This is a genomic window from Spiroplasma floricola 23-6 (assembly GCF_002813555.1).
In the GTDB taxonomy this organism is placed as follows: Bacteria; Bacillota_I; Bacilli_A; order Mycoplasmatales; family Mycoplasmataceae; genus Spiroplasma_A; species Spiroplasma_A floricola.
Genome location: NZ_CP025057.1, coordinates 230,686 through 288,356 on the forward strand (window position 1 = coordinate 230,686; position 57,671 = coordinate 288,356).

At 23.5% G+C, this 57,671-nt stretch carries 53 protein-coding genes, 2 pseudogenes and 1 riboswitch (2 of these 56 only partly in view); of the genes and pseudogenes, 52 read left to right on the forward strand and 3 right to left on the reverse strand.

Annotated features, from left to right (window positions below; translation table 4 throughout):
- The 9 genes from SFLOR_RS01065 to SFLOR_RS01105 all read left to right on the forward strand — a co-directional run.
- Window positions 1-4: the 3' end of a hypothetical protein gene (locus SFLOR_RS01065; RefSeq protein ID WP_100916248.1), read on the forward strand. Its footprint begins 920 nt before the window's first position; 4 of the gene's 924 nt are visible here — the last part of the coding sequence; its start codon lies beyond the left edge, outside the window; its stop codon occupies window positions 2-4.
- A gap of 12 nt (window positions 5-16) precedes the next feature.
- Window positions 17-736: a hypothetical protein gene (locus SFLOR_RS01070; protein WP_100916249.1), complete on the forward strand. Its 720-nt coding sequence runs from the start codon at window positions 17-19 to the stop codon at window positions 734-736.
- Window positions 737-1,107: 371 nt separating this feature from the next.
- Entirely contained in the window at window positions 1,108-1,425 is a 318-nt protein-coding gene (locus SFLOR_RS01075) for a hypothetical protein (protein WP_100916250.1), read from the forward strand.
- A gap of 12 nt (window positions 1,426-1,437) precedes the next feature.
- A complete protein-coding gene (locus tag SFLOR_RS01080; protein ID WP_100916251.1) occupies window positions 1,438-2,019 on the forward strand; it encodes an nSTAND3 domain-containing NTPase in 582 nt (193 codons plus the stop codon).
- 284 nt (window positions 2,020-2,303) lie between these two features.
- Window positions 2,304-3,143, forward strand: a complete 840-nt coding sequence (locus SFLOR_RS01090; protein WP_100916253.1) for a DNA adenine methylase — start codon at window positions 2,304-2,306, stop codon at window positions 3,141-3,143.
- On the forward strand, window positions 3,115-4,869 hold the full coding sequence (locus SFLOR_RS01095) for a ligand-binding sensor domain-containing protein (protein ID WP_100916254.1): 1,755 nt from the start codon (window positions 3,115-3,117) through the stop codon (window positions 4,867-4,869). Before SFLOR_RS01090 ends, SFLOR_RS01095 begins: the two co-directional genes overlap by 29 nt.
- 4 nt (window positions 4,870-4,873) lie before the next feature.
- Window positions 4,874-5,014: a hypothetical protein gene (locus tag SFLOR_RS05840; protein WP_157806914.1), complete on the forward strand. Its 141-nt coding sequence runs from the start codon at window positions 4,874-4,876 to the stop codon at window positions 5,012-5,014.
- Between the two features lie 20 nt (window positions 5,015-5,034).
- Window positions 5,035-5,304: a hypothetical protein gene (locus SFLOR_RS01100; RefSeq protein ID WP_100916255.1), complete on the forward strand. Its 270-nt coding sequence runs from the start codon at window positions 5,035-5,037 to the stop codon at window positions 5,302-5,304.
- Window positions 5,276-5,500, forward strand: a complete 225-nt coding sequence (locus SFLOR_RS01105) for a hypothetical protein (protein WP_100916256.1) — start codon at window positions 5,276-5,278, stop codon at window positions 5,498-5,500. The genes SFLOR_RS01100 and SFLOR_RS01105 overlap by 29 nt, the downstream gene beginning before the upstream one ends.
- Before the next feature lie 42 nt (window positions 5,501-5,542).
- Here the strand turns inward: SFLOR_RS01105 and SFLOR_RS01110 are convergent, their stop codons facing one another.
- On the reverse strand, window positions 5,543-5,851 hold the full coding sequence (locus SFLOR_RS01110) for a hypothetical protein (protein ID WP_100916257.1): 309 nt from the start codon (window positions 5,849-5,851) through the stop codon (window positions 5,543-5,545).
- A 61-nt stretch (window positions 5,852-5,912) separates the two neighbouring features.
- On the opposite strand from SFLOR_RS01110, the gene SFLOR_RS01115 reads away from it, so the two are divergent.
- The 8 genes from SFLOR_RS01115 (at window position 5,913) to SFLOR_RS01150 (ending at window position 14,232) form a co-directional block, all read left to right on the forward strand.
- Window positions 5,913-7,973: a type IA DNA topoisomerase gene (locus tag SFLOR_RS01115; RefSeq protein WP_100916258.1), complete on the forward strand. Its 2,061-nt coding sequence runs from the start codon at window positions 5,913-5,915 to the stop codon at window positions 7,971-7,973.
- A 19-nt stretch (window positions 7,974-7,992) separates the two neighbouring features.
- Complete coding sequence (locus SFLOR_RS01120) at window positions 7,993-8,409, forward strand: hypothetical protein (protein ID WP_100916259.1); 417 nt, start codon at window positions 7,993-7,995, stop codon at window positions 8,407-8,409.
- A 34-nt stretch (window positions 8,410-8,443) separates the two neighbouring features.
- Window positions 8,444-8,788: a hypothetical protein gene (locus SFLOR_RS01125; RefSeq protein ID WP_100916260.1), complete on the forward strand. Its 345-nt coding sequence runs from the start codon at window positions 8,444-8,446 to the stop codon at window positions 8,786-8,788.
- A gap of 31 nt (window positions 8,789-8,819) precedes the next feature.
- Window positions 8,820-9,422 (forward strand): hypothetical protein, encoded by a 603-nt coding sequence (locus SFLOR_RS01130; RefSeq protein ID WP_100916261.1) that lies wholly within the window; start codon window positions 8,820-8,822, stop codon window positions 9,420-9,422.
- Between the two features lie 334 nt (window positions 9,423-9,756).
- Window positions 9,757-11,505, forward strand: a complete 1,749-nt coding sequence (locus SFLOR_RS01135; RefSeq protein ID WP_100916262.1) for an Mbov_0396 family ICE element transmembrane protein — start codon at window positions 9,757-9,759, stop codon at window positions 11,503-11,505.
- Window positions 11,506-11,573: 68 nt separating this feature from the next.
- A complete protein-coding gene (locus SFLOR_RS01140) occupies window positions 11,574-12,365 on the forward strand; it encodes a hypothetical protein (protein ID WP_100916263.1) in 792 nt (263 codons plus the stop codon).
- 4 nt (window positions 12,366-12,369) lie between these two features.
- Window positions 12,370-13,776: an SIR2 family protein gene (locus SFLOR_RS01145; RefSeq protein WP_100916264.1), complete on the forward strand. Its 1,407-nt coding sequence runs from the start codon at window positions 12,370-12,372 to the stop codon at window positions 13,774-13,776.
- 21 nt (window positions 13,777-13,797) lie between these two features.
- Window positions 13,798-14,232 carry a TIR domain-containing protein gene (locus SFLOR_RS01150; protein WP_100916265.1) on the forward strand — a complete coding sequence of 145 codons (435 nt, stop codon included), beginning with the start codon at window positions 13,798-13,800 and terminating at the stop codon, window positions 14,230-14,232.
- A 135-nt stretch (window positions 14,233-14,367) separates the two neighbouring features.
- Here the strand turns inward: SFLOR_RS01150 and SFLOR_RS05915 are convergent, their stop codons facing one another.
- A complete protein-coding gene (locus SFLOR_RS05915) occupies window positions 14,368-14,511 on the reverse strand; it encodes a hypothetical protein (protein WP_169919177.1) in 144 nt (47 codons plus the stop codon).
- A 659-nt stretch (window positions 14,512-15,170) separates the two neighbouring features.
- On the opposite strand from SFLOR_RS05915, the gene SFLOR_RS01155 reads away from it, so the two are divergent.
- From SFLOR_RS01155 to SFLOR_RS06115, 29 genes and pseudogenes are all read left to right on the forward strand, one after another.
- Window positions 15,171-18,266, forward strand: coding sequence for an Mbov_0397 family ICE element conjugal transfer ATPase (locus SFLOR_RS01155; protein WP_157806915.1), 3,096 nt, complete (start codon window positions 15,171-15,173; stop codon window positions 18,264-18,266).
- Window positions 18,256-18,516 carry an HU family DNA-binding protein gene (locus SFLOR_RS01160; protein WP_100916267.1) on the forward strand — a complete coding sequence of 87 codons (261 nt, stop codon included), beginning with the start codon at window positions 18,256-18,258 and terminating at the stop codon, window positions 18,514-18,516. The genes SFLOR_RS01155 and SFLOR_RS01160 overlap by 11 nt, the downstream gene beginning before the upstream one ends.
- A complete protein-coding gene (locus SFLOR_RS01165) occupies window positions 18,506-18,955 on the forward strand; it encodes a hypothetical protein (RefSeq protein ID WP_100916268.1) in 450 nt (149 codons plus the stop codon). Before SFLOR_RS01160 ends, SFLOR_RS01165 begins: the two co-directional genes overlap by 11 nt.
- A 173-nt stretch (window positions 18,956-19,128) precedes the next feature.
- On the forward strand, window positions 19,129-19,569 hold the full coding sequence (locus SFLOR_RS01170; protein ID WP_100916269.1) for a hypothetical protein: 441 nt from the start codon (window positions 19,129-19,131) through the stop codon (window positions 19,567-19,569).
- A 12-nt stretch (window positions 19,570-19,581) separates the two neighbouring features.
- A complete protein-coding gene (locus SFLOR_RS01175) occupies window positions 19,582-20,046 on the forward strand; it encodes a hypothetical protein (protein WP_100916270.1) in 465 nt (154 codons plus the stop codon).
- A gap of 2 nt (window positions 20,047-20,048) precedes the next feature.
- Window positions 20,049-20,795 (forward strand): hypothetical protein, encoded by a 747-nt coding sequence (locus SFLOR_RS01180; protein WP_100916271.1) that lies wholly within the window; start codon window positions 20,049-20,051, stop codon window positions 20,793-20,795.
- Between the two features lie 107 nt (window positions 20,796-20,902).
- Window positions 20,903-21,148, forward strand: a complete 246-nt coding sequence (locus SFLOR_RS01185; protein WP_100916272.1) for a hypothetical protein — start codon at window positions 20,903-20,905, stop codon at window positions 21,146-21,148.
- Window position 21,149: 1 nt separating this feature from the next.
- Window positions 21,150-22,514, forward strand: a complete 1,365-nt coding sequence (mobL, locus tag SFLOR_RS01190) for a relaxase MobL (RefSeq protein ID WP_100916273.1) — start codon at window positions 21,150-21,152, stop codon at window positions 22,512-22,514.
- A 2-nt stretch (window positions 22,515-22,516) separates the two neighbouring features.
- Window positions 22,517-22,792 (forward strand): hypothetical protein, encoded by a 276-nt coding sequence (locus SFLOR_RS01195; protein WP_100916274.1) that lies wholly within the window; start codon window positions 22,517-22,519, stop codon window positions 22,790-22,792.
- A complete protein-coding gene (locus SFLOR_RS01200; protein ID WP_100916275.1) occupies window positions 22,785-25,589 on the forward strand; it encodes a type IV secretory system conjugative DNA transfer family protein in 2,805 nt (934 codons plus the stop codon). The genes SFLOR_RS01195 and SFLOR_RS01200 overlap by 8 nt, the downstream gene beginning before the upstream one ends.
- A gap of 259 nt (window positions 25,590-25,848) precedes the next feature.
- Entirely contained in the window at window positions 25,849-28,350 is a 2,502-nt protein-coding gene (locus SFLOR_RS01205; protein ID WP_100916276.1) for a hypothetical protein, read from the forward strand.
- Window positions 28,340-28,624 carry a hypothetical protein gene (locus SFLOR_RS01210; RefSeq protein WP_100916277.1) on the forward strand — a complete coding sequence of 95 codons (285 nt, stop codon included), beginning with the start codon at window positions 28,340-28,342 and terminating at the stop codon, window positions 28,622-28,624. The genes SFLOR_RS01205 and SFLOR_RS01210 overlap by 11 nt, the downstream gene beginning before the upstream one ends.
- A gap of 119 nt (window positions 28,625-28,743) precedes the next feature.
- Entirely contained in the window at window positions 28,744-28,875 is a 132-nt protein-coding gene (locus SFLOR_RS06080; RefSeq protein ID WP_281253770.1) for a hypothetical protein, read from the forward strand.
- Complete coding sequence (locus tag SFLOR_RS01215; protein ID WP_100916278.1) at window positions 28,868-29,206, forward strand: hypothetical protein; 339 nt, start codon at window positions 28,868-28,870, stop codon at window positions 29,204-29,206. The genes SFLOR_RS06080 and SFLOR_RS01215 overlap by 8 nt, the downstream gene beginning before the upstream one ends.
- 197 nt (window positions 29,207-29,403) lie before the next feature.
- Window positions 29,404-30,027: a hypothetical protein gene (locus tag SFLOR_RS01220; RefSeq protein WP_100916279.1), complete on the forward strand. Its 624-nt coding sequence runs from the start codon at window positions 29,404-29,406 to the stop codon at window positions 30,025-30,027.
- A gap of 79 nt (window positions 30,028-30,106) precedes the next feature.
- Entirely contained in the window at window positions 30,107-33,082 is a 2,976-nt protein-coding gene (locus SFLOR_RS01225) for an Mbov_0399 family ICE element protein (RefSeq protein ID WP_157806916.1), read from the forward strand.
- An 85-nt stretch (window positions 33,083-33,167) separates the two neighbouring features.
- Window positions 33,168-34,577 (forward strand): Mbov_0401 family ICE element transposase-like protein, encoded by a 1,410-nt coding sequence (locus SFLOR_RS01230; RefSeq protein ID WP_100916281.1) that lies wholly within the window; start codon window positions 33,168-33,170, stop codon window positions 34,575-34,577.
- Window positions 34,578-34,853: 276 nt separating this feature from the next.
- The gene (typA, locus tag SFLOR_RS01235) at window positions 34,854-36,680 is read left to right on the forward strand and encodes a translational GTPase TypA (protein ID WP_100916282.1); all 1,827 of its coding nucleotides are present in this window, start codon (window positions 34,854-34,856) and stop codon (window positions 36,678-36,680) included.
- A gap of 114 nt (window positions 36,681-36,794) precedes the next feature.
- A complete protein-coding gene (gene eno / locus SFLOR_RS01240) occupies window positions 36,795-38,147 on the forward strand; it encodes a phosphopyruvate hydratase (RefSeq protein WP_100916283.1) in 1,353 nt (450 codons plus the stop codon).
- A gap of 71 nt (window positions 38,148-38,218) precedes the next feature.
- Window positions 38,219-39,109: a phosphatase PAP2 family protein gene (locus tag SFLOR_RS01245; protein WP_100916284.1), complete on the forward strand. Its 891-nt coding sequence runs from the start codon at window positions 38,219-38,221 to the stop codon at window positions 39,107-39,109.
- On the forward strand, window positions 39,102-39,524 hold the full coding sequence (ruvX, locus tag SFLOR_RS01250; RefSeq protein WP_100916285.1) for a Holliday junction resolvase RuvX: 423 nt from the start codon (window positions 39,102-39,104) through the stop codon (window positions 39,522-39,524). Before SFLOR_RS01245 ends, ruvX begins: the two co-directional genes overlap by 8 nt.
- A gap of 42 nt (window positions 39,525-39,566) precedes the next feature.
- The gene (gene hpt / locus SFLOR_RS01255) at window positions 39,567-40,136 is read left to right on the forward strand and encodes a hypoxanthine phosphoribosyltransferase (protein ID WP_100916286.1); all 570 of its coding nucleotides are present in this window, start codon (window positions 39,567-39,569) and stop codon (window positions 40,134-40,136) included.
- Between the two features lie 70 nt (window positions 40,137-40,206).
- A complete protein-coding gene (pfkA, locus tag SFLOR_RS01260; RefSeq protein ID WP_100916287.1) occupies window positions 40,207-41,175 on the forward strand; it encodes a 6-phosphofructokinase in 969 nt (322 codons plus the stop codon).
- Window positions 41,176-41,195: 20 nt separating this feature from the next.
- Window positions 41,196-42,650, forward strand: coding sequence for a pyruvate kinase (gene pyk, locus SFLOR_RS01265; RefSeq protein ID WP_100916288.1), 1,455 nt, complete (start codon window positions 41,196-41,198; stop codon window positions 42,648-42,650).
- Window positions 42,651-42,742: 92 nt separating this feature from the next.
- Window positions 42,743-44,179, forward strand: a complete 1,437-nt coding sequence (pyk, locus tag SFLOR_RS01270; RefSeq protein WP_100916289.1) for a pyruvate kinase — start codon at window positions 42,743-42,745, stop codon at window positions 44,177-44,179.
- 117 nt (window positions 44,180-44,296) lie between these two features.
- The gene (gene thrS, locus SFLOR_RS01275) at window positions 44,297-46,240 is read left to right on the forward strand and encodes a threonine--tRNA ligase (RefSeq protein ID WP_100916290.1); all 1,944 of its coding nucleotides are present in this window, start codon (window positions 44,297-44,299) and stop codon (window positions 46,238-46,240) included.
- A 26-nt stretch (window positions 46,241-46,266) separates the two neighbouring features.
- A complete protein-coding gene (locus tag SFLOR_RS01280) occupies window positions 46,267-47,379 on the forward strand; it encodes a formate/nitrite transporter family protein (protein ID WP_100916291.1) in 1,113 nt (370 codons plus the stop codon).
- Window positions 47,380-47,511: 132 nt separating this feature from the next.
- Window positions 47,512-48,219 carry an adenosine deaminase family protein gene (locus SFLOR_RS01285; RefSeq protein ID WP_100916292.1) on the forward strand — a complete coding sequence of 236 codons (708 nt, stop codon included), beginning with the start codon at window positions 47,512-47,514 and terminating at the stop codon, window positions 48,217-48,219.
- Between the two features lie 23 nt (window positions 48,220-48,242).
- Window positions 48,243-48,440 (forward strand): annotated as a pseudogene (locus tag SFLOR_RS06115) (adenosine deaminase); the annotation flags it as partial.
- Window positions 48,441-48,574: 134 nt separating this feature from the next.
- Here the strand turns inward: SFLOR_RS06115 and dcuC are convergent.
- A pseudogene (gene dcuC, locus SFLOR_RS06025) lies at window positions 48,575-49,963 on the reverse strand (C4-dicarboxylate transporter DcuC).
- Window positions 49,964-50,089: 126 nt separating this feature from the next.
- Window positions 50,090-50,153, reverse strand: a riboswitch (nucleoside riboswitch).
- Between the two features lie 368 nt (window positions 50,154-50,521).
- Between dcuC and SFLOR_RS01300 the strand changes: the two are divergent.
- From SFLOR_RS01300 to SFLOR_RS01325, 6 genes are all read left to right on the forward strand, one after another.
- Complete coding sequence (locus SFLOR_RS01300) at window positions 50,522-52,054, forward strand: YfcC family protein (RefSeq protein ID WP_100916293.1); 1,533 nt, start codon at window positions 50,522-50,524, stop codon at window positions 52,052-52,054.
- A gap of 53 nt (window positions 52,055-52,107) precedes the next feature.
- Entirely contained in the window at window positions 52,108-53,916 is a 1,809-nt protein-coding gene (locus tag SFLOR_RS01305; protein ID WP_100916294.1) for an ABC transporter ATP-binding protein, read from the forward strand.
- 13 nt (window positions 53,917-53,929) lie between these two features.
- A complete protein-coding gene (locus SFLOR_RS01310) occupies window positions 53,930-54,247 on the forward strand; it encodes a PTS sugar transporter subunit IIA (protein ID WP_100916295.1) in 318 nt (105 codons plus the stop codon).
- Window positions 54,248-54,332: 85 nt separating this feature from the next.
- Window positions 54,333-55,322 (forward strand): hypothetical protein, encoded by a 990-nt coding sequence (locus SFLOR_RS01315; RefSeq protein WP_100916296.1) that lies wholly within the window; start codon window positions 54,333-54,335, stop codon window positions 55,320-55,322.
- Between the two features lie 2 nt (window positions 55,323-55,324).
- Window positions 55,325-57,523, forward strand: coding sequence for a PTS transporter subunit EIIC (locus SFLOR_RS01320; RefSeq protein WP_100916297.1), 2,199 nt, complete (start codon window positions 55,325-55,327; stop codon window positions 57,521-57,523).
- A 23-nt stretch (window positions 57,524-57,546) separates the two neighbouring features.
- Window positions 57,547-57,671 carry the beginning of a PTS sugar transporter subunit IIB gene (locus SFLOR_RS01325; protein ID WP_100916298.1) on the forward strand. 175 nt of this gene lie beyond the right edge of the window, so the window shows 125 of its 300 coding nt (coding positions 1-125); the start codon lies at window positions 57,547-57,549; its stop codon lies off the right edge, out of view.

The following is a 57,671-nucleotide window of genomic DNA, read 5'->3' on the forward strand; positions in this document are numbered from 1 at the left end:
ATAGGAGAGAATAATAATGATTTACGATATATTAATTATATTTTGTTATTTATTAATTAATGTTATTTTACCTATTGGAAGTTATTGAGTTTTTTCAGAGTTTTTTGATTTTAAAGTTAAAAAAGCAGATATATTTTTTGGAAATTTTCTTCTATTTAATAAGGAAAAAATGCTTCTATTTAAAGGCGAGAAATTAATGTTTTTTATTTCATACTTTATAAACTTTTTATTATTAATTACTGCATATATTATATATGTTATGTTAATTGCTTTACCATCAACAAATTTTGTTTTATATATATCATTAGTCTCTTTAATTTTTTTGTTAGGTATTCTATTATTTTGCCTCTACATATATTTAACTTTTAAAAAAATAAATAAATTTAAGTTTTATAGTAGAACCGAAGTAGAACTAAATTATTCAATTCCAAAAAGTAATGAACAGTATAAAACAATATTATTACTTGAGGGCAATAATAAATCTCCATATAATAATGTATTTAAGTTTCATCAAAATAGACTTAAGAAAAAATTAAATAAAGATATTAATAATAAAAAAGACAATTATAAGAACTACATAATTTTTTTGAGATATATCAGAAATTATAGTACTTTTATAGATAGAATTATTAGATCTAATAGAAATATTACTGTTATTTCTAATGATTTAACTATAAATATTGAAGAATTAGAAAAAGTTTTGGTGGAGAATTTTTATTCATTGAGTAGAGTGTAATTAAACTCGATTAAGTAATTTTTCAATATAAAATTAAATCAGAATACCAAAATAACTTAAAGTTTCTTTATAGATTATAAAAATTACTTTTAGTTGTTATTTTAAGTTATTTTTATAATTTAAATAAAAAAGTTGAAATTTAGTTTACTTTCTTTTAACTTTTTTATTTTTTATTCAATCACATCTTAGGTTGAATAAAAAATGTGGGGGGATAAAAGTTGAATTTTAAATAGAAAAGTGCTTTCCCAAGCACTTTTTTTGCGTTAATAATTATTGTTGGTTTAAATTAATTTAATATTTACATATCTCAAATGACTAAAACTTTATAAATTTCAACGTATTAATGCTTAAAAAGTAAAAGGAAGAAAAAAATGAATAAATCAAATATTACAAGAAATAACTACAAAATGTTTTGCCTTATTATTAAGGATTTTTGATTTAAAAAAGATATCCAAGGTTTATTGGATATAGTTACAAAAATTTGTTTCTTATACAAGCAAAATAAAGAAGTTTGAGACCTCTATAGAGATTATCAAATTATTGAAAAACTTGAAAGAAATCAATTTGCTGTTTTAACTTTTATCTGTAAAGATAATAGTTTTAGTGAAATAAAAAAGGAAATTTTAATAATTTCTTTAAGATATAAAAATAGCTTTTCTAATAAAAAAAAGCAATTTAAAGATGATTAAGAAGGTGACATTATGAAAGAATTTAATGTTGATCAAGATTTAGAATACAAATCTTTTGCAAAACTATTGAACTTTGAATCAAAAGAAAAGGGTTTATATATCTATGGTAAACCAGGAGTTGGAAAATCTACTTTCTTACTTAAATTTGCCAAGAATATAAAAAATCAAAAAATAAGTATTGATAATTTTCTAATTGATAAGTATAAAGTCATGTATTTAAATGTTAATAATTGAATAAAAGATATTCAGAAAAGTTGAAAATCAGAATATGATGATCCAATAAAAATAAATACTTCAGCTAATGTACTACTTATTGATGACTTAGGAAGTGAGTTTTTTCACAATTCAACTATGCCTTATATTTTAGATTTATTTGAATCTAGATATGAATTCATTAAAAAGAATCAAAAAGAAGTAATTACAATAATAACTTCTAATTATTCTGTTGAGCAGTTAAAAGAAAAATACTCAAAAAATCTAAGTGATCAAGTTGCACTTGAAAGATTGTTTTCAAGAATTGAAGGAGTTATTAACTTAAATATTAAATTTATAGGAAAAGATAAAAGAAAAGAGAATTCTTATTTAGAACGATAAAATGATTAGAAAAAAAGGTGAGAATTAAGATGTGAATTATGAAATATATTTTATCTACATTAATATCATTTCAAATTAGTTTGACTATATTTTTTATTATAAATTTTTCAATTTATTTTTTAGAAGGTAAAGTTGATTTATTTGTATACTATTTATTTTTAATTTTTTGAAATTTAAGTTTTATATTTTTAAATATTTTTACAATTATTGATTGTTATAAAAGTAAAAATAATTAAAGAAAAAAGAAATTGAAATATAAATTAAAAATAAAAGGAGGAGAAATTATGTCTAATAAATTTATATCGCCATTAACTTGACCTGGTGGAAAAGCAAAAAAATGAAATTTAATTAAATCTTATTTTCCTAAAGATACAAAAGATATGACATATTTTGAAGCATTTTTTGGTGGTGGAAGTGTTGGTTTAAATGCTTTAAAAGAAAAATTATTTAAGGAATATTATTTTAATGACATAGATTTTAAATTAATAATGTTTTGAGTCGGAATATCTGAAACTAATTGACTACAATGAAAACATTTATTTTACCCTAATGTTAAAGATATAAATATTTTAAAAGATCAAAAGGTTCAAGACAAAACAGTTTATTATTTAATGAAAAATAATTTAACATTTAATGGGCAACAATGGGGTACTTGAACTCAAAAAAGATTAGAACAAAATTGAAATTTAAATAAATTTGATAGAATAATAAATTGTTCAAATTTATTAGCTTATAACAGAAATAAAATAAATTGAAAATGTGATAACTTTTTAGATATTTTAGATTATGAGTGAAAATTTGATAGTAATACATTTATGTATCTTGATCCTCCATATTATTTAAATAAGGGAAAACCTTATAGATATAAATTTACAGTTGAACAATTTAATTTATTTAAAGATGTAGTTGATAAGCATTCTAAAATGGGAGTAAAGATTTTAATTAGTTTAGATGATTGTTTTGAAGTTAGAGAATTATTTAAAGATTATTACATTTATGAAGCTGAATGAAAGTATACTTCAACTAATACTAAATATCATAAAGTTAAATTAGGAAAAGAACTATTTATAACAAATTATGAGGTTAAAAATATAAATGAAAATGAAGACATTACCAAAATTTAATATAATAAGTTTTGAAGTAGCTTATTTGTTTGAGTTTCAAAAATGAATACATGTTTTTTGCAATAAAAAAATTATGGATATTAATGAATTTTGTTCAAAATGTAGTAAATCTTTTAAAAGTTTTAATTCAAATAATATTTTATTTTTTAATAATGTAAATAATTATAATGACGATACAAATATTTTATTTGAGGATACAAATACTTTATTAAATTTAAAATCATATATTAATGGTTCTGCTACAAAAGAATATTCCTTTTTATACTTTAAATCAAATTCCGTTTTTAATTTATTAGAAGATAATAAATTTTTAAGAATTTTTTATAATGAATTTGAAATTGAAATTAAAGTTTATAGAAATAATTTTATTGAATATTTTTGATTTTGCAATTATTACAATAATTTTATTATTAATAAATTAAATTTAGTATTTTATAAATATAATTTTACTAAAACGCTTAGTTTTGATTATAATCAAAAAAAATGATTTATTAATAAAGATAATTATATTAAAAAACATAATTTAATTTATTTTTTTGAACTATTAACAAATAATATTTTTGAATTAAATAAAAATATATTTTTATTTAATAAAGAAATAAATAAAAATTATTTAGAATTTTTAGAAAATGTTAGAAATTCTTTTTTAAAGTTAATTGAATATAAAATAAACAAAAATGAAATAATTAATACAGAAATGTTAAATTTTTATTTATATAAAAAAATTATTAAAACTAAAAAAGATTTTGAAATTAATTTTGAAAATTATAGAAACTTATTTTATTTACTTAAATATTTTAAAATATCGGTTATTTTAAATGCCTGAGATATTAATATTATAAATAACTTTGGTTTGAATAAATTATGACAACTAATATTTTTGGGTAAAAATTTTTATAAAAAACTAACAAGAGCTGAATTAAAAAAACTTGATCAACTAACAAATAAATACTATATTAATAATAATTTATTTAGTTATAAATTATATTTAACTCTTATTATATTTATTTCTTATTCAGGAGATATTAATAAAATTAATAAAGAAATTAATTGTTTAAAAAATTTAAATATAAATTTTTTAAACAATAAGTTTTTATTTAAAAATCAGATAAATAAAGAAAATCAAAAAATAGCATTATGATTTTTAAAATATTTAATTAATTTAAGTAAAGAATATAAAATTTTATTTTATAAATTTATTTTTAGATGATTAAAAGATAAATTAAATACTTCTTATGATTTATTTAATTTAATATCTAAATTAAAAAAAATAAAAAATTTAAAAACACATAATTTTATTGAATGTAATTTTTGTAAAAATAAAAATGTTAAAATATCTGATCTTCTATTACATTTAAATAATCTTAATTTAGAGAAAATTAATTTAACCGAATTAAAAATTAGTACCAACTTATTTAATTTTGAATTAATAACAACATACTCTAAATTTGAATTAGTTTCATTAGAGCTTAAAAATTGTTTAAAAACTAACTACACTAATAATTTTTCAGAATATAAAAAAAATCTATTTTTTTCTATATTAGATAAAAATTTTAATTTAATAGGAGCTGTTTATATTGAAAAAATAAAAAAAGAATGAGTTCTTAGAGAAGCTAATTCTAAACAAAATAAGGGATTTAGTAATAATTTTTTTAAAGATATAAAAGTTAATTTTTTAACAAAAATTAATAAAACATTAAATAACTTAGTTATAGAAGGGAAATAAAATTATGGCAAGAATAACAAAATATTGTTTTAAATGTAAAAAGAAAATTAAAGAATCAGATAAATACAATTCTTATAAAACTATTGATGTATTTGGAAATTCTAATTATGAAATTGTTCATAATAATTGCAGAACTATAAATTAGATTGAAAGGAGAAAATAATTGTGCCAAAAAAAGAAACCTTAAAAGAAATGTATGAACAATTAGAATACTGAAAAGCAGGAAAAGAAGCAATCAAATTACAAAATAGTCATGCAATTTGAATGTGAGAATTTCCAAATTTATCAGTTATAGAATACGATACCTTAATAAAAATTCAAAAAGAAAAAATTAAGAAAAGAAAGGCATTAAATAAAAAACTAAAAATAGCTAAATTAAATAAAGAAAGAGAGAGAAGGAATATATATGAAACTAAACTTAGAAACTTTAATTAAAAAATTAGACTTAGAAACTAAAGAAAAAACAACAGATAAATTTTGAATAGAATCAGCTAAAAAACTAATAATTGATAATTTTGAAGAAAATATAAGTATTAAACAACTAGAATTAAAAATTAGTAATCTAAAAGCAAATAATGAAAATGAAACTTCTATTATAGCACTAGCAAAAAGTATTTTAAAAAATAATTAAAGCACATTTTTTAAAAATAATGTGCTTTAATTAATATTTACTTTACATCAATTTTTTTCAAAAGTCTGAGTTTTCATACCTACATGTTATTTTTGAACCCTCTATGGCTTTTTCTAAACCATCTGTAAAACCACATAAAATACAATTACTACAAAAATTAACATATATATCACCATTTGGATCAGATTTTACATAAAATTGACCCATTAATTCTTTTTTTGTTTTTACTTTACACATATTTAGTGAACTAAATTTGCTTTCGTTAAAACCACAAGAATAGCATATTGGAATGTTTTTATTAACTTTGTATTCTTCGTAATATTTATTATTTTTTATTCCATTAATATCCATTTATTTACCTCCTATCCTTTAAAAATTATATCAAAGCTAAACATAGAAAGAAGTTGATTAAATGACTAAACTAGTTATATTGGAATCTCCAGGTAAAATTAAAAAAGTAAGTCAATTTTTAAAAGAAATTGATAATACCAATAATTATATTGTTAAAGCTTCAATTGGACATATAAGAGAACTTGCAAATGTTGGAAAATATCAAATAGGTATTGATTTAAATAATATTGAACCAAATTTCATAGTAAGTAAAGAAAAAAGAAAAGTTGTCAAAGATTTAATAGAAGTTTCTAAAAATGTTGATGAGATAATTCTTGCAACAGATCCCGATAGAGAAGGTGAAGTTATTTCTTGACATTTATATGAGGTTTTAAAATCTTATAATAAAAATTTTAAACGTATGAGACTTAATTCAATAACAAAAGATTGTATTAAAAAGGAATTGAATAATTTGGATAATATTAATATTAACTATGTTAATTCTGGTCTTTCTAGAAGTTACTTAGATAAAATAACAGGTTATATATTGTCTAGAATTTTACAAGATAACTCTATTGGCTTATCTGCAGGAAGAGTACAAAGTTCTGTTTTAAAATTATTGTCAAATAGAGAAGAAGAAATTCAAAACTTTGTAAAAGAAGAATGATTTATTTTACAAGATACTTTAAAAGTTAATTTTAAAAATGTAACTAAAATTAATAATAAGTATGAAACTGTAAAATATAATTCATTTCAAGAAGCTTTAAATATAAAACAACAACTTAATAATTATTATATTGTCGAGTCACTATTAGCAAATGAATTTCAAGATAAACCTTTTATTAATTTTACAACTAGTGATTTTTTACAAAATGCAAAAAATAAATTAAAGTTAAATGTTAAAGAAGCAACAAGTACTGCTCAGAGTTTATTTGATAAAGGACTTATAACTTATATAAGAACTGATTCAACAAAATTGGATAGTGAAACTGAAATTAAATTATTACAATTTGTAAGTTCTAAATTTGGAAATCATTCTGTTGGAAAAATTCATTGTAAATCAGAAAAGGTTACTGATCAAGAAGGTCACCCTCCAATAACTCCTACTCATTTAGAATGAGAACCAGAGAATATACAAAAAATATCTGTAGAGAATAATATTCAGCTAACAAATAAAGAAATTGATGTTTATAGTCTAATATGAAAAAATACTGTAAATTCAGCTTTAAAACAACCAATAGGAACTAAAAATACTTATATTTTAAAAAACCAAGATAAATATTTTTTAGGAGAGACTAAGGAGTATATAGAATATGGATACTATAATTTTGATAAAAGTTTAACTACTCCAGAATCTCAAAATCTTAATTGAAAAGTAGGACAAAAAATAGAAGTATTTTCAATTCAAACAATTATGCAGAATTCAAATCCTAAATCAAGATTTAATGAAGCAACTCTAATAAAGGAACTTGAGAGATTAGGAATTGGAAGACCAAGTACTTATAAAACTTCTGTTGAGATAAATCAAAAAAGAAAATATGTAGAAACTGACGAAAAAGATTCAATGTTAGTTACTAAATTAGGAATTCAAGTAAATAAATTTTTAACTAAAAACTTTAGTGAGTTCATAAATTTAGAGTTCACAAAAAATATGGAAAAAGATTTAGATCTAATTGCATGTGCAAAATTAGATTACAAAAATTATATAAAAGATTATTTCAAAAAATTAGAAGAGAAAGGAAAAGAATTTATGATAGAACAAATTAAATGTCCAAAATGTCAAAATGGATTTATAAGACAAGCAAAAACTAATACAGGAGTAGATTTAGGTTTTAAATCTTGCTCTAATTATAAAAACTGTGATTTTAAAGATCAACCTGAGTTAAACTTAGAAAATGCAAAAGATTGTCCTGGATGTAATAATGGAAAAAGATTTATGAAAAACTATTTTGATAAAAATGAAAACTCTATGAAACAATTTGAAACATGTACTAATTATCCAAATTGTAAATGAGTTCCAGGAGCAATTCAAAAATGTTCACTTTGTGATATAGGCTGATTAATTGAAAGAACAAAAAAAGATAAATCAAGTAAATTTATAGCATGTAATAATTATCCAAATTGTAAATTTACTCAATTTTAAAAATAAAGGAGAATAAAATATGTCAGCAGAATTTACATCAAAAATAAATATTATTTCTAATAATGAAAAAGATATTGTAAATTTTGTAAAAAAGAATATTGAATTAATAGAAGCAAAATATACAAACGTTTTATATTTAAAAATAGATACATTATTTGAAATTACTGAAGAAAATATAGATTTAATAAAAGAAAATGAAATTTACAGTATTAAATTTAGTGGGTTTGCATTTAGTAAGAATTGCAAAATAAATTGAAATACTCAAACTAAATTTATTAATTCTTTAAAAAAGTTTAATTGTGATGCTTATATATTTCAATATCATGATGCGTGTTTAAATAAAAAAGAACTTGCAAGCGAATATAAAATAGGTAAAAGTTTTGAAATTAAAGAAAAAGTAATTGAACTTTTAAAAAGAATTAGAAAAAACAAATAAAAAATATTATACAAAATAGAAAGAAAGTAATTTAATGAATAAAGTTGAAACAAATGAAAATAAGAAGGAAATCATAATAACAAAAAGAAACTTTGATTCTACTAGATTATGTAGAAAAGATTTTTTAAATGATCAAGATTATAAAGAATATAATAGTTTTATTAAAAAATTTTCAAATAATACTAAGTATTATTTTAATTATAAATGTATAAATTGTTTAGGTAAATTTGTAACTTATCATTGGGTTTTAAAATGCCCACATTGTAAGAAAAGTTTAAATAGTTTAAATAGTTACAAAACCCAAATGTATCAAAATTTAAAAGGATATTGAGATAAAAGAAATATTCAAATTAGATTTAAAAATACTAGTATTTATTAATAATAAAATTATATTTTATAAGGAGAAATTTATGAAAATATTTAATCAGTTAGATTTTTCTAAAGAAATAAGTAATTTAGAAATTTTAGAAAATAATATAGTCAATAAAAACTTTGCTAAAAATAGCATTTTAGTAAGGTGTTTTGATGTTAAAAATGAGACTTTTCTTGAAATAAGTTTTGCTAAAGGAAAAAAAGTAAATAATGGAAATAATTCACTTTTTAAAATAATGCAAGGTTATAAAAGTAATTCTAATAAAAAAAGTGTTTATAATTTAGGAGTTCCTATTCATCATTTTTTTTGAGTACGTAAGTATGATTTAAATTCAGGAGAATTATTAAGTAAAAAATACTGTCATTATTATGAAATTGTAAATATTTTAGAATTAAATAATAAATATAATTTAGTAATAGCTAGTAAACAAAAAGATAGAAATAAAACTTCAGAAGAGTTAAGAAAAATTAAAGAAGAATATGAAAAAATGAGAATATGATATGAAAATGAATATTCTCATGAAAATAATCAAAAACAAAACTCAGTTAAAAAGAAAGAATATTTAAACATAGAAAAAGATATTGGCTCTGATATTAATGCTTCTTCAAATTTAATAATTCAAAATATATTTGAAGATTAAAATTCCAAATAAGTTGATGAGTTTTTAAAGAATATTTAGTTAATTATGACTAAAATTTTTTACTTTTCAAAAATTATTCTCTAATTCGAATTAAATCTTAATTTTTATTCAATTAAGTCAATTAACTCTATTATGTCAATTATTTAAATTATCCAAATTTATTGTGCTAAAATTATTGAAATAAAAATAATTTTTAATTTATTTTGTTTTTAGTAAAAATAAAAAATGTATAATAAAAATAGTTCACAAGAGATATGTTAGGAATACTGACAAATCTCTTTTTATTTACTTTCTAACATATCTTAAATTGACAATTAGAAAGGAAAATAAAAATATGGGTATGTTTCAAGGATTAATTAATTATATTTTATGATTACCATGTAAATGAATTTTACAACTTTTAAATGCTGTAAATGATGTTGTAAAATATTTAGCCACAGATTTATTTGAATCAATACTATTTGGAAATAAAGTAAGTGATTGAAATCAAGTTTTAATACCTTCAACTTATTATCGAATATTGATAGTAGCTGCTGTATGTTGATTAATATTTTTAGTATCAACATTTATTTGTCATTTAAAAAAAGATATTATTGAACATGAAGAAACACCAATTACTAAAAAAATTATGGAGTCTTTAAAATACTCTACATTTTCTGCAATTTTGTTAATATTTATTCCTTTATTTGTTTGAATTTTAGTAAAAATGACTTCAGTATTAACACAAGGTCTAATGATTGCTTTTGGTTCAAAAAATACAAGTATTGCTGATTTACTTTACAATATGGGAAATCCAAACTGAGATGGAAAAATAGTAGAACAAAATGGAAATTATCCTGTTCCAAGTAATTTAACTCAATGAAATATGGTAGTAGAATTAGTAGGATTATCTATAGTCTTTATTTGTCTATTATTGGTTATGATAAATATTGTTACAAATACTTTTGCAACTTTCTTTTATTTCATATTAACTGGTTTTTATGCTTTAACTGCAGTATTTGACCAAGGTGCAAGAATGAAAGATTATTCCAAAACTATTATTGCAAATAACTTTATAATTTGCTCAACTATGGTTATATTTAGTGTTTATTCAAGTTTAATTCAAATATCTTTTAACTCTATGAGTAAACTAGGAATGAATGGATTTACAAAAATGTTATTACAACTTGCATTAGCTTGTGGAGGAGGACTGTTTGTAGTTAATGGAGATCAATATGTTTCTAGATTAGTAGGAGAAAATATTAGTGGTGTAAGTAGTGCAATGCAAGGATTGGGTGCTTTAAAAGCAGGAGCAATGTTAGCAGCGGGTTTAGGAGTTGCAGCTATGAAAATGAGTAAAAAAGGTTTAATTGGTAGAAAAAATTTTAGTAACTCATTAAAAAATGATTTAAGTAGTTTACAAGGTTCTAATGACTCTATAAATAATCAATCAAATGAAGAGTCTTCTAATGAAACTGTTCAAAATGGAACTCATCAAAATAAAATGCAACAAGCGAAAGAGAATTTTGTTAAAAATAGACAACAAGCAATGTCAAAATATCAAAAAGGTGGTATTTTAGCTTTAGCAGGTTTAGGAGTAGCAACAGCATTTCATGGTACAAAAACTGCTAAGAATTTAATAGGTTCATTTGTTGGTACAAAAGCAAGTAGAATGATGAGACGTGAACAGTTAAAAGAACAAACTAGAACTTTAGGGAAAGGATTAGCAAATGTTGGAGCAAAAACCTTAGGAGTAGCAGGAGCTACTTTTGGAGGAGTTGCAAAAATGACTGGATTAGATGTTACAAGAGGTAAAATATTAAATGAGCGTGGTAATGTTTATAAAAATGCAAAAGCTGAAAAATATAATGAAAAATTAGAGTCTAAATTTAATGAAAAAATAAATAAATTTGATGCAATGACATCTAATCAAATAATAAATAGTAATGGAATTAATAAATCAAAAGAAATTAAAAAGGCTAAAGAATTATTACTTTTAAAAAGAGAACAAAGAGTCTCGTTAAAAGAGTTTAAAGAAGATTTTTCAATTAAATCAAAAAAATGAGAAAAATATGCTGATAAAGAAAATAGTGATAATAAATAATTTCACTATTTTTTTTTAATTCAGGAGTTATAATTATTAAAAGAAGGAAAAAGGAAAAAAATTTATTTATGGGACAATCTTTGTTAAGCAGGTTATTATTTGGAAATCAAGATCCAGAAAAAGTTGCAAAATATAATGCACATCAAAAATGAATAAATTCTAAACAATATAGAGATTTAGAATGGCAAAGAGAAGCAAACAATGAAGCAAAAAAATTAATAAGAAAAATACTTTTAATAAAAAAATTATCTAAATCTAATTCTGATAAATCTAAAGTATTATGAAATAAATTTTGTGAAAAAGAACCAAAGTATTTTTTAGATACTTTAAATGGTTTTAAAAGAACAATTCCAGAAAGAGAAAGATGAGGATGTGACAAAAAAACTATTGAAAATTTTAAAAAAGGATATACATCTCTTAAAATATACCACTTCAATATGTGACTTTCCTATGAAATTCTAAGAAAAGATAAAGTATATGAATGAATTATGTCTCCAAGAACAAAAAATGAATTTGAAAAAAATAATCAAGAATGAATTGAAAATAAATATAGTCCATGGGGATATAAATTAAGTGAGAAAGAAAAAAATAAGAGGGAAATTAATAGAGAAAAAGATTTTGATTATTTAAAATATTTAAAAGAGCAATTTTATATTCCATTATTAATAAAAAAACAAATTCAGTTTGGAGTTTATAATTTGATTTCAAAAGAAATATGTCATTCAGAATTAAAACAAGTTAATATTAATTCCAATGAACAAGTTGAAAAACAATTAAAATTATTAAAGCGTCAACAAGAAATTTTAGATAGACAAATTGAGTTGGAAAAATTAAAAGATAGAAATAATAATAGAGGATAAGAAAATGAATAATAGTATTATAAAAAAATCATTTATAAAACAATTCGCTCAAAAAATATTAGAAAAAAAAGCTTTAGTTTTTTTGGGTTCTGGAATAAATAAAGAGGTTGGTTTACCGGATTGAAAAGAATTAATGCAAGATTTATATGAAGATTTGGATATTAAAAATAGTGAACAAAATTACATTGATTACATTGATTTAGCACAATTTTTAATACATTCAACTAACGGAAGACATGATTTAATAACTAAAATTTTAAAAAAAATAGATATTGATAAAGATCCTGGACCAAATCTTTTAGAAATTTGTAAATTACCTGTAAAAGAATTTTGAACAACGAATTATGATAATTTAATTGAAAAATCAATGCTAAAATTGAATAAAAAATATAAAAAAATTGTTACAAAAAATAATTTTGCTTTTTTGGAACCATATTTAACTAATATTTATAAAATGCATGGTGATATTGAAAATGAAAATAAAATAATAATTAGTAGAAAAGATTATGATTCTTATGCTAATGAAAATTTATTTTTTTGAAATAAATTAACTCTTGAATTAAGTTATAAAAGTTGTGTATTTGTAGGTACATCATTTAATGATTATAATCTTAATATTATTTTAAGTAAAATTTCTACTTTATTAGATAAAGAAGAAAAACCAAATCATTTTATTTTTTTTGAAAAAGATAAAAATGAGGAAATATTTAAATTACAAAATTATAAAAGTATTGATTTATTTAAAAGATTTAATATAAAAACAATATGATTAGAAAATTGAAATGAACTTCAAAATATTTTTAAAGAAATTAATAATAAAATTATAGAAAATAATATTTTTATTTCAGGTACTGCTATTGAATTTAATAACAATTTTAATAAAAAGGAAGCTAAAAAATTTATTTCTGAATTAACTTATAAACTTATAGAAAGACAATTTAAAATTTTTAGTGGATATGGAATAGAAATAGGAGATAGTGTAATAACAGGAGCAATGTCAAAAATTTTGGAAAATAGTGAATTAGTAAGTACCGATAAATTAGAAGTTTTACCTTTTCCACAATTTGTGAACGATGAAAATAAAAAAAATGAAATATGACAAAAAAATAGAGAGTATATGATTTTAAATTCTAATGTAGTAATTTTTTTATTTGGAAATAAAAAGGACAAAAATTCTGAAAAAATAATAATTTCAAATGGAATGATAGATGAGGAATTTAAAATTGCTAAGCAATTAGGAAAAAAAGTAATTCCTATTCCAATTACTGGTTATGCAGCTTTTAAAATTTTTGAAAAAATTGAAAAAGAAATAGAGAATTTTCCTTATTTAAAAAAACATATTGATACTTTAAAAAATACTAGAGATATAGATCAAATAATAAAAATAATTGAATCTGTAGTGGAATTTTAATTTTTAGAAAGGAGGTATAAAATGAAAAAAGTATTTTATAGTTTTGACTATGATGATAATTGAAAAGTACAACAAGTTCGTAATATTGGAGTAGTAACTAATGAAAATGTAGTTGAACCCTCAAAATGAGAAACAGTTAAAAGATCAGGAAATGAAGCAATTAAAAATTGAATAAATAAGGAAATTAATAATTCTGATGTAGTTGTAGTATTAATTGGTCAATATACTTATAATAGTAGATGAGTTAAATATGAAATTCAATATGCTTTAAACAGTGGAAAAAAAATTATAGGAATACATATAAATAATTTAGGAGATAAATATGGTCGAAAATGCTTAACTGGAAATAGTCCTTTTAATGAAATAAATGATTATAGAGCACGCTCTATTGAAATTTTTAATCCATCTATAAGTAATGCATTAAATGAAATTAAAAGTATACTTTTAAAATTATAAGTTATATGCTAATAAATGATTTATAAGAGATATATTAGAAAATTAATAAATCTCTTTTTTATTTTTTCAATAATTATTTTTATTATAATTTTTAATAAAAAAGAATAGACAATATATGTCTATCCTAATAATTTATTATTTCTTTTTTGATTTATTTGTTTTTGTCTGAGATAATGCACTTCCTGCAATACTTTTAGTTCTTGCATTAGAGCGCCCATCTCTTAAAGCAGCAGAAGCTTTTGTTGCAACTGATTTACTTGTTTGTTTTTTATTTGCCATTATTTCAAAACTTTTTTTGTTATAATTAAATTATGAGAATTAATTAATTTTCATAATTTTCTTTATGCTTATTTTTAGAGTTAAGCAATCATTTTGTTAAATAAACTAAAGTTATTGGGATTGATATTATTGTAAGAAATATTAATCCTATTTTTATTTCTATATTTGCAAATTGATAACTAATACATAAAATCAAATTAATAAAAATAAATAATAAAAATTTTTTAAAATATTTGTTAATAATTTAAACCTCCATTTCTATGAAAATAAAAAGGTTATACACTTGTGTCTATAACCTTTAGTTAACTAATAAGAATCTATATATTAAAATTTAAACATTTTTACTAAAAATCAAAATATTTGATATAATAATTATGTCTAGATTTTATTTTGAAACCTATCTAGCATTTCAGGTTAAGCATCGCAAGTGCTTAACTTTTTTATTTCATAATTATTTTAACATACTATAGTATTAAATATTTAAATTTATATATTTATTAATTTATTTTATATTTGACAAAAATTTAAGTAAATAAAAATTACTTATAAAAGTTTAAACTAATATATAATATTAATAGTTCACAAGAGATATGTTAGGAATACTGACAGATTTCTTTTTTTATTTTCCTAACATATTTATGAGCAAGGAGGAAAATAATATGACTAGAAATCCAATCATTCCAGAAAATACAAATAAAAGAAAGTTTATAATATGACAACAATTAAATTTGACAATTATTGATCTTTCAGTATGAATAATCTTTATAGGTTTAGGAGCAATACTAGGCTTCTTTTTGTGAAAACTAGGAGGAGTTTGAAAACCTATAGCTATATTATCTGCTAGTTTATGTTTAATTGCAGGCTTCTTATTAAATACTAAAAGTCAATTTCACAATAAAAAATTTTATGCTGTTATATTTGATTGATTTATATTTTTATTTGTAAATAAAAAATACAAATTAAAAAGTAAAAATAGTACTTTAAATTTAATACCTTATAAATATATTGAAGGAGAGTACATTTTATTAAAAAATAAACTCTACATGAGTTTAATAAAAGTTCAAGGAAACTCTTTTTTTGACTATGAACAAATTAAACAAAATAATATATTAGAAAAAATTTGAGAAATTTATAATAGTTTAAAAATGGGAGGAAGCATAATAAAGCTTGATGAATTAAAATCAAGAAATCAAAGCTTATTCTTTTTAGAAGAGAAACGTCATGAATGAGAAGTAAAAAGAAAAAATGGAGAGATAAATGACAAACAGTATTTTTCTAGAGTAAGATTAATTGAAAAGGATATTGAAAAATATTCAAATTTTGAAGCTAATAGTGTATTAGAATGAATTGAAAAATCAATTTATATTGTTTTTTATGCAGAATCAATTGATCAGTTAAAACAAATGGAGAATAAAATAATTAATGAATATAGAAGAGCAGATTTAAATGCTCATAAAATAGACATATCTAAAAAAGTTAATGTTTTAAATAAAATAGTAGATATTGATATACTTGATGATAATGAAAATAACATTTTTAAATATAAAGATACTTTAGATGAATACTTTGCATATGATAGTTTAGAAAATAAAGCATCCTACTTAAAAATTGATAATAATCTTAAAATTTCAATAGGTTCAGTTGATCATTATCCAGGAGAGCCAGATTGTGGTTGACTTGGACAAATCTTTAATGTGGACAGTCCTGTTATAATTAACTTTAATAAAGTAAGTGACAAAGTTTTTCAAGAGACTTTGAGTAAAGCAAGAAGAACAGCAATAGCAACTGCTAATGCAACAAGTAAGAAAGAGATTTTAACACAAAGAAAGCGTCAACAAGAAATTGAAAAATTAGAAGAGTTTGCAGACACTATCGGTTATGGACATGATGAATTATATAAATTCAATATTTATATAATTAATAAAGGAATTAATAATAAAGAGTTAAATAGATCTATAAAAGAAACTAAGAAAATATTAAAACAACAGAAATTAACTTTATTTGCAAATCCATATAAACAAATTGAAGCATTTAGTGGTATGTTACCAAAACCTCATGATCCTTTAATGGAAATAAATGGAAGAGAAGTACCTTTATATTCATTAGTGTGAGGAATGCCTTACATTAACAATTCTTTAAATGATTTTCAAGGTTGATTTATAGGAAACAGTATTGTAGGAGATGAACTATTTTTTAATCCTCATATAAGAAATGAAGAAAGAAGAAATGCCAATATGTTCTTTGTTGCAACAACTGGAGCTGGAAAATCCACAACTATGCAAAGAATGCTAAAAAATGAGATATTAAATGGAAATAGAGTCTATGTAATTGATCCTGAAAATGAATACTCAAGATTTGCTGATTATTTTGGTGAAGACAAGATATTTTTAGGTGATGGAATTTATAAAATTAATCCTTTGCAAATTATGCCAACTTTATCTGATTTACAAAATGAAGAAGAAAAAGAAAAGATTGAGTACAATAAAAAATTTTGAAATATTGATAAAGAAAAAATAATTAGTAAAGAATTTAATTTAAATGAAGCTTTAATTTTAAATCATCAAAGTATCATAGAAATATTGTTTAAAAATTTCTTTAATGATATTAGTGAAGAAGATACACGTTATTTAAAGAATAAATTTTGATTCTTTTATAATTACTGATTAAATAATGCTTCAAATAAAAATATATTAGAATGAAAAAATAATGAATTTCCTATTTTACAAGATTTTTATAATTGACTAATTAAGAATAAAGAAAATAATAGTTTATATAATAAATTATTAGAGCTTTTAGAAGATGGTTTTGTTATATCTCAAAATGATCTTAAAAAAGGTAGTTATTCTATGTTTTATAATGGTTATACAAGTATTGATATTTCAAATAGATACTTAACTATTTTTGATATGAGTAGTTTAAAAGATGGAAGTGACAAAAGATTACTTTCAATGCAAATGTTTTTAGTAATTAAATTATTGGAAAGACAAGTAAAAGTAAATCATGGAAAAGAGTCAAATGTTGCACAAAGAATAATAGTTGATGAAGCACATTTATTAATGGACAAAGATTTTCCTATAGCTTTAGATTTCATTTTTAGAATGGTAAAAATGATAAGAAAAAGAAATGGGGGAATAACAATTATTACTCAAAATGCTGAAGATTTTCTTTCTAATGAAGAGATTGAGAAAAAAACTAAAGCTATTATTAATAACAGTCAATATGCTTTTATTATGAAATCAACTGCAAAAAATATTGATAAAATTGAAAGTTTATATTCAGACAATGATGGATTTACTTATCAAGAAAAGAGTCATTTAATAGATGCTCCAAATGGAGAAGGTTTACTTATTACTTCAAGAACAAAAAGATTTTTATTAAAAATTGATGTTCAACCAGATGATTTTAAAATCATTTCTGGAGATGAAACTGATTTAGTAAAGTGAACTTTAAATTATTTAACTACCAGGTTATTTAATATAATAAGTGGTTTAAAATTTATTGATATTGATCAAGAAAATTGTGTAGATGTTAATAGGGAAAAAGAAGAAAAAACTTTAATTATTAAGTTAAAAGATAATCACAAAATTAATGAGAGTTTATTAAAAAATAATATTGAAATTAATAATGTAAGAATTATTAATAACTCTTTAGAAATTAATTTTAAAGAGTTACATAAGGAAATTGCTATTAAATTTTATGATAAAGTAAGGAAAAAAATTGATTTAATAAGAGGAGAAAAAGAAAATGATATCTAGTACTAAAAAAGTTTATAAGAGTGAAATCTGTAATACCATTTTTCAAAAAACTAAAATAAAGAAAAAATATATAAATGTCATTTATGATGAAATTTTTAAAGAAATTAAAAATCAACTTTTAAAAGAAAAAAAACTTACAATTAAAAATTTTGCTTCTTTAAAAATAAAAAAATATAATAATTCATTTTTTAAAAATTGCTTATCTTTAAGAATTAAAAAATCTTGTAATGGGTGAAAAAATGAAAAATAAATATACTCAAATTTTAATAAGATTTAAAACAGATGAAGAAGTGGAATTATTAAACAAATTTAAAGCTATTTTTAAAACTAAAAGTGAAAGTTTTAATAAATATATTAAAGGCATTATAATAAATATTATTGAAAATAATTTAGAAAATAAAGAAATAAATAAAACAAAAAATAAATTGAAAGATAATTTTAGTGAAATTTTAGAAGAAAATATTATTCCAAGATTTTATGGAATGGTAAAAACCATAAATGAAAAAAATTTAATAAAAATTGAATTATTAAATAGAAAAGTAAATTTCTTAATTCATGAATTAGGATTTAAGAGAATGATTGATGGTAGACCAATAATTAATGATATTACTGAAAAAGTAAAAGAGAAAAATTGAATGCTTGAAGAGGAATTAAAAATAAATGATGAAATTCAAATAAAAAAGAATTAATAATATATAACTTTTCTTTCTACTTAATATAAGTTTTTTAGAATTGAAAATAAATTAATTAGAAAATAGTATAAAATATAAATAGTTCACAAGAGATATGTTAGGAAACTAACAAATCTCTTTTTTTATTTTCTAACATATTTTTGAGAACAAAAATATAAAGGAGAAATAAAATGTCAGTATATACAAGAAGTAACTTAACAGATAATTTATGAACAGCTGGAGAAATCTGAATACCAAATGAAAAGAAAGAGCAAAAAAACAATTTTATAGCAGTTAGCGGTTTTGGTGTATCAGTTTTTAATGTAAAAGTTATAGAAAATAAAGAAAAGAATAAATATCAAGTAGTTTTCTATACTTTAGGAAAATACAAAGCTTTAATTGGAGAATGTACTTATCAAGATGCATATAATGAAAAATTAAAATCTAATGAAGTACCTTTTATATTTGGAATTTATGATTCAAATTATAAAATTGATGATAAAAAAACTCAAGAAGTTTTTAAAAAACTACCAGAGGAATTAAAAAAATTAACTAATAGATACAATGAAAAATATGTAAAAAATCAATTAAAAAATGTTGATAAAAATATAGAGAAAGAATATTCAAGATAGAGGTGTTATAATATGGATAGTAAAAACATTATATTGTGTTTTTCAAAAGAAAACTATGAAATAAAGGGTTCTATGACACTTGATGAATTTAAAAAGTACATGAGTTCTCTTCCAAAAGAAGAAGCAATTAGGATAGGAAAAGCAATGAGAAAAGATGTTAATGAATATTTAAGTTTGGTTCCTAAAAGAGAAAGAAAAATTATAGAAAAACCTGTTGGACCACTTGGACCAATAATTGATATTGATCAAACTGATTGAAAAGAAAAATATTTAGAAGAAAAGAATAAAAGAGAAAAATTAGAAAAAGAATTTAACGAATTTAAAATTGAAGTAAAGCAATTAATAACTGAATTAAGACAAGAAATCAAGGTTTTAAGAGAAGAAAATCAACAGTTAAGAGAGAAAGTAGAATATTACGATAAAAAATATAAAAATGAATATGATAAGAAACATGATTTTTCTAGAGGGAGTAGATAGATATGAAAAAACTTTTAGCTTTAGTTTCTTCTATTACTTTAATAACAGCTCCAATTATTTATGTTACTAGTTGTAAAACATTTGATAATAATGGAACTGTTAATAAAGAAAGTGGAGATAAAAAAGAACAAGAAGCTATTAAAGAGTTAAAACAAACTGATACAAATTGAGATTATAAATATAAAAATAAACTGTCATATCAAAAAGCAAGAGACTATTATTTAAAAACAGCAAATGACTTTTATGGTAATTTTATTAAGAATTGAGTAGATGAAGGTAAATCAGAAAATGAAATATGATATTCATATGGTGATATTTATTTTCAATCAATAATATGATATGCAAATGAAGCACAATGAGATTTAGTTAGAATTGATGAATTTGATGGTAATTATACATATGAACAAATTGACATTAATCAATTAAAACAAAATAGTTATTCTAAAAAATGATTTCAACTTAGATTAAAAGTTTTAAATTTATATATTTCTTATTACTTGGGAGGAAATGAAGAAATTAAATCTCAAGGTAAATGAGGTATATATGCTATGGGTATGAATTCAGCTTTAGCAAGATATAAAACTGCTAAACAAGCTCAAATTGATAATCCAAGTGAAGGAGTTAATGTGACAGATTTACAAAAAGATATGAAATTTATAGATGATTTAACTACATTTTGAAAATTAAGATTTGATAAAATTCAGAAACTACATAATAAGATTAATGATATTTTAGTAAACTGAGAATAAAAATAATATATAATATAAATAGTTCACAAGAGATATGTTAGGAAACTAACTTAACTCTTGTTTTTTTGTTTTCTAGCATATTCTTTTTAAATAGAAAAGGTGAGTTTTTGAAAGAAAAAGTTTTAAAATACTTTGAACAAATAAAAAGTTTATGAAATCAGTTTTTAGAAAAGTACAATTTTATTAATGAAATAGATAAAAAGTTTTTATCTAATTATCAAAAAACATTAAACAAAATTGAAATTATAATAAAAAAAATTCAAATAATAGTTTTCCAAAAAGAAAACGAAAAAGTGAATCAAATAGATAAAGTTAAAGATAATAATTTTTTTTATGAAAAGGAGAAAGAATAATATGGATACACCCTTTAGCGAATATAAAAATTTTAAATCTCCTGTAATTTTTAAAATAAAACCAAAAGATAAGTTGGGAAAAGCTAGAAGTGATATTTCTAAAAGAATAGAATATTATTATTCTGGAAAAGCTCAAAAAAATAAGAAAACTAAAAATAGAACTTATTTAGATTACATAACACGAGATGATGCTATTTATAAATTAAATTTAACTAATGATGAATTAATAGATTTAGATAAATTAAGAAAAACTAATTCAAAAGAATATTTTAAAAAATTAGAATATTTAAAAACTGTAAAAGAAGAAGTAACTGGAGTTTGAAGTAAAGAAGGATTAGCAAATAATAAAAGATTAGAAGAAATTAAATCTAATTTATTAAAAATAAATCAAGAAAAACAATTTGTATGAGATACAGTTATTTCTTTTGAGTCTGCTTTTGTTGAAAAATACAAAATATATTCTCCTGAAATTGTTCATGAAGTTCTAAAAGATAGAATAGATATGCTCTTTAAATCTAAAGGTATTAACTCAGATAAAATGGAGTGATTTTTTGCTTTTCATAAAAATACTGACAATCCTCATGTGCATTTGTTATTCTTCGAAAAAGAACCTACAAGATTCTCAAAAGAGTATGAACCTAAATATCATTTTGATAAAGACCTTTTAGAAGATTTTAGATTTAGATTTGCAACTGATTTAATTTTAAAAAAGCAACATATAGAATATAAAGACTTTATGAAAAGCAGAGGAAATCTTGTAAATCATTTTAAACAAAGTTTAAAAGAACCAATAATTTGACAAAACTCTTCTTGAATGGATGTAAAAGAGATCTACAATGATTTAACAAATGACTATGAAAAAATAGTATATGAAATTAATAAATATAATTATGAAAATAATAGAGCTAAATTTAGAAAAGTAAATTCCTTAAAATACAATTTTTTAAATAAAACAGAAAAACAAAGAATTAATAAGATTATCGATCATATTTTAAAAAATGACAAAAATATTAATCAAGAGTATAAAACTTATGTAAAAAATTTAGAAGGTTATCAAAATGCAGTCAATGAGATAAATAATAATAAAGATACTAAATTCATGTATGAGTCACTTTATGGTAAGGATGGACTGTACTCAAGAATAGGAAATAGAATTTTATATGCAATAAAAAGAAATATGGATATATCAAAAAAAGGTATTATTCCAGCAAAGTATTATCCCAAAATAAGAAAAATAAGAATCTCTATCATAGGTGATTTATTGATTAAAATTTCTAAGTTAATAAAAGTTATGAATAACTATGTTTCATTTGAAGCAAATAAAACAGAAGAAATATTTAAAGAAAGAGAAAGAGCTAAGAATTAGATATGCAGATTTTAGAACAAATTATTTCTATAATTGGAGCTATAGTTATTCTATTCTTAATAATTTTTATTTGAAAATATTTAAAATATCAAAAAATACTTAGAAAAATGAATAAGGCTGAAGCTGATGAAATTACTATTACTGTATTTTTTAGAGTAAAAACTTATTATCGTTTTGTTCTAAAAAAGAAAATTAGATTATATAAATTAATTTTATTAATATTGTTAATTATTTTTGTAATACTTTTAGCTATTAGTGGAGGAGTTAAATATGCATAAGATTTCAAAAAAGAAAAGATGATTAGTTACAACAATTTTCTTTCTTATTGGTTTGATTATATTAATTAGTCTATTTTTACTAATTAAACATGAAATAATAAAAGTTAAACTTTTAATAAAATATAAAAATTTTCTACTTATTCCTTTTATTGCTTTAGTTGGATGATACTTTTATATAACTTGAAAAATAATATTTGATAATAAATCAAAAAGAGCTGTAAAAAATGTTGATACAAATAAAATTAAGGATTTTGGACTTGCAAGATGAATGCACAATGAAACAGAAATAAGTAATTTAAATAAACAAGAAAAAACCTTAAAAGAATTTCACCATTATTTTGGTTGTGATACTAAAAAATGTTGCAAACCTAAAAAAGAAATAATAAAAAAAGCTGCTTGAGTTATAAATTGTCAGTATCGAACAAAAGATAAAAATACTCTTGTTGCTCCTCCATTAGCTAAAGACTTTGAATATTATGATGGAGAGAACAATATTTTAGATACTGAGAAATATTTAAAGAGTTTAATAAAATGAGAATCAGAAATTAGCAAACATCATTTTAAATATAACATTGTATATCATACTTTAGAAAAACTTCATTTATTAGTAATGGGTTCAACAGGTAGTGGTAAAACTCAAAAACTTATTTTTCCTGGTATTATTAGAAATGCTTTTTTAAATAACAGTGAACAACCAACAATGGTAATTACTGACCCTAAGGGAGAAATTTATGAACAAACTAGTGGAATACTTGAATCTCAAGGCTATGATGTCAAAGTATTAAATTTTAGAGATACTACAACAAGTTATTCATGAAATCCTTTATACATTAGTTGAAAATATAGAAAAGAAGCTATTAATTATAGAAAAGAATATACTTTTGTTAAAACATTTACGAATTTAGTTACTGTAAAAGAATATATAAATAAAGAAGTAATTGAGTTAAATAATTCTCAAACTCAATTATTGTGTTCAATTCATGATACTAAAAACTGTATTGACTGTGTTGAAAACTTTGAAAAAGAAATATTGAATAGTGGTTGAGAAAAGGGAGAAGAAATAAAATTATATGTTTCAAATGCTAGATTTCATATAAATGAATATGACTTTGAAATAAAAGTAGAGAATCATATTAAAAATTTAAAATCCTTATCAGAAAAAGAGATAATGAACTTAGCAAGTATTATTATTCAAACTTCTAATAATGGAGATCCTTTTTGAGTTAATGCATCAAGAACCTTTTTTATAGGAATAGCAGTTATTATGTTAGAAATTATGGATAAAAATCAAGATGCTTTACCTTTAGAAAAATTCAATATTGTAAATATAATCAAAATGATGGATGAAACAAATTTTGAAGAATGAATAGAGAAATTTAAAGATGTAAAAAATAAAGATGGAGAAGACTCTTTTGGATTAAACCAAATTCTTACAGTAGTTAATTCAAGTGAACAAACTCAAAAATCAATTATAACAACAGCTAAAGCAGAAACAACTCTTTATACTTTTACAAGTGTTCAGGGAATGTTATGTAGTACACAAAACTTAATAAATATGGAAGAAATAGCTTATGGAGAAAAACCAACAATTTTATATTTAATTGTCCCTGACGATGATAAAACATTTCATCCTTTAGTAGCATGCTTTGTAGATCAATTATATAAAACTTCAGTTAAAGTAGCTACAAATAATAAAGTTAGTGGTAGATTAAAAGAAGCTACATTATCTAGACAAATTCAGTTTTATTTAGATGAATTTGGTAACTTTCCTAAAATACCAACTTTTGCACAAATGATTACTGTAGCTAGAAGTAGAAATATTTTCTTTATGTTAATTTTGCAAGATTATGGTCAATTAAAAACTGCTTATGGAGAAACTGAATCACAAACCATTAAATTTAACTGTAATGCAAGTATTTATATTAGAACTAATGATTCATCAACTGCAGATGAGTTATCAAAAGAATATGGAGAAAAACCAATTGTAGCTTTTAATATTAATGATAAGTTTAATAGAGTAGAAAAAAAAGATTATAAAAATAAAAAAGAAAAGGAAACTACTAATGTTACAACTGTTCCTTTAATTAGGGGAAATGAAATATTAAATTTAGATGATAATTTTATGATAGTTAAAAAAAGTGGTAAAAACCCTGCTTTGGTTCATTCAATATATTCTTATAAAGTTAAAAAGTTTAAAGAGTATATGAGTTATAAACGTAGTTTTGTTCCTTCTAATGCAATCAATTATAAGAAAAATCACTATTTTAATTTTATAGATAATGATTATGAAGAATGAATTAATTATATTGGAGCAGATAAAGAATTAGCAGAATGAGAATCTTTAAATAATTTAGATACTTTAGAAATAGAAAATAACTTGGATTTTAATAATAGTTCAATTGAAGATTATCACAATTATAATTACAAGTCTTTATTAGAAGAGCAAAATAAGAATATAGTTTTGCAAAAGCAAAATATTAAATCAAAACACTTAAAAGAAATAGTTCAGCAAGTAGAAGAAAATGAGGAACTAGATGATGAAAATGAAGAGTTAACTTCAATGTTTTATGACATTGAAGAAAAGTTTAGAAATAAAAAAAGTATGAGAGATCAAATAGAAAAAAATTATTTTAAATTAGAAAAAATTAAAGAAAGTTATTATAAATATTGCAATTTGTTACCAAATGAAATGACTACAAAACAAAAGCAAGAATATAATAGTTTATATGAACAACAGCTGAAAATAGCTGAAGAAAATAAAAAAATACTTGAGAGATGTAAAAACTCAAAATATTAGTTTATATATATTTATTTTCTTAGTTTCGGTTTCACCGAAAAAAATGATATCACTTAACATAGTTTGTGAGAAAATACTCCTTTAAAAAAGGGAGTATTTTTTATACAAATATGAAGTGATATCATTTTTTAAAGAGTGATATCACCATTTTTTCCATATTTTATATGGAAAAAATTAAGGTGTGATATCACTCTCTATCCTGCTACACTTCGTGGGAGCTAGTGTATAATATAAAAGTAAGAATAAAGGATTTAAAAACATGAAAAAGAATAATTATTCAGAATGAAATATTTTTGATTTACATTTACATTCTCCATTATCTAAAAACGATTCAAAAAATAAGGATATGTCATTAGATGAATGAACTGATAAGTTAATAGATAAATTAGAAAAAAATAATATTAAGTTAGTATCTGTTACTGATCATGATTTATTTTTAATTGATTTATACGAAATGCTTAATAAAAAAATATTGCAAAAAAAATTAGATATAAGTTTTATTCCGGGTGTAGAGTTAAACGTGTTACCAACTGAAAATTGAAGAGATAAAATAGATAAAGATTGACAAATTCTTGTTTATTTTAATCCTGATAATATAAATGATATTGATAGTGTTATTAAAGATATTATTAAAACGGCGAACAAAAACTTTGAAGTTATTTTGCAGAATTTGGAAAAACTTGATTGCATAATTGTTGGAGAAGGATCAAAAAGTAATGGAATTTTTTCAATTACTAAGGACGATGAAGAAACATCTGAGTTTTCAAATAATTATGTAAAGGAATATGGAACATTAGGTGTTTTATGAGGGTTTAATGATAGCCCAAATGGACATTATGCAACTAGAAATCGAATATTGAATTTAGTGGAAAAAAGTGATTCAAATTTTACTTTTGTAAATTTCAGTGCATCAGATAATCATGATATTAATGAATATTTAGAGGAGAAAAATAAAAATAATTGAAAGTTAACATATTTTAAAGCTCTTCCAACTTTTATGGGTTTGAAATTTGCATTATCTAATCAAAATCGTATTTCAGAAGTTAAACCAACTACAATATCTAGAAGTTCAAAATTAAAATCAGTAGAATTTAAAAATAAAAGTACTATTCAATTTTCAGAAGGTTTGAATATATTAATAGGACCAAGGTCTTCGGGCAAAACTTTTTTAAATACTTTATTAAATGCGTTAATTAATAATGATAAAGAGCAATTTAAAAAAGATGATTATAAAGATGAATTTTCTTTACTTGGTAATGAAGCTTTTATAAAAGATTTTAATGATAATAAATTTAACAAGCCTGGTTCTAGTATGTTAATAGAACAATCATCTATGATAGAAAAAGCATATGATTTAAAAACTAAAATAATAGAAGATTTTGATTATAATAATTTAGATTATTCAAATTTTGATGAATTAAATAAGAAAAATAAAGATTATATTTCAAATTTAACTGAAATGGTAAGTAAAATCTATCATATTTGCAATACTTCTAAGTCTCCGTTTGAGTCTTTAGAAATTATAGATGATAATATTGAAAGTGTTGAAGCTTTTAAAAATAAAATTATGATATCAATTAATGACGAAATAAATGATAATTTTTATAATGAATATGAATCATTAAAAAATAATGTAATAAATAATGATGTACACATAAATAAATTGAAAAAAAATTTAAAAGCAGATTTATTAAAAATTAAGGATATTGAAATTCAAAAAAATACTTTTAAACATTTTAATCTAAATATTGAAAATGCTAATTTTAATCCAGTAAAAGATGAAATATTAAAACAGATAGATGTATTATTGGAAATTAATCAAAAAACTTTAATTAGTATCAACTCTAACGCTTTTTTTCCTGAATTTATAAAAATCATAAAGTCAATATATACAGATTATGACTCTAGTAAATCAAATAATTTAATTAATAAAGACTTAAAAATTGCTGAACTTAAAGATTTAAATGCTGATTATAAAAAATTTGGAGAAATAGTTTCAAAGTTTAAAAATAGTAAACTGAATTTTCAAGATCAAATAAACGAGCAAGCAATAATTAAATCTTTTGGAGCACATAGTACTTTCATAGTTAAACAATATACAAAGCATACTTATAAAGAAAATTTATTTAAAAATTTAATATATACTGATTTTCTTGATATAGTTAAAAAAAATGATTCAATCTCAATAGAAAAGTATAAATTATTATTAAAATATTCCATTAGATATAAGGGAAAGTGTTTTAAACAAGAAAAGACGGATAAACAAATTAATGTATTAAAAAAAAGTTATGAAAGTATTTTCTCAACTAGTATATCTCATGATGGAATTGAAACAGAATCAAGTTCACCAGGAATGAGAGCTCAAATAGTATTTTTAACTAAAATTGATGATTTTGATAGTAATACTAATAAAAATATATTGTTTATAGATCAACCAGAAGATAGTATTGATAATGCATATGTAAGTAAAGAAATGGTAGAGATTTTAAAAAACAGTTCACGTCATAAGCAAGTATTCTTAATTACACACAATTCAAATTTAGTTGTGAATTTGGATCCTGAAAATATAATAGTTCCTACTAGAGAAAGTGATGGCTCAATAAAATATCAAAATGGAGCTATGGAATCTGAAATATATTGAAAGAATGGAGAAAAGAAAATGATTTCGATAATTGCAGATGAAGTTGAAGGAGGACTTGAAGCTTTGAATAAAAGAATTAGTAAATATGAAATAGGAGGTATTAAAAAAAATGAATATTAATATAAGTTTTAATGAAGATAAGTTTATCATTAAAAGAGATACTTTAAAATATGAAATTGAATCAGATGTAAAAACATTTACAAGTATTGATTTTTTAGCTTTTTTATATAATTTTGACAAAGATGATAAAATTATAAATAATTTATCAATTGATAGTCTTGATAATGAAAAAAAATTGGATATTAATAGAAAATATAATGTATTAGAAAATATCCTTAAAAGCTATTTAGAAGGAATTTTAAAATATTATGAAAAACAAGAAAGTACTTCATAAAAATTTCAAATAATATATAATATAAATAGTTCACAAGAGATATGTTAGGAAACTAACTTACTCTTGTTTTTTATTTTCTAACATATTTTTTAAGGAACACGAATTTCGGAGGAAATACTATGAAATTAAAAAAACTTATATTAAAGAATTTAGCAAAATTAAAATGAATAAAAAAAATAATAAAATTATATCTAATTTATTTAATAAATGATAAAAAAGTAAATATAGAAATAGATATTAAAAATGTTTAATCAAATTTTATTTTATTTTTCTATGGGAATAAATTTCTTAGCTGATTCAACTGAAGCAGGTATTAGTGGAGAGCCTATAAAAGAGTGAGTATTAGGTAAAGTTACTCCAATTTTAGGAATCTTTTCTTTTGCTGTAGTTATTTGTGTTGTATTTTGAATTGCAGGATTTTGAATAAGTTATGCAGTTGCAGATGAAGATGCAAAACAAGAAAAAATGGAAAAGTGAAAAAAGTCTTTAAAAGGAATAGTAATTACATTAATTGTTTGTACATCTCTAGGAACTTTAATGACTGCAATAGGATCAGTTTTTGGAGTATCTATAAATTTATAAAAGCTAAAAGTATTAGAAGAATTAGTATATAATAAAAATAGTTCAAGAGAGATATGTTAGGAGACTAACTTATTCTCTCTTTTTATTTTTTTATACCTTAATTTATGAAATTATAATTCATTTTAAAATAATAGAATAAGTTTCACTTAACATATTTTTTTTGGACAATATAAAGAAATATAAGGAGTGAATAAAATATGTCAAATTATATAAATACACCAGTGTATTCAAATCAATTATCAAAAAAACATATGAATAAAAATAATAAGGGTTTTTATTTCTTAAAATTAAATGCACCTGAAACTTTAAATAGTAAAACTATTAAAGAAAAATATGGAAATGTTAAAGCAATTTCTATTATTGTTCCAGATTTTGCTGTTAAAGGTTCAGTAATTGCAAAAGAGTCAGATAAAGTTTATAAACTAGATAAAGATAAAGAGGGAAAAGTTGTAGATTTTAATCCTTTAATTTTAGATGAAAATAAGAAAAAAGTAGATGGTAAACATATATTAGCTACTGTTTCTTTAAAACTACCAGAAGATGAAAAAGAATTAAATGATGAAACAAAAGTTAAAGTAGTTTTATCAGTTTTCAATGAAGAAACTAAAACTTATGAAAATAAACAAATGACTACTTCCTATAAAAAATTAAGTGAAGACTTATTCAAACAAAATACAAAATCAGTTTCAGAGTCAATTAAAAAATATAAAGATAGTGCTAAAGATATATTTAATGAAGCTGAATTAGCAAAAGAAATAGAAAAAGAAGAAAAAGTTAATAATGTGGAATATGATTTAATTGATGATGCAATATCTAGATAAAATATCCTAAAATAGCAAAATTCATATTTTGCTATTTTATTTACATATGAAAAAAGTAATATTAAGTTTATTTTTATTTATGAATTTAAGTTATGTTCCAATAAAACAGTTTAATAATAGTATTCAACAAAAAGAATTAAAAAACAATTTAGAAGACATTTCAAATTATAGTTATGATCCTTCATATCCTAGTTTCAATTTATATTCAGATTTTTATTCAAGAACTCAAAGACTTTATATTGATAGTGGTAAAGATGATTCATTGCCAAATTGTTCAAATTGTAGTGATCAAAGACGTAATAGAGTTAATAATGGAGAATGATATTATTTTGAATGACAAGCAAAGGAAATAAATGTACTAAACTATGCTCCAAATAAACAAGTTTTTTTAGATAATTATAAAGAGATTAAAATTAGTTTTTATTATAATTACAATACATGAGATGGAGGAACAGGATGAAGTGATAATGATGAAAAAAATATATCACCCAGACTAAATAAAGATATAGATTATAATTTTTCATCAAATAGTGGATGAATATATGCACATTCTTATCACAATGAAATTAATAAAGCTCATTTACAAATAGAGTTTGGACATTCATGAAGAGGTAATAATTTAATATTAAAATGAAAATTAGGAGCTTCAGTATATTGAAAAGGGGGTTCTTGATATAATCACTCTAGTTTTGTCATGTTAAGTAAAGATTCATTTCAATTTAAATCAAATTTTAATCAGAATAATTTAAAAAGTAAAATACAAAGTGCTTTGTCTAAAAATTTTACTATAAAAAGTGATACATCTCCTGATGTTAGCAATAATGAAAAAAATGGTTTACCTGGTAAACCTTCAAAATCCAATAAAGAATTAGTTATTTCAGAAATTGATAAAAGATTAAGAACATCTTTTGGAATAGATTATTCTGCTTGATTTAGCAAACCTATTTTAAAAAGAAATGATACTTTTAATGATGAGAAAAGTTATGTCTCGATAACTTTTAAAGATGAACAACAAATTTCAGGTTCAAAACAATTTTTAACAAATGTTATAATGCCAGTTAATATTACTTTAACTGATTTATATTATCAAAGATCCGCACAAAAAAGACTAGTAATTAATCCTGGGAAAATTGTTAATCCAAATTCTCAACTTAATGAATTAATTATTGATAAACCAGAATATGATGCTAAAAATAATACATTTGTATATCATAATTCTATTGATGTTACTTTTACTGCAATAAGTGAATCTGAAATCTTAACTGTAAATGGTCAAGAAGTTCCTGTATTTAATAATATCTATAGAATTAAATTAGATAATAATTTGAATACTTATAAAATTGAAGTAAATGGTATTAAAAATTTAAAAGGTATTACAAAACTAAATTTAAATATTAATATTCAATCTCTTGCTAATAAATTAAATTATAGGTGAGTTGGTTGAAATCCTAAAGAAAATTTAGAACAAAGTAAATTAATAGAAAAAACTTTAGGAGATGGAAAACCAAATCCTGATTATGATCCTTCCATTAATTCCAAAACTGGAATGAGAAATGAATATATTTATATTGAAAGAAATATGAAATTTCCTTTTTATCAAGACCCCTTAGATAAATTTGGTAACATAATAACTGATTATAAAAATATTAATAAATCTATAATAGCTGAAGCAGCTGTTGCAAATAGTGGAGTTACATTATTGGAAAAATTTGATAAAGCAAAAATTTATAGAGTTGATAGATTAAAGTTAGATGAAAATTTTAAACTTATCAGTAAACAAGAAAATGTAAATATAAAGGAAAATGAACAGTGATCAATAGAGGGGCTTTGACATTATGTAATTTATTTACAAGATTATGTTAAAGAAACTATTGACCCTTCAAATCCAGGAAGTCAAAATATAAATGCAACTAAGGGAAGTACTATTCATAAATTGCTTTATATTTCCAATAAATCAAAAGATTATACAAGATTTACAAGTCTTGATTTTGTTTCAAAAAATCAATCTATATTTAAATTTTGAGATTCCTTAGCTGGTATTCATTTAAAAAATTATCTAATTTCTTATACAACTATAAATACAAGTCAAAAAATTGAAGATTTAACTTATGAACAAATTATTATGTATTGAAAAAAATATGTGAGTGACCAAATAAGTCAAAAAATTGATGTACCACAAAATCCTGTAAGTTATAAAGATTTAAAAAATTTAAATATAAGCAGTTTAAAAATGAATGAAATTAATCCTTTAGAAGTAAAAAATAAAATTATTAATCATGTTAAAAAGTATGTAGAGAAGTTTATTAAAAACTCTGTATATAAAACAGACTACATAATATGTGATGAAAATGAAAATCAAATTGAAGAATTAGATTTTCAAGATTTTATAAATTTATCAGAGAATAACAAATATAAAAAAATTACTTTATTTATTAAAGCATTAGGCACTTCGTCATTATTAATAGGAAGACAAAATTTCAATATTATTAATAATAAAGAATTTGAAGAAAGTAAAAACTTTGATTTATCAACAATTAAAGATTTAAAATCAATTAGATATAACTTTACTAATGCTGATAATCAAATAAAGAGAAACTTTTTAAATAATTATATCTATGAATATGTTAAAAAAATATTGCAAATATATAAACCTAAAAAAATAGATTGAGAATATGAATATGATAAAGATTACTATATTTCTTTAAATTCAAGTCAGGGAAAAGATATAAAAGTAGATACTGATTTAGAAAAAATATTATATAAATTTCTTAATTCAAAAACTCAAGTTGTTTTAGAAGTATTTATAATTTCAAGAGATGAATCAATTAAGTTAAGTGGTTTAACAAATTATAAAATTATTAATGATCCAAAAAATAGTAATGTTGCACCTGAAGTTCCTGAACCTCCTTTTAAACCAGAAGTTAGTAAGAAAAATAATATTTCTAATAGAACTGTAAGGTGATGAATAATTCTAATTATTTGTTTTTCAATATTACTTTTAATTTTATTTGGAGTTATTTTATGAAAACGAAGAAAAGTAAAAAAAGTAAAATAGTTTATTTAAAATTATTTTACTTTTTTTAAAACCTTTTATTTTCTTTGAAGTTAAAATTTACCTATAAGAGATTGAAGGTGTATTTATGAGAAAATACAATTTTACAAATTATGAAAAAACAGCCTATTTTAATCAAAATATTTATTTTCAAAATTTCGAAGAAAAATTAGTTGATAAAGCTAAAAAAGATATTCAAGAAGAGTTTGAAAAAATAGATTTAAGAATAAGATATGACAAAAAGAGAATTGCATGTGGATGACAAATAAAAGATTATAGATATAGAAAAATCAAAACTTTGTATGGTGATGTAAGTTTTTTAAGAACTAGATATTGAAATAAATTTACAAAGGAAGTTAAAGTTTTAGTTGATCAAGAAATTCCTATTGAAAAGTACCAAAGAATAATACCAAATTTAAAGATAGAAATTTTAAATAGAGTTGGAAGAGGTAATAGATATTGTGATATTGTTGACTGCTTAAGGAACAGCAAAATTAGTGAGCAAACAATATCAAATGTAGTTAAAAGATTTAATATAGCTAAAGATACAATTGAAGATTTGAGAGGAAAAAAAATAGATGTTTCGAATAAAGAATATATTTATATTGAAACTGATGATACTTTTTCAAATTTTATTAAAGATAATAAAAAAACTAATTTTAGAATTAGAATAGCAACTATTCATACTGGTGCAAGAAGAGGTATCCATAATAGAAAATATTTGGAAAATAAGAAAATAGACTATATGTTAATTGAAAAGGGTAAAAGAATATCCACATTAGATTATTCAAAAAGAATTAAAGTTTTTATAAATAATCATTATAAAAACTATGAAAATAAGCAGCTAGTTATTTTAGGAGATAATGCAACATGAATAAATAATTTGGCATATGAGCTTGGAGGTTTTTATGTTTTAGATAAGTATCATTTAATAAAAAAACTATCTAGCGTATTTCCTTATAATAATCGCAATAGATTTATTTGTGAAAAATGAAAAAAACCATTTTTATACATAAAAACTTCTATATTAAAAGGTTTAAGCTATAACTATGTTCTAGATGCTTTAAATGAAGTATTTTTATGATTAGAATCGAACAATGAGAAAGAAAAATTAAGAGAGTTTATTAAATTTATAAGTTTTATTAAAAGAAACAGTTCTGCTATAAAAAATTATTATAAGAAGTTTGATTCATCATCTCATACTGAAGGACAAGTATCATCTTTTGTAAAACAAACACTAGGTTATGGAAAGAAAATATATGGTTTTAAAACCTTTAGTAATTTATTGAAAATTAAACAAATACATGCTAATGGTTATGATATGTGTGAACTATTAGAATATGAAATAGAAACTCTACAAATTAATAATTTGGACTATATATATAAAGAAGTAATAGAATACAAAACTATAGGCTTATTATGAAAAGACAAAAAATCAGATATTTCAACAAAAGGTTCATGAGCTAAAATAAAACAACCAGGATTTAAAAGAGTTTAAGTACGATGTTTCTTGTAAACGTAGTAAAAATTAACATAGAAATATGTCCTTTTTGTATTAATTTTTTTAAATTATTAGTATTTTATATACATTTTTTTAGAAAAAAATAATATAATTACTTTAAGAAAGCACTTTTCATATAGAATAAATCAAATTATCCATAATATATATACCCCACATTTTTTATTCAATCACATCTTATATTTATTAGCATAAAAGTTAAATATTTGGTATTATCTATAAGTTATTAAATTATTAAAGACTAAATAGGAGAACATTATGGATAAAAAAATAATAAATATAGCAGTTATTGCTCACGTAGATGCTGGAAAATCAACTTTAGTTGATGCTTTTTTAAGTCAATCAAACGTTTTTAGAGCAAATGAAGAAGTAAAAGAACAAGTTATGGACAGCAATGATCAAGAAAGAGAACGTGGAATTACAATTTATTCAAAGAATTGTGCTATTGAATATAATGGTTACAAAATAAATATTGTTGATACTCCAGGACATGCTGACTTTTCAAGTGAAGTTGAAAGAATAATGAAAACTGTTGATACAGTAATATTATTAGTAGATTCAGCTGAAGGGCCAATGCCTCAAACAAGATTTGTTCTTTCAAAAGCATTAGAATTGGGATTAAGACCAATACTTTTGGTGAATAAAATTGATAAAAAAGATCAAAGAGCTTTAGAAGTAGTTGATGAAGTACTAGAATTATTTATGGAACTTGATGCAAATGATGAACAAATTGAGTTTCCTTCACTGTTTGGAACAGCACGTGAAGGTATTGTTCAATATTCAATGGAAGAAAAAAGTGATAATTTAGTTCCTTTATTTGAAACAATTATTAAACAAGTAGGAAATTATCCAATAGAATTGGCAAAAGAACCTGTTCAATTGCAAATCTCTTCTCTTGCATATGATTCATTTATTGGAAGATTGGGAATTGGAAGATTATTTAAAGGTGTTCTAAAAGAAGGACAACAAGTTGCAATTTCCAAAAATGATGGAAGTGTTGCAAAAGGAAAAGTTTCAGGATTATTTATCTATGAAGGGTTAAAAAGAGTAGCTGTAAAAGAAGCTCAAGCTGGAGAAATTGTTGTTATTTCAGGAATTAGTGATTTAACAATTGGAGATACAGTATGTGAACAAGACAAAATTGATGCATTACCTCCAATTGTTATTGAAGAACCAACTATGAGTATGAACTTTTTAGTAAATACTTCTCCTTTTGCTGGAAGAGTTGGTAAATATGTTACTACAAGAAATATCAAAGAAAGACTAGACAAAGAATTAGAAGTAAATGTTGGTTTAAGAGTTGAAACTCTAACTGATTCATCTGCTGATGGATTTAAAGTACTTGGTAGAGGTGAACTTCATTTATCTGTTTTAATTGAAACTATGAGAAGAGAAGGTTTTGAATTAGGAATTTCAAGACCAGAAGTTGTTATTAAAATTGATGAAAAAGGCAATAAGCTAGAACCAATGGAAAAAGTAATAATTGATGTTCCAACAGAATATTCAGGAACAGTTATTAATAAACTAAATTTAAGAAAAGGTATAATGACTGACATGGACTCTGATGGAGTAAGAGATAAAGTAACATATCATATTCCAACAAGAGGATTAATTGGATTTAAATCAGAATTCACAAATGATACTCGTGGTGAAGGGGTTATGGTTAAATCAAGTATTGGTTATGAAGAATACAAAGGTAAAATTGAAGGAAGACAAAATGGTACTTTAGTTTCTATGGCAAATGGTGTAACTCTACCTTATGCATTAAATAACTTAGAAGAAAGAGGTATCTTATTTGTTGGACCTCAAGTTGAAGTTTATGATGGAATGATTGTTGGATTGCACTCACGTGATAATGACTTAAATGTTAATCCAACAACAGGAAAAAAACTGACAAATACTAGAGCATCAGGAAGTGATGATTCAGTTAAGTTAACTCCACCAAGAAAGTTTACTCTTGAAGAAGCTTTAGAATTTATTGAATGAGATGAACTTGTGGAAGTAACTCCTGAAGATATCAGATTAAGAAAAAAATGACTTTCAGAAAATGAAAGAAAACAACATAGAAATGATCCACACTAGTGAAAAATTCCATAAAGGAATTTTTTTTTGAAAAAAGTTCCACTCATATCAATAAAAAATTCTAAATAATCTATATAAATAGGGTTATTATAGAAGTGTAAGGAGAATTTTAATATGTCAAAAATAACTAACATTGTTGCACGTGAAGTACTTGATTCACGTGGATTTCCAACAGTTCAAGTTGACGTAACAACTGAATTTGGTGGATTTGGAACTGCAAAAGTTCCTTCAGGAGCTTCAACTGGATCAAGAGAAGCTTTAGAATTAAGAGATGGAGATAAAAAACGTTTCAATGGAAAAGGTGTTTTAAAAGCTGTTGCTAATGTAAATAGTAAAATAGCTAATCTAATTATTGGAATGGAAGTAACTGATCAAGTTGCTATCGATACAGAAATGTGTAAATTAGATGGAGATGACTTCAAAAAAAACTTAGGAGCAAATGCTATTTTAGGTGTTTCTTTAGCTGTTGCTAAAGCAGCTGCAAGTGAATTAGAAATTCCATTATACAGATACATTGGAGGAACAAATGCAAGAAGATTGCCAGTTCCTATGTTAAATGTTATTAACGGTGGAGAACATGCTGATTCAGCAATTGACTTCCAAGAATTTATGATTATGCCTGTTGGTGCTCCAACATTTAGTGAAGCTTTAAGATGAGCTTCAGAAACTTTCCAAGCTTTAAAATCATTATTACATGATAAAAAAGATATTACAGCTGTTGGAGATGAAGGAGGATTTGCTCCAAACTTTGCATGAGCATATCCAGAAGAAACTATTGAAGCATTCAAAGCAAAAACTCCAGTTCATGTTGCTTTAGATTTATTAGTAGAAGCAATTGAAAAAGCTGGTTACAAAACTGGAAAAGATGGAATTATGATTGCAATGGATTGTGCAAACTCAGAATTATACATCGATGGAAAATACCATTTCAAAAAAATTGAAAAATTAACTGGAAAAGAATGAGCATTAACAACAGATGAAATGGTTTCATTCTTAGATCAATTAGTTGATACATACCCAATTATTTCAATTGAAGATGGATTGGCTGAATCAGATTGAGATGGATTCCAAAAACAAGTTAAAAGAATGGGACACAAAATACAAATCGTTGGAGATGATTTATTTGTAACAAATCCAAAAATTACTGCAGAAGGAATTGAAAAGAAAGCTGCAAACTCAGTATTAATTAAATTAAACCAAATTGGAACTTTAACAGAAACAATTGAAACTATTCAAATGGCTCAAAAAGCTGGTTGAACAGCTGTTACTTCACATCGTTCAGGTGAAACTGAAGATTCAACAATTGCTGATTTAGCTGTTGCTTTAAATACAGGACAAATTAAAACAGGTTCAATGTCAAGATCTGATAGAATTGCAAAATACAATAGATTATTAGAAATTGAAGCTGAATTAGGTGAAGCTGCAATTTATGATGGTCTAAAATCATTCTATAATTTAACAAAATAATAAAAATATAATTTTTACTCGAACCTTAAAAAGGTTCGTTTTTTATTTATAATTAAATAAAGGTGATTTTTATGTTTAAAAAGAAGAAAAATTGAATTTTAATAAGTTTATTGTCAGTTTTTCTAATATATTTTGTAATAATTGCAATTTATGATTATAAAATTGCATCAATGATAGGCAATAGTTTTGCAAATAGCTGATTTTCTCTTTTTTTTGATAAAATAGGTGCTCTTGTAGTAATTTTTCCTATTTATATAATTTTTTTGGCCTATCTTTTAAAATTTATAAGTAGAGAAAAATTTAACAATATATTTAAAATATCAACTATTGTAGTATTTGATTTGATTTATATTGCTCTTTCTTTTTACCTATTTTTTAGTATTAAAAACTCTAGCAATGATTTAGCAAATAAAATATCTACAGCAATTATGTGTTTTTTGTTAACATTATTAATTATTTTAATTAGCTATATATGAATTAAACTTTTAATATTTAACAATATTGAACAAATAAATAAAATATTTTATTGTGCAAATATTAGTATTATATTTATGCTTTTGTGCTGAATAAATTTAATTTTATTTAAATACATATTTGGAAGAAATAGACCAGAAGCAGTAATTGAATTAAAAAACCCATTTCAATATGTATTTCAAATAAACTTTATTAGACTTGGAAAACAAAGTACAAGTTTTCCTTCTGGACACACAATGGCAATGGGGCAACTAGTTATTTTCATATATTTTGTATCTTTTAAAAATAAAAAGTGAGAAAATATATTCAAAGTTTTATTATTTTCAATAGTAATAATTTTAACTTTATTAATGGCATGTTCAAGAATGATAATGCAAAAACATTTTATAACAGATGTATCATTTTCAATGTTTTTACTTGTTCTATATTATCTTGTATCACCAATAATAGTAGAAAAAATATATAAGAGGATAAAAGCAAATGGCTAAATATATCGGATTAGATTTGGGAAGTAAAACAATAGGAATTGCCACAAGTGAAGGTTATTTTGCAAATCCAAAAGAAACAATTAGATTTCAAGAGAATAATTTTCTTGAAGCTGTTACAAAGTTAGATATTTTTCTTAAAAAAGAGGGATTTGAAAAAATAATAGTGGGCTATCCAAAAAACATGGATGGTTCAACAGGACACAGAGTTGAAATGGTTGAAGAGTTTATCGCTAAAATGGTTGAACAGAAAGTTATTTCAAGTGAATTAATTGAAAGAGTAGATGAAAGATTAACAACAAGAATGGCAAAACAAGTTATGATTTCAGCTGATTTAAGTAGAAAAAAACAAAAAGAAAATAAAGACCAAATTGCTGCTAAATTAATTTTAGAAACATATATCAACTCAATTAAGTAAGTATATAATTAATTTGTAAATAAGTGGAGGTATAAAGTATAAATGGAAAATCATCCTTTAGTTAAAGAAATTCTATTTTCAAAAGAAGAAATAGAAGTAAGAACTAAACAGTTGGCAAGAGAAATTGAAAGTTATTATAAGAGTAGAGATGTAAAAGAAAATACAGTTATTCTTATTGGACTTTTAAAAGGTTGTATTCCTTTTATGGCAGATTTTATTAAGAATTTTGACCATGAATGTCAAACAGAATATATGGTTGTTTCTTCATATTTGGGAGGAACAAAGACAACAGGAGAACCTAAAATTAATTTAGATTTAAATATTTCTATTAAAGATAAACATATATTAATAATAGAAGATGTTATTGATTCTGGAATAACATTAGAATATATTAAGAATTATCTTTCTTTAAAAGGAGCAAAAGAAGTTAAAGTAGTAACTCTTTTAGATAAACGTGAAGGAAGAAAAGTTAATATAGAAGCTGATTGAAGTGGATTTGTTATTAAAAATGAATTCGTTATTGGTTATGGATTAGACTATGATGAAAGATTAAGAAATCTTCCTTACGTTGCAGTTTGTGATGTGGACAAACTTAAAGACTGAAAATGATAATCAGATATCATTTTTTATTATTTAGTTAGATTTTTAAAAAAGTATATAATCAATATGTATGGAGGTAGTTATGATTAAAAAAATAGGTGTTTTAACTTCAGGTGGAGATGCACCAGGTATGAATGCTGCTGTTGCTTCAGTTATTAAAACTGCAATTTCAAAAGGAATTGAAGCTTATATTATTAAAGATGGATATAAAGGTCTAATTAATAATTGAATCGAAAAAGTAGATATTAATTTTGCATCAGATATTATTTCAAAAGGAGGAACTGTAATAGGTTCTGCAAGATTGCCTGAGTTTAAAGAAGAGTCAGTTAGACAAAAAGCTGTTGAAAATTTAAAAACAATTGGAATAGAAGCTTTAGTTGTAATTGGTGGTGATGGAAGTTATCAAGGTGCTGAAAAATTAACAAAGATGGGAATAAATTGTATTGGTCTTCCAGGAACAATTGACAATGATATTGTTTCATCAGATTATACAATTGGTTTTGACACAGCACTAAATACTGTAATAAACTCATTAGATCAAATAAGAGATACAATTCAATCTCACAATAGATGCATGGTTGTAGAAATTATGGGAAATGCATGTGGAGATTTGACTTTATATGGAGCAACTGGAAGTGGTGCTGAAGTTTTTTCAACAAAGGAAAGTTATTTAACAGAAGAACAAATAATTGATCAAGTTAAAGAATTACGCAAAAAAAACAAAAGAAGTGTAATTGTAGCTGTTGCTGAAAAAAACTATGATGTAAATGAATTGGCAAAGAAAATTGAAAAAGAAACTGGTTATGAAACTAGAGCAACAATTCTTGGTCATATTCAAAGAGGTGGAAAACCTACTGGTATGGATAGATACTTAGCAGTTAAATCAGGAATATTTGCAGTAGAACAGTTAATTGCAGGTAAAGGTGGATTGTATATTGGAATGAGCAATAATAAATTAGTTGCCAGAGATATAGAATTAACTTTAAATATGCCAAAAGTTGATAAAACTGAAGAGTATGAAAAACTAAGAAATATTAATAAAGCAGTTTAATTTTTAAGGAGGAAATAATTATGAACAAAGAAATAGAATTTTATGAACCAAGTAAAATTGCAAAAAAAATTAAAAGAACTAAAATAGTTACAACAATTGGGCCAAGTACTCATTCAAAAGATGATATTAGAAAATTATTTGAATCAGGTATGAATGTTGTGAGATTAAATTTTTCTCATGGAAAACAAGAAGAACAATCAGAAAAAATAAAATCAGTAATTGAGTTAAGAGAAGAATTAGATAAACCAATTTCAATAATGTTAGATACAAAAGGTCCAGAAATTAGAATTGGAAAAGTTCTTGATGGTGCACAAGAAATTAAAGCTGGATCAGATATTAGAGTTTATACAACTCAAGAAGAGTATTTAAAACGTGAATGTAAAGCAACTGAAATGACAGTTTCATATGATATGAGTATTGATTTAAAACCAGGAGATACTGTTTTAGTAGATGATGGTAAATTAACATTAAATGTTATTAATGTAGAATCAGGATTAGTTAATTGTAAAGCTTTTAATACACACACTATTAAAACAAATAAAAGAGTAAATTTACCAGGTGTTGATTTTTCACTACCATTTTTAGCTCAAAAAGATATTGATGATATTAAATATGGAGCAAAAATGAAAGTTGACTACATTGCAGCATCATTTGTTAATACAGCAGATAATGTAAAAGAAATTAGAAATATTTTAAAAGAATGTAAAGCTGAACATATCCAAATTATTTCAAAAATTGAATCAAAAATAGGTATTTTTAATATTGATTCAATTATTGAAGCATCAGATGGAATTATGGTTGCTCGTGGAGATTTAGGATTAGAAATTCCTTATTATGAAGTTCCTTATTGAGAAAAACAAATGATCAGAAAATGTAGAAAAGCTGGAAAAGTTGTTGTTGTTGCAACACAAATGTTAGAATCAATGACTGACAATCCTCAACCAACAAGAGCTGAAGTAACTGACGTTTATTATGCAACTGAACTAGGAGCTGATGCAACTATGTTAAGTGGTGAATCAGCTGCAGGTATTTATCCATTTATAACAACAGAAACTATGGCAACAATTAATAAACGTGCAGAATTAGGTTTCTATGGAAAAATTTACTATGACAGAGCATTAGAAATTGCAAGAAATAGTTCATCTGGTAAAAGAGCAGAAATTGCAGATGAATTGGCAAACATTACAAGAAATGGTAAATACGAATTTGCATTAGTACTTTCAAGAACTGGTGAATTATTAAGAACTATTTCAAAATTTAGACCAAATGTTACAATCTTAGGTGTTTGTGACAAAGAAGAATTATGAACTGGATTTGGAGCAATGCATTCAATCTTTATGAATAGAGTTAAAAGCATTGATAAAATTATTGACAATAATGATGAATTATCTGAAATTGCAAGATCATGAGGTGCAAAAAAAGGTGAACAAATTCTTATTGTTAGAAATGAAAATATTAAAGTTCATACTGTTTAAAAATACCACTATGTGGTTTTTTTAATCATTCTATTTAAATAAAACAAATATATAATGTTATAATTTTTTTGTTATAAATAAGGAGAAATAAAATGAATAAATTTAATTTAAATGAAAAAATGAAAAGAACCAAAGTTATTACAACTATTGGTCCAAGTGTTCACTCAAAAGAAGCTATCAAAGAATTATTTGATAAAGGAATGACAACAATACGTTTAAACTTTTCACACGCTGATTTTCAAGAACATGGAGAAAGATTTGAATGAGTTAAAACTTTAAGAAAAGAAATAAATAAACCAATTTCAATTTTATTAGATACAAAAGGTCCAGAAATTAGAATTGGAAAAATGAAAGATGGAAAACAAGAAGTTAAAGCAGGAACTGAAATAACTGTTTATACTGATCCAAAAGATTTTTCAACAAGAGAATGTTCAGCAACAGAAATGCAAATGTCATATGATATGTCTCAAGATGTAAAAGTTGGAGATGTAGTTTTAGTAGATGATGGAAAATTAACAATGCATGTAACAAGTGTTGATAAATATAAAGTTATATGTAAAGCATTTAATACTCATTTAGTAAAAACAAATAAAAGAGTAAATTTACCAGGTGTTGAATTTACATTGCCATTCTTAGCTGAAAAAGATTACAATGATATTCATTTTGGAATTGAAAATAATATTGACTATATTGCAGCATCATTTGTTAACTCAGCAGATAATGTAAACGAAATTAGAAATATTTTAAAAGAAAAAAAAGCAGAACATATCCAAATTATTTCAAAAATTGAATCACAAGTTGGATGTGATAATATTGATTCAATTATTGCAGCATCAGATGGAATTATGGTTGCTCGTGGAGATTTAGGATTAGAAATTCCTTATTATGATGTACCATATTGAGAAAAACAAATTATTAGAAAATGTAGAGAACAAGGAAAATTAGTTATTGTGGCAACACAAATGTTAGAATCAATGACTGATAATCCTCAACCAACAAGAGCTGAAGTAACTGACGTTTACTATGCAACTGAATTAGGTGCTGATGCAACTATGTTAAGTGGTGAATCAGCAAATGGAGATTTCCCATTTATTACTGTTGAAACTATGTCAACAATTAATAAACGTGCTGAAATTGAATTTTATGAAAAAAACTACTATACTAAACAATTAGAAAATGCTAGAAAATCAAGTTCAGGAAAAAGATCTGAAATTGCAAATCAATTAGCAAATACTACTTTAGGTGGAAACTATGAATATGCTGTTGTTGTTTCAAGAACAGGAGAATTGCTAAAAACTATTTCAAAATTTAGACCAAATGTTACCATCCTAGGTGTTTGTGATAATGAAAAATTATGAACTGGATTTGGAGCAATGCATTCAATCTTTATGAATCAAGTAGATAATTTAGATTCATTCATGGATGATCAAAAAGCAATCTCAGAAGTTGCAAAATCATGAGGTGCAAAATCAGGAGAAAGAATCTTGTTTGTTAGAAATGAAAATATTAAAGAAATTACAGTATTATAATTTTAAAAAAACTAAACATTTTTATGTTTAGTTTTTTTTATCTCTATTTAATAAAATTAGGTATAATATAAATTGGTGCATTAACTATAGGGAAATGAAAAAAAGGTGGAAGTATATATGAAAATAAAATTACTAGATGGAAAAATAATGAGTTTTGATATTCCAAAAACTGTTATAGAAATTGCTCAAGAAATATCTATTTCATTAGGTAAAAAATGCGTAGGAGCAATTATTAATGGCAAAGAAGTGGTTCCAAGCAAAGCAACTATAGATAAAGATTGCAAATTGGAATTAATTACAGAAAGACATGAATTATTTAATTCAGTTGTAAATTACACTGCAAAAATAATTACAGGCTTTGCTTTAAAAACTTTATTTCCACAAGGAAGTCTTTATCCTGAATCAGAAGGATATGATAAATCAGAGTTCTTTGTGTATTATGACTTACCAACCAAATTAACATTAGAAGACTTGAAAGAAGCAGAAAAATTAGCAAATGATCTTATTAGTAAAAAAATAGAACTTAAATTTGAAGATGTAACTTTTACAGATGAAAAATATAATGAATTAATGAGCTCAATTAATGTCAAAAAAGAATATATTGATATTATGTTGGAAATGAATAAGAACAGATATATTAAATTTCCAGTTGCATCATTAAATGGTGTTGTATATTACTCTAGATATGCTAATTTAAATAATACAAGCGATTTATTTAAGATTGAATTAAATGAAATAACTGCCTTTCAAATAGAAGATAATAAATATGTATATAAAATTCACGGTTTGACTGCAATTAGTGAAAAAGAATTAGAAGAAAAGAAAAGAAAAATTGAAGAATTAAAAGAAAATGATCATAAATACATTGCCAAAAATTTGGAAATATATCATTTAGATCCTTTAATTGGACAAGGTTTACCTATTTGATTGCCAAATGGTACTGTTTTAAAACAAGAAATCAAAAAATACTTAATGGAAAAAGAATTTGAATATGATTTTATTCAAATTGAAACTCCTGTAATTGGAACAAGTGAACTTTATAAAACTTCAGGGCATTGAGATCATTATAGAGATGATATGTTTGCTCCTATGATTCTTCCAAAAGAAGAAATGGTTTTAAAACCAATGAGTTGTCCTCATCATATTTCAGTTTATAGATATAAACAAAGAAGTTATAGAGATTTACCTTTAAGATTTGCAGAGCATGCATTACAACACAGATATGAATCATCTGGAAGTTTAACAGGGCTTGAAAGAGTTAGAGCAATGGAATTGACAGATTCACATATTTTTGTAAGAGCAGATCAAGTTAAAGATGAATTTATAAGATGTTTTAATTTAATAACAGAGGTTTTAAAAACTTTTGATATTAAAATTGATTACTTATCTTTATCATTAAGAGATCCAGAAGATAAAGAAAAATACTTTAATGATGACAAAATGTGAAATCAAGCTGAAGCAGAACTTGAAAAAGTTTTAAATGAATTAAAAATTGATTATAAAAAAATGATTGGTGAAGCTGCATTTTATGGACCTAAATTAGATATTCAAGCAAAAACTGCTTTAGGACATGAAATTACTGTTTCAACAATACAATTGGATTTTTTATTACCTCAGAAATTTGAGCTTAGTTATATAAATTTTGAAGGGGAATTAGAAAGACCTATTATGATTCACAGAGGTCTTGTAGGAACTTATGAGAGATTTATTTCAGTTCTTTTAGAACAAACAAAAGGTGTTTTACCATTATGATGTAGTCCTCAACAAGTTGAAATAATTCCTGTAAATATTGCTAAAAAAGACTATGCAGAAAAAGTAAGAGAGGAATTAAAATCAAAATTAATAAGATCAAAAATAGATCTTAGAGATGAAAGATTGAGTTACAAAATTCGTGATGCACAAATTAGAAAAATTCCTTATCAATTAGTATTAGGAGATAAGGAATCTGAAAATGATATGGTAACATATAGAAAATATGGTAGTGAAGAACAAATTACTGTAACTCTTAAAGAATTTATTAAAATGATTGAGAAAAAAGTGAAAGAAAAAATATATAATTAAATTTAATTAGGAGATTAATAAAAATTATGAATAAAAACAACAATATAGAAGAAGAAATTAGGTCACTTAAAGAATTAGATTATGGAGTTTTAGATGCACAGCATTCATTTATGGTGGATGGTGTATTGGGTGGATTTAAAGCTGCAATTCATAAGTTGCACTATACTTTTATAAAGCAAATATTGCTTGGAATTATGAGTGGTGTAATTATAGGTTTTGGATATGTTGCATGTATTATTGCAATGGTATCACTTAAAGGTACTGGTTTTGAAGCATTTGGAACAATTTTATTAGGTTTTATTTTTCCAGGGTGTATTATTATGATTACATTTCTTGGTGGGGGATTGTTTACAAGTCATGTTTTTAGTACAATTCCAGTTTTTAAAGGTTGTGGAAGTAAAAGATTATATTTAAAAGGAATTTTTGGAGTTCTTTTAGGAAATTTTATTGGAACATTTATTTTTGTAGCAATCTTTTCAGGAGCAGGAGGACTTTGAGATAATGTTCCTTTTCTAAATAAAGTTTTTGATATAGCAATGCATAAATTATATTTAGTAAATCATGATTTACAAAGTAATGGATCAATTAAAGCAGTAAGTATTCTTGCAACAATTGGAATAGGTATATGTTCAGGGATTTTGTGTAATATAATGGTTTGTTCAACATTGCCATTAGCAAGTACAACAAAAAATGCAGCAGCAGTTATTTTATTAATGGTTTTCCCAATTGCTTATTTTGCAATTGGAGGTTTTCAACATGGACCTGCAAACTCTTTCTTTATGTGAATGTTATTATTTGAGGCAATTTTTAATCATAGTCAAGTAGCAATAACAAATGGTAGTGGAGAAGTTCTATTACGTCCAGAATTTTATCATTTTGCTTTATTTATTGCTTTAAGTACAATACCAACTTTAATTGGTAATTGAATTGGGGGAGCATTATTGCTACCAGGAGTTTTATATTTTATTAATAAAGAATATGCATCAATTTTATTCAAAAAAATTAAATTGGAATATTTAGAAGAAAAAATGGGTAGTTTCAAAGAAATTGCTGATAAACAAATTAAAAAAATTGATAAAAAGTTGAAACAGAAAAAAGCTAATATTGAAGCTAGAGAAAGTGAAAACAAATCAGAATAAAAATAAAACTAACTTTTTAAAAAGTTAGTTTTATTTTTATAAACTAATAAGAGTCAAAATTTAACTAAAATTATATATTCATTTTCACCTATGTTAATATTAATTTGAAAGAGATAAAAGTAGGGTAAAAGAATGAATAAACAAAATTTTATAACTATGCCTAAATTTGAGATGCATTTACATATTGAAGGAACAATGTATCCTGAATTTTTTGTTAAAAAAGCAAAAGAAAAAAATATCAAACTTGCTTTTGATACTCCAGAAGAATATTATGTTGATTATAGAACCAGAAATACATTACAAAAATTCCTAATGACTTATTATGGAAATATGCGTGTATTGGAAAATAAATGAGATTTTTATGATTTAGCTTGAGAACATGCCAAAAGAGCTTCTGAGCAAAATATTAGATATGCTGAAATATTTTTTGATCCTCAACCACATCTTTATAGAGGTGTTAAATTTGATGAAATTGTAAATGGATTATATGAAGCTTTTCAAGATGCTAAAAAAAAATTAAATTTTAGAGCACAATTGATTATGTGTTTTTTAAAAGATTTACCAGAGTATGAAGCTGAAGAAGTTTTAGAATTGGCAAAATCTGCAATTAAGCAAAATAAAATTATAGCTATTGGTTTTGATTCAAGTGAATCACCAAATTGAGTACAAAGGTTTCAAAAAGTTGTTTTAAAAGCAAGATTCTTAGGATTAAAAGTTGTAAGTCATTGTCAAGAAAATGTTACAGATCAATCAGCATGAGATGTATTGCATTATTTTCAACCTAATAGAATTGATCATGGTTTTTTATACACGAGGATAAAGAAATTTTGACAAGAATAAAAAATGATAATATTCACATAACAATGTGTCCATTTTCAAGTACAAGAGGAAATAAATTCGAAAATAAAAAAGATTATCCAATTAAAAAATATTTGAATTTTGGAATTCAATTAAATATTAACTCTGATGATCCTGCATATCATGGAGCTACTTTAACTCAAAGTTTTAATTATGTAGATGATATGTGAAATCTTTCAAAAGAAGAGTGAAAAACAATAAGTCTAAATTCTGTTAATGGTACATTTCTAAATGACAAAGAAAAAGAAGAATATAGAAAAGAAGTAATAACTTTCTTTGAAGAAAAGTGACAGATTAAGAGTTTAAAAAAGCACTTCTTTAAGTGCTTTTTTAAACTCTATATAAAGATAATAAGTGATAAAATAAGCATTAATATTACCCCAGATAGTAAAGGAATGCATGTTCTTTTTATTAATTCGGTAGTTGTTACATTAGTTTTTTGTGAAACAATAATAACTACTGAAGAAACTGGGGACATAGCTCTAAAAAGATTTCCTGCCATTTGGAATGGTACTATTGCAGCAGCTGAACTTATTCCTGATGCTTGTGCCATTGATGGAAGAATTGGAGCAAGTGCAAATAATAATGCTGTTCCTGATCCACTTAATAAAACAATAAATGCTGTAAATATAACTAAGATAATAGGTAGCAATATGGAACTGCCCCCTGTTAATTTCATAGCAGATTCTAATTTAGCAATTAAACCAATATTTGTTAAACCTTTTATAAAAACATCTGCTGCTACTCTCAAAGCAACAATAACCATATTGGCACCCATACCTTTTCAAAAGGCAGCTGTTTCAGTTGATACAACTTTGAAAGATTTCTTATTAATTCACTCACAAAATATGGCAATAATAAAACTTAAAAAAGTTACTAACTCAACTGATATTTCTAAACCACCATTAAATGCAAAAGTGCTTAGAATAAAACTTATAATAACAAGTATAATTGGTAACATTGGTAAAATAGTATAAACAATTTTGTAAGTTTTACCTGACTCAATAGTTACTATTTTATGAATTTCTTCATTAAAGTTATATTGTATACCTTTTTTTAAATCTCTTTTATCACAATACAATTGTCAAAATAAATGTACTAAAGACATAAAAACAATTGTTGGAAGTGAAATCATTGCGTGATATTTTATTACATATTCAGTAGCAGATATTCCTAGCTATTCTGCAATAAATACATTATCACTTCCTAAAGGAGTAGGCATAATTGTTGCTGTTGTTGCTATTACACCACCAGCAGATAATGGAGATATACCTGATTTAATTAAAACTGGAAATAAAGTAGTCATTAAAATTAAAGCCAATGTTGCAGCTGAAGGAATAGTTAAAGATAAAATATGACCAAAAATAAAAACTATTGGAATTAATAAATATTTTTTCTTAATCTTTACTAAAGGTTTTGTTAAAGTTGCAACAATAACATCATTTGCTCCTATTTGTCCCATAAAAGCACTATAACCTCCAAGTAAAAGTATAATAAATCCTGCACCAGAAACACCTTTAGTAAAACTTTTTGTTAATTCTTCTAGTGGATAAAAAACATCAATTGGCTTATTTATTTGAACTTTGCCTAAACACATAGATATTATTAACAAGAATAAGCCTAAAACAAAAAGGGAAATAATTATATTAACCTTTTTTATTAAAAAAAAGATAAGTAAGCCAATAGCCAATGCTCCAAATATATACATAAAAATATCGTTTATCATTTGTTTAATATGGTCAAAATATTTTTTCAAATGTTAAAAACTTTCATTAAATAACCCTCTCTCAATCTATCTTAAAAAAGATGCTTGAAAAAAGTAAAAATTACAGAAACAAAAAGTTTCTGTCAGACTCATAGTATTTTGATAGGTCAAAATGTAGAAACACCAACCCATTATGTTGGTTTATACAAGCATTTTATTAAGTTAAAATTATTTTAACATTTTTTTAACAATGATTATTAATCAAAAAACTTATAAGTCTTTATATTTTATTTATTAAAAAGCTAAAATATTTGTATAATATGAAATTTTAATTATAGTTTTCCTTTTTTTTATATATAATAAAAAAAGATAAATGCATAGGAGTATTTTATGAGATTAACAATCAAGCAAATCAGTAGGGGCAAACGCAAGTAGTTTTATTAACTATTGATTTTTTGATTACAATTACAATAATACTTATTTTTAAAAATTTAAATAATAAATACAAATAATAAATAATATAGGAAAACTTAAACTTAATATAAAAAAAATTAACAATTAGAATGAGAGACTAAAAAAATGAATAATAAAGAACCTAAATTTAAAAAGAAATTTAAATTTAAAATACCCACCTCATTTACGATACTTTTTGCAGTATTGATAATGATAATGATAACATCTTGAATATTGTATTATTCAGGAGTAACTTATAATAAACCGGGAAAAAACGAAACAGACCCATCAGTTCCAACTGTAATTACAGGTATTGGAATTGTAGATTTATTTGTATCTATATTTAAAGGATTTGAAGATAAAGTAGAAATTATTGTATTTGTTTTATCAATTGGAGCATTTATTTATATAGTAATGAAGTCAAAATCACTAGATGCGTTGACTCAAAAAATAGCGTGAAAATTTAAAGATAAGACAATCTGAGCAATTCCAATTATTGTTATATTTTTAAGTTTTTGTGGTTCTGCATATGGAATGGCAGAAGAAGCTTTGGGATTTCATATGATAGTTATTCCATTAATGTTAGTAGCAGGTTTTGATGTTTTCACAGCATTAATAACAGTATTACTTGGTGGGGGAATTGGTCCCATGTTGGCAACATTTGATCCTTTCTTAATTTTTACAGCAGCAGATGCTGCAAATTCTCAAGCAATGGATGGTTTAATTTTTAGATTAATAGCTTGAGTTCTTGTAACAGGATTTACTTCAGGGTGAATAATGTTTTATGCAAGAAATGTTAAAAAAAATCCTCAGCTTTCATATACATTTTCAACATTAGAAGAGGATAAAAAATTCTTTTTAAAAGAACAAATTAACGAAGTTGCTTTAACTAAAAAAAGAATAACAATCAGTGTAATTTTTTTAGTAATGTTTTTAATAATGATTGCATATCTATTTCCTTGAGATGAATTGTTTAAAACAACTGCCATGAAGGATTTTGGAAATTGAGTTAACAAATATATTCCTTTTTTAACAGGTTTAGTTCCTGGTATGGGATATGGCGATATGTTCATAGTTGCTGGTTTCTTTTTAATAGGTTCATTAATAGTAGCTATTTTAAATTGAGAAGGAGAAGAAACTTTCATTGAAGATCTTCTTGCTGGTGCAAAAGATATGATAGGAGTTGCATTTATTATTTCAATTGCAGGAGCTATTACTTATCTTTTAAAAGAAACAGGTATTCAAGCACTTATGTTAGCAGGAATCAAAAATTCAAATATAGGTAATATGAATCCATTTTTATTTATTATTATAACTTTCTTATTGTTTATACCTATGTCGTTTGCTTTACCTTCAACTTCAGGTTTTTCAAGTGCAGTATTTCCTGTTTGAGGACCATTAGCAGGTTCAATAAGTATAGGTTCAACTGGAACAAATATGATTTCTGGAAGTATAACAGCATTTGCATATGCTAATGGAATGGCAAATATGGTTTCTCCAGCTTCTGGAATTGTTGTTGGAGCAGCACAAATTGGTAGAACAAGTTATGGTACAATTATAAAAGGAACTTGAAAATTTCATTTAAGTTTATTTATAATAAATATAGCACTACTTTTAATTGGAACAGGTCTTAATTATACAGGATCTCATATTTTTTAAAAGATATTAACATTCAAAAACCTAACGGTTTTTTATTTTTTTGGGGGTAATTTATGAAGGAGAAAAAATTTAAAAGTGAAAAAGCTTTTTCAGCAAAGAAATTTTTCGACTCATTTAAAATGATTGGAGAGGCAATTAAAAAAAATCCTAAAACATTTACAGGTTATTTAATTTTTACAATAATTGATGCAATTTTATATTCTTCAATGACTATTGTTGTAAGTCAAATGACAAAAAATGTTACAAGCCAAGGTTTACAAGCAAATCATTTTTTATGATTTACAATGAGCTGAATTAGTTGAATTTATGTAGGCATAGTTCTGCTTCTTGCAATTATATTATTTGATTACTTAACAAATATCTATGCAGCTATGTTTGCAAAAAGAGTAGAAATTTATTTAAGAATAAAAGCACTTAAAAAATTAGTTGATATTGATATTAGTTATTATTCAAAAAATCAAATAGGATTAATAATGACTAGAGTAATAAACGACAGTCAAGGATCAGGTGATGCATTTAATGATTTTTTATTAAACTTACTTTTTAGTAGCATCAGTTTTATAACAATGATATTTTTTATGATTTCAATTGATGTTACTCTTACTCTAATTGTTATAGGTATTTTTGTTCTTTTAGTAATAATAATTTGAACTATTTTTATATATTATAGAAGAGCAATAATTATTGCTTTTGATGTTAAACAAGCAATTGATGCAGATATTACAGATAGATTAATAAATATTAGAGCAATTAAAGCTAATGCTTCTGAAAGTAGAGAAACTGTTAGAAATAAAAAGTTGCATGAAAAGTATGATCAAAAACTAAGTAAAGCTATTTGATTACAATCACTTTTATCATTTTTTTCTTATACTTTTGCTTGAGCTTTACCAATTGTCACAATTATTTCAGCTATTGGCTTATATAGTAATTCATTGAAACCTGAAGAACTTTCAAATTTACTTGTAGCATTTACATCAGCTACAAACAATGTCTTATATGCATTATTGACATTGCCAATATGAATGAGAGGTTTAACTAGATTATCAAATTGTGTTATGAGACTTAACTATATTTATAACTCAAATTCATTGTTGAAATTTATTGATAATCCAGAAAAAATTGGAGATATTAAAAATATTACTTTTAATAAAGTAACTTTTAATTATCCTGAATCACCAAAAAAACAAATATTGGCAGAAATTAGCTTAAATTTTGAGAAAAATAAAAGCTATGCTTTTGTTGGAGAAACTGGTGTTGGAAAGTCAACAATAGCAAAATTATTATTAAGATTTTATGATGTTACAACAGGTGAACTTTTAATAAATGGTAAAAATATACAAAAAATAGATCATAATGACTATTTAGATAAAGTTGGATATGTCGAACAAGAACCACAAATACTTTATGGAACAGTTATGGACAATTTAAAATATCCATTTTTTGACAAAACAGATGAACAAGCAATTGAAGCAGCTAAGAAAGCCAAGATCCACAATTACATAAAAAAACTACCAATGGGCTATGATACAATTTTAGGAGAACGAGGATTCATGCTAAGTGGGGGACAAAAACAACGTTTAGTAATTGCACGGATTTTCTTAAAAGATCCACAATTATTAATTCTTGATGAAGCTACAAGTGCTTTAGATAATGTAGTTGAAAAAGAAATTCAATTAGAGCTGAATAAATTAATGTTGGGAAGAACCACTGTTGTAATAGCACATAAATTAAGCACAATTATAAATGTAGATGAAATCATTGTTCTAGACAAAAATGGGATTGCTCAAAAAGGTAACTTTAATGAATTAAAAGAAAAAGAGGGTCATTTTAAAAAACTATATACACTAGGTTTAATGAAATAGAGGTTAAAAAAGTATGAGTGAAATTAATTGAAATCAAATATCAATGGAAATGATTTCTTGCATAGGAAGTTCAAAATCAAATGCAATACTCGCTATTAGAGCAGCAAAAGAAAAAGATTTTGATAAATCAAAAGAATTAATTAAATTAGCTGAATTGGAAATGAATAAAGCACATAATTTACATTTTGACATAGTTGCAAGAGAAGCAAATGGAGAAAATCTTGATCTGAAACTAATTTTTTTACACGCAGAAGATCAAATGCTTACAACTCAAGCTATAATTGATTTAGGTAAAGAAATGATTGAAATGTATAAAATAATATATAAATAAGAAATAAAAGAAATAAATGATGTATATTTATTTCTTTTATTTTTTTTAAGGAATTATTATAAAATAAATGTAAAGGAGTTTTTACATGAAAAAAATATTATCTTTATTTAGCATAATGTCTTTGACAGCTTCTCCAATCTTTTTATCTAGTCAAGTAATTTCGTGTAATGGAACTTGGTCTTTAGCTTTTAAAGATATTTTGAGAAAAGATATAGAGTCTTTAACTGATCTTAGTTATTATAATATTGCAAGAGAATGTGTTGAAGTTAAAGATAGCGAATGTAGTACAACTGAAAATGGACAAATAATGTCAACATTATCTTTATCGATTAATGAAGCTATTGTTACTAATAATGAAGGTATGTTAAAAAAAATTACAGATGCATCATTGGAACTATTTAAAGAAGCCAGTGCTTATTTTGATAAATTAGTTCCAAAATTTGATAAAAACAATGAAGATGGAAATGCCTACTATTATTATGTAATTGATGATAAAGGAGAATATGGTAGTGCATCCACTGAAATTAGTTATGATTCAGAAAAAAATTTACTAGAATATTTTGGTGATGAAATTATAAAACCTGAATTTCAAGTAAATACTGCTAGATTTGCTGTTTTAAAAAATAATTTAGAATATACTAAGGCATTTTATAAAAATAATTTAAGTATTTTGAATGAAACTGACGAATACATGAAAAATGTTGACTATATGAATAAATATATTGAAAATGGATGATTTGTTCCTATGTTTAAAATAGTAAATAAAGGTAAAGCAAAAAGTCATGGTCCTACTTTGACAAAAATTAAATTTGATCAAAGATTAGTTGATTATATTAGTGTTGGTCAACTTGGACAAGAAGATATTAGACAATATGAAGGGTACTGATTTAAAGAAAATAACTTAATTAATGATCCTAATAGCGGAATAATTACTTTTGAAGATACTGATAAAATAAGTTCAACAAAAAAACTAAGAACCATTTCTGCAATAGAAGTATCTGCTAAAATGAACAACGAGCAAGTAACAAGAATTTATAATTATGGATTTAAAGATATCTCGGGAGGTAATGTATAAGTATGCTTAAATATGAAAAATACCCCGATATATTTGATGCTTCAAATTCAATTAAATCAAGTAAACAAAGAATTAAAAAAGTAAAAAAAGAAATTTTTGAATTAAAAAATGAACTTCATCTTAAAAAAATTAAGCATAAAGAAATCTCATCAACTTTCAATAAAATTAGAAAAGAAAAAGAAAAAGAGCTATCAGCAAATTTTAATATTGATTTATTAAACGCTAAATATAAGAAAGCAGACATTAATAAAATATATGATGACTACAATTCTAACATTGCAAATTTAAAAGAAGAATATGCACAAAAAAAAGAGTTAAGACTTCAAAAAAGTGAAAATAGTATTCAAGAAGTTAAAGGAAAAATTAAATCTTTAAAAATTGAATTAGATGAAATAGTTAAACAAAATAAAGAATCTAAAATTCAAATTAAAATAAATTGAAATAATAAAAGAGAGCAAATTAAAGAAGAAGATTTAAAATTAAGATTAGAACTTCAAGAAATTAAAAAACAATTTAAAATTGAAAAACAGCAATTAAAAGCTGAATATTTTAAACAATATAACATTTTAATAGAGCAATGAAAAAATGAAAATAAAACTACAGAGAACGTTCATTATCTTCTTTCAAAATTAGGTCATAAAAAAAAGCTTAAGCCTTTAAAAACAGAAATCGATCAAACAGTTTATGAATTATCTTTAAAAATTAATGATTTAAAAGTAAATTATGAAAATAAAGTTTCTCAAGAAAAAAGTAAAATAAATAATCAAAAACTATTAATTAGATATAATGCAGGTAAAGCAGATTTAATAACTATTAAAACATCAATTGATAAAATTACTTGAGCATCAGGTAAATTATCAAATTGAAAATTTATGGTAGCTATAAAAAATGGTTTTTTCTCATTAATGCCTCTAGTGATTGTTGGAGCTGTATTTATTTTAATAAACAATATTATTTTAGGAGCAGGAAATGGGGGATTATTTAACCTATTTTATCTAACAGCAGATCAACTTGCAATTTTAGAAAAATTTAAAACAATTGGTTCTTATATATGAAATGGAACTTATGCTTTTTTCGGATTTTTATTAGCTGGAGCAATTGCATATCATTTAGCTCCATATTATAAAGTTAATCAATGAGCAGCTGCAATTATGGCATTTGTATCATTTTTAATTATGAATCCATCATTTTGAACAAATCTAGCAGTTTTTGGAAATACAGGAATGTTTACAGCAATGCTTATTGGTATTTTTTCAACTATTTTATTTGGTCAACTTTCAAAAAATCAAAAGCTAAAAATAAAAATGCCAGATTCAGTTCCAGATGGAGTTGCAAAATCATTTAATATTTTAATTCCTTATGCAATTACAGCTATAGTTTTTGGAATCACTGCTTTTTCAATTACTTGAATAGGACAAAGCGTTGGAGAAATAAATATTGGAAAAAATAAAGTAACATTTATAGACATTAATGGTTTAATCACTGTTGCAATACAAAAACCTCTTGTAAATGCAGTATCAGGATTTGGAGGAATGATCTCTATTGTCTTTTTATGACAAGTCTTGTGATTCATGGGAATTCATGCAAGTGGAATCTTGTCACCAATTGTGGAACCAATACAATTAGATGGTTTAATTCAAAATCAACAAGCACTTGCTGATGGAACCAATCCTCAATATGTATTTACAAACCCTTTTATGAATAACTTCTTATTTATGGGAGGAACTGGAGGAACGATTGGTTTAATTATAGCTATTTTCATTTTTTCTAAACGTGGCGATTATAGAACAATGGCTAAAGTTACATTAATACCAGCAATATTTTGTATTAATGAACCATTATTATTTGGATTACCAATTGTTCTTAATCCAATCTTTGCTGTACCATTTATATTTGGACCACTATTAGCAGGTATTTTTGCTTATTTAGCAACTACTCTAGGAATGATGCCTCACTCTAGTGTTATTGTTCCTTGAACAACACCTCCAGTAATTGGGGGAATATTGACGACAAAAAGCTTAATGGGTGGTCTTGTAGCATTAATTAATTTAGGAATTTTAATTACTATGTATTCACCATTTGTTATGCTTGCAAATAAAATAGAACAACGTGAACTTTTAAATAAGTTTGCTCAAAACAAAAATATATCAGATGAAAATATAGTAAAATTAAATAGTAATTTAAAAACTTCACCAATTTAGTTTATTTGAGAGGAATTAAAAGAATGAATAAAAAAGTACTTTTAGCATGTAATGCAGGAATGAGCACATCTATTTTAGTGAAAAATATGCAAAATTATGCTTTTGAAGAAGATATTAATGTAGAAATTAAAGCAGTATCAACAAACGA